The organism is Paractinoplanes atraurantiacus (genome assembly GCF_900215205.1).
Lineage (GTDB): Bacteria > Actinomycetota > Actinomycetes > Mycobacteriales > Micromonosporaceae > Actinoplanes > Actinoplanes atraurantiacus.
In genome coordinates this window covers 57672-115342 of the sequence record NZ_OBDY01000001.1, presented here as the reverse complement: position 1 = coordinate 115342, position 57671 = coordinate 57672, and the positions used below count along the sequence as shown (strand labels likewise).

Genomic DNA, 57671 nt, shown 5'->3' with positions numbered 1-57671 from the left:
CTCTCAGGGTTGGAGCCCTACGCCGGGCCGTTCGCAGACATCTCTCAGCCAGCGCCAGCGACTCGATGATGGTCGATTTTCCCGCGCTGTTCGGGCCAACCAGAATGGCGTCCGGAGATAGCTTCACCTGAAACCGCTCGAACCCGCGATAGCGCACAAACTTGACGCCCTCGATCACTGCAATCCTCCCCGTCGCACCTTCCGGAAATCTAGCCGGCGCAAGATCGGCTCGGTCATGCTTCCACGTCGCGACCTGTTCGCAAACACAGCCGGGACGCTAAATATCACCCAGTGCCTGGGTCACCCATCCGCTGCACATGGACCGGCTACAGCTCCGTCAAAGCGGGGGGAACTCAAGGGGTGGCATGACCAGCCGCCAACCGCTGGCGCGCCACGTGACGGCACGGCATCAGAGTTGCGGAGGTGCGTTCCAGTGTTCTGACCCGCATCAGATCGAGACTCTTGCGGGGACGAGGACCAGATTGGTTGCCGTCCGTCCCCGCAAGATCCTGATACACGAGGTAGCTCAAGTTCGCGCCGGCCAGCCCGAACTACGCAACCCACGCCACGGCGAGTCCGCTCTACAAAGGACGAAGGCTAGCTTATCCGAGTTCGATACTTGAGGAAGGTGTCGTGCCGACGGTGATCGGTTTGACCGGTGAAGCCCTTGAACCTGCCGAGCCGGTACGCCGGCTCAGCGCCGGTATCAACGACTTGTAAGTCGAAATCCCGGCTCAGTGTACTGAGCCTCTGCTCCAGCTCGGCGCCCTCAACGATGCCAGCCAGCCGCATCAGCCGGCTGCGCCCCAAAAAGACCTCCTCCGATCGCAGCGCCTCAAAAAGCACGTCGCGGCTGGTGGCCTCGGCGCCTCTCGGCTCTCGGTCTCTCTTGAACGCCCGCATGATTTCGGCACCAACCGCATAGGCCACTGGAGGCGGAAAGGCGTTGCCTATCTGACGATATCGAGCCGTTTTACTCCCAGTGAACAGCCACTCATCGTCAGCAGACCAGCCTTGGATCCTAGCCACCATTTCGTTAGTCAGCTTCGGCCCCACCTCGAACCTGTCGCCCCAGTTTGGGGCGAGATCCCCGACGCTCGAACCGTTTACTCCTAACTCGGCCCAAGCTCGTCTCGCCCTCGTGGGACCTAGATCCGCACCACCGTGCTTCTTGGAGCCGCCGACGATGGTAGGAGCGATCTTGTTTGCTTTGGCGGCCCATGCATCAGTTCCGTCCCAGCCATTAGCTCCCATCAGACTGGTTAGCGCCTCCCCTACCGTCGGAGCCGCGCCCGCGGGGGCCGGCCAGCGGAAATACGGCGCGTCTTCACTCTTGAGGGCTACCAGGATGAAGCGTGGCCGGAGCTGCGGAACGCCATGATCGGATGCGTTTAGCAATCGCCAAAACGGGACATACCTGAGCTCGGTGAGGCGATCGAGGATGTGCTGCCGATAGCCGGCAAAGCGCGGGAGACTCAGTCCACGCACGTTCTCCAGCAACAGTGCCCGGGGTTTGACGATGGCTACCTGTTCCACTGCCCAGGCGAAAAGGTCTCTCTCGTCATCCGCGCCCAGCTGCTTTCCCGCGATGGAGAACGGCGGGCAGGGGACGCCGCCCGCCAAAAGCGAGACGCCCTGAAAGTCGGCTGGACGCCACACCGACCGGTTCGCAACATCACCCTCGACGATTTTCCAGGCTGGCCGGTTGTTGCGTAGCGTGTTGCACGCGTTGCCATCCAGCTCCACCGCGACCGCATGATCGAATCCCGCTCGCTCCAGGCCGAGGGCTTGACCACCTGCGCCCGCACAGACCTCGACGACCTCGAAGCTCTCGCAGCCGCCACCCCTTACCTGCGGCGCGGGCACCTCATCCTGGCCTGGCGCCCGGCTCGGCGCCCAGCCCTCTGGCCGTGCTCTCGCTTCGGGCAAGGCATCCTGATCCGGAGGATCTTGGGTTAGAGCCGCGCTGCCAACCTGACGATTCGAAGATCTATTCGTACGCATGTACGAACGCTAGTGGTCGGCGCACGTCCTCCGGTAAGGGCTTCAGCGTGCCAACTTGAGCCAGCGAAGGCACGATCGGCGGCAGCCCTTCTCGGAGCAGGTTCACTACCGTTGCATTTTCGCCAGCGCCGGAGTGGAGCCCGCCCCTCGCTCTTACTTGCGGTGACCTACCCATCGAGAGGACACGGGTGGTGACCGAAATGTCGTCGGTCGCGGCCTTGGAGCATCAGCGCGCACCACCGACCGCAATCCTTGCCGCCAGCCCCGTCAGACGGCTGGGCATTGCGGCGGCGAACCGTAAGGTGATGACTTTCTGCGACACGTCACATAGAGGAGCGCCCCGTAGGCGGCGGTCCGCTATGTCGTGCAGGAAGATGAACCGACGGTGGCACGTTCGTTAGCTACGGACCGAGACAACTGAGGAGAGCAGTGACTGACCTGAGTGTCGTGGAGATCTGCGCCGGAGCTGGTGGGCAATCGCTGGGGCTGCACCTCGCGGGCTTCCGTCACCACTTGGCCGTTGAGCTCGATTCCAGCGCCGCAAAGACTTTGTCAGCAAACCTGGAGCGGATCCAGCCGGACGACGACGTCAGCCAGATCGTCAAGGTCGGCGATGTCGCGGACGAAGAAGTCTGGAAGCCAGAGAAGTATCGCGGCAAGGCTCAACTGCTTGCTGGCGGCGTCCCCTGCCCGCCTTTCTCCGTGGCGGGCAAGCAGCTTGGCTCGGCCGACGAGCGCGACCTCTTCGCGTGGGCCGTGGAAGCCGCCGGCCGGATGGAGCCCGAGGCCGTCTTGCTCGAGAACGTGCGAGGGCTGAACGACGCGCGTTTCGCCGGCTATCGGCAGGCTGTCGTCGATCGCTTCGCCGCGCTGGGCTACACCGCCTTCTGGGAGCTTCTCGAGGCCCGGGATTTTGGCGTCGCGCAGTTGCGGCCGCGCATGATCCTTGTCGCGCTGCGCCCTGATTACGTCGATTATTTCGCGTGGCCCCAGAAGGCCGCCGTCACCAACACGGTCAGTGGCGTCCTGGGCGACATGATCGCCGCCAAGGGATGGCGAGATGACTACCTGCAGCGATGGATGACAGCTGCTAACAAGATTGCCCCTACGATCGTCGGTGGCAGCAAGAAGCACGGCGGCGCCGACTTGGGTCCCACCCGGGCCAAGCGTGCATGGGCGGAACTGTGGACCGACGGCCATGGGCTCGCGAACGACGCGCCAGGCCCAGACTGGGATATCGACAAGCACCCTAGAGGCCCCAAACTCACGGTAGAGATGGTCGCGCGCATCCAAGGCTGGCACGGCGACGAGTACGAATGGGAATTCAAGGGCCTCAAGACCAGCAGATACCGCCAAGTTGGCAACGCCTTCCCGCCACCGGTCGCGCGAGCGGTGGGCGAATCGATCGCCCGGGCACTGCGCAAGGAAGGCTCCCCCGCCGAGATCCCCGCTCCGCGTAAGGTCCACGACGAGGTTTACCGGCTGCTCCGCGACAGTGACGGCCCGCTAACCGTGGACCGCATTCATGGCCTTCTGGGCAGCTCAATGACCACCGAAGAGATCAAGAAGCGCATCGACGTTCTGTCTCACGATTTCTCCATCGAGGTCAAGAAGCGGGGACAGCGCGAGACCTACCAGCTGGGGGAATGGAAGGCGTTCCGCGGTCAAGAAGACCACGATCGTCACGCGGCCTTTGCCCAGGCCCGCACCCGGGCAAAGGTGAGCTGAGAGGTCTATTTAGAGTTGTCAGCATGGCGGACGATGCCCGCAGGCGGGCCTGGGAGACTCACCGTCACCCCCAGCCCCTGAATGAGGGCAGATCGCGGAACATGCAGGCCATCCGCAGAAGTGACACGAAGCCTGAAATCAGGCTGCGCGCGCTTCTGCACAGCCGAGGCTTTCGGTTCCGGAAGGATCTGCGGCTTGATCTTGACGGTGTTCGCGTTCGGCCAGACATCGTCTTCACGCGCAAGCGGGTGGCCATTTTTGTGGACGGGTGTTTCTGGCATCTCTGCCCCGAGCACGGCCGCAAGCCGAAGGTGAACGATTGGTATTGGGGGCCCAAGCTCGCACGCACCGTTCAGCGCGATCAGCAGGCCTCCTCCGCGCTCTCTGCGGCCGGCTGGGAGGTTATCCGCGTCTGGGAACACGAACCACCCGAGGACGCCGCCGACCGCATAGAGCGGGCCCTCGTCCCGCCACCAGCCGCTTCCTAGGACCCGATTTCGCTGACCTCGGCGAACGGGCGGTCGTCCCACCACGTGGCGTGGATGATGAAGCTGTGGTTGGTCTCGTTGAAGTAGACCGCCAGGTTGTCGGGTGAGTCCTGGACCTTCTGGACGGCCCAGCCGTCGGCCGGGGTCGCGGTCACGAGCGAGACGACGCTGTCCGACGTCATCCGGATGACGGCCTGACCGCCCTCGACCTTGAAGGAGCGGACGTACGTCCGTACGCCGTCGGCGCCGGTCGTGACCGTCCAGCCGTCCTCGGTCGTGGTCGGGGGCGTCGTCGTGGTGGTCGCTTTCGGCGGGGTGGTCGTCGGCTTGACCGTGGGCTTCGTCGTCTTCGTCGGGCGCGGGCGGGTCGTCGTCGTGGTCGGCGCCACCGTCGAAGGGGCCGCGGGCGTAGGCGTGGTCACGCTGGGCAGCGGCGCCGGGAAGCTGCTGCTGTCGGCCGCGGGCAGCGCCGCCAGCGCGCTGTCCTCGGGCGCCGTGGTTCGCAGAACCGGGAGCAATGCCACCGAGGCCAGCACGATGCTGGTGGCGGTGGCGGCCAGCCAGCCCACGATCGGTGTCCATCGGGATGCTCGCACGGCGACCATAATCGCACCTGCCCCTATGGTGTACGCCATGGCGATGATCCTGCTGGTCGAGGACGACCGCATCATCACGGCCGCGCTGTCCCGGGCCCTGACCGATGCGGGGCACGTCGTGCGGCCGGTCGGCCGGGCCACCGAGGCTCTCAAGATTGTCACCGATGAGCGTCCTGACCTGGTCATTCTCGACCTGGGGCTGCCCGACATCGACGGCACCGACGCGTTGCGGATGATGCGGTCGGTCTCCGACGTGCCGGTGATCGTGGCGACCGCGCGGCGCTCCGAAGCCGACATCATCCAGCTGCTCAGCGCGGGCGCCGACGACTACGTGACCAAGCCGTTCTCGGGCGGGCACATCCTGGCCCGGATCGCCGCCGTGCTGCGCCGGGCGCGGACCACGGCCGAGGAGCAGCCGACCGCGATCACCGTGGGCGACCTGGTGATCAATCCGCGGCAGCGCCGGGCCGAGCTGGGCGGACAGCCGTTGCAACTGACCCGGCGCGAGTTCGACGTGCTGGCCTATCTGGCCGAGCGGGTCGGGCAGGTGATCAGCCGGCGGGAGCTGATGAACGAGGTCTGGAACCAGGCCCGGATCGGCGAGGAGCAGACGATCGACGTCCACATCTCGTGGCTGCGCCGCAAGCTCGGTGAGACCGCCGCCAAGCCGCGCTTCCTGCACACCGTGCGCGGCGTCGGCGTCATGATGGTCGATCCTCGATGAGGTGGGCGCTCAACCGGCTCGCCCTCGCGATCACGTCGATGGTCGCTCTCGCGTTCCTCGTGCCGCTGGCTGTGGCCGTACAGCAGATCGCTCATGACCGTGCCGTCAGTGACGCCCGTCAGCAGGCGACTTCGCTGGTCACCGTGCTCGGTGTGGATGCCGACCCGACCCTGCTGACCAACGCGGTGGCCAGCACGACGGCCGGCGGTGCGGGGCGTATGGCCGTACATCTGCCCGAAGTCGCGGCAATTGGTTTTTCCCATTTGTCAGATGCGCAGATCTCGATCGTCGCCCAGGACCGGAAGTCCGTTCTGGCGCCGGCCCCGGACGGGGTGGCCTATCTCCAGCCGACTGTGCTGACCGACGGCCGCACGGTGGTGGTCGAGGTCTACGTGCCCGACTCGGAGATGCGCCGCGGGGTCTGGACGGCCTGGTTCGTGCTCGGCGGCCTGGCCATCGCGCTGGTGGCGGGCTCGACGCTGCTGGCCGACCGGCTGGGCAGCCGGCTCGTGCGCTCGACCCGGGAGCTGGCCGGTTCGGCCCGGCGGCTCGGCGGCGGCGAGCTCGGCACCCGGGTGAAACCGGACGGGCCGCGCGAGCTGCGGGAAGCGGCGACCGCCTTCAACGCGATGGCCGATGACCTGCGCAGCCTCATGGACAAGGAACGTGAGCTCGCGGCAGATCTTTCCCATCGATTGCGTACGCCTCTGACGGCGCTCCGCCTCGACGCGGAGGCCATGCCGCCCGGCCCCATCGGGGAGCGTATGCGGCAGGCCTGCGACCTGCTCGACGAGGAGCTCGAGGCGATCATCAAGGGCGCCCGGCTCGGGGTGGAGGCGCGCGGCCGCGAGCAGACTGACCTGGTCGAGGTGCTGGCCGACCGGCTGGCGTTCTGGTCGGTGCTGGCCGAGGACCAGGAGCGGCCGTGGGAGGTCGTCGGCGGCGAGGAGCCGGTCATGGTGACGATCCCGCGCAGCGAGCTAATCGGTGTGGTCGACGCGATCCTCGGCAACGTCTTCTCGCACACCCCCGACGGGACGGCCTTCCGGGTCAGCGTCTCGGCGGCCGGGTTGCTGGTCGACGACGCGGGCCCGGGCATCGCGAACCCGTCGCGGTCGGTGCAGCGCGGGGTGAGCGGGGCCGGCTCGACCGGCCTGGGCCTGGACATCGTGCGGCGGGCGGCCGAGGAGGTCGGCGGTCAGCTTGTGGTGTCCCGGAGCCCGCTCGGCGGGGCCCGGGTCGGCATCTTCCTCCAAGTGCCCGATCGGGGTCGGCGCCTCGTCTCCTGACAGGGTTTCATGATCCTTTCCGGTGCCTTTAAGGCTCCGTTATGGCAGCTCCTCATAGCGTTCCCGCCGTAATGCCGGGACGACATCGACGGAGAGAGCTGACATGCGCAGGAAGATCGCCTACCCACTGCTGGCCCTCGGTATGACGGCGGGTGCGACTCTGACGGTGGCCTCGCCCGCCTCGGCACACGGATACGTGTCCTCGCCGCCGAGCCGCCAGGCGCTGTGCGCGTCGGGGGCGGTGTCGGACTGCGGGCAGATCCAGTTCGAGCCCCAGTCCGTCGAGGGACCGAAGGGCTTGAAGTCGTGCGATGGCGGGGTGTCCCAGTTCTCGGTGCTGTCCGACGAGTCGAGGAACTGGCCGGCCAAGGCCGTCGGCTCCTCGGTCAACTTCAGCTGGGTGCTGACCGCACGGCACAAGACCTCGACCTGGGATTACTTCATCGGCGGTACGAAGGTCGCCACGTTCGACGACGGCGGCGCGCAGCCGGCGGCGGTCGTCAACCACACCGTCGATCTGTCGAAGTTCCCGGGACGGCAGAAGGTTCTCGCCGTCTGGAACATCGCCGACACCGCGAACGCCTTCTACAACTGCGTCGACCTGAACATTGGCGGGTCGTCCTCATCGACGCCCACAACGGCACCGACGACGAGCGCCCCGACGACTGCGCCTACTGCAACGACGCCCCCTTCGGCAACCACGCCGACGAAGGCGCCCGCGACAACGGCACCCACCTCGACGACCACCGCTCCTCCGGCGGCCGGCGGCAGCGCGTGGGCCCCCGGCGTGTCCTACAAGACGGGTGACGTCGTGACCTTCAACGGCGTCCGCTACCAGACCCGCCAGTCGCACACGTCGATCGTCAGCTGGGAGCCGTCGATCTACACCCTCGCCCTCTGGCTCCCGCTGTGAAGCGCCGTCTGATCGCCGCCGCCCTGGTCGCGCCGTTCCTCCTCGGCGCCTGCGGCACGGCCAAGGAGAATCCGGCCGCGCAGGGCAAGACGGTCTCGGCCGAGGCGGTCGCCGAGATCAGGGCGGGCGACGAGCACAACGAGACCGACGTGATGTTCCTGCAGATGCTGGCCTACCACCAGAAGCAGGGCCTCGAGATGACCTCGACCGCCGTCAAGCGGGCCCAGAACCCGGAGCTCCGCACCCTGGCCCAGGCCATCCAGGCCACCGAGAAGGACGAACTCGCGATGATCCAGTCGTGGCTGTCCGGCTGGGGCGCCAAGACCACGGCCGACACCGCGGCCAGCCTGCACGCCGACCACGGCGGCCTGCCCGGCACCGGCGCCGCCGAGATCAAGGCGCTGAGCACGGTGAAGGCGTCCGAGTTCGACACGGCGTTCCTCAACCTCTTCCTGGCCCACCAGCACCAGGCCATGGAAATGTCGAAGATCGAGGCCACCGGGGGCCAGAACCCCGAGGCCAAGAAGTTCGGCGAGCGGGTGAAGCAGTCCCGCCAGGGCGAGATCCAGCAGATGCTGAAGTTGATGAACGGCTAGTACCGTGACCCCGAAAGGCGGCCTGGCGGGGCCGCCTTTTCGGCGTCCACGCTTCCCACGGCTCGGTGCACCTTGGCCGGAATGCGCCGTTTGGCGGTTTTGCAGCTTGAGTGACGAACCGGCCGGAGGCCGGTGAGGAGCTTGAGTTGCAGCTACACCGTCGCTGCGGCGGGTTCTAACAGGTTTTGGCGGTGGCCGTCAGCCCGTACCTCCGAAGCTCCTTGCTTTACAACTTCGCTGGTTGCGTGTTGGTAGTGCGGCTCGATTAGGCCGAAGCGGGTCGGGGTTGCTTCCCGAAGAGGCAGGCGGCGCCGAGGGACGGCGTCGCTTTCCTGTGGGGGTGCCGCCGCTTTGGCTCCGATGTTCGCGCTGCTGCGAGTCCGTAACTACCGTCTCTGGGCCGCCGCCGACCTGGTCTCGGTGGGCGGAACGTGGATGCAGGTGCTCGGGCTGAACTGGCTCATTCTGACCGCGACCGGCTCGGCCGCCACGATGGGCCTGGTCGTCATGTTGCAGGCCCTGCCCGTGCTGCTGCTGGGCAGCTGGGGCGGCGCCCTGGCCGATCGTCTGCCGGCCCGCCCGTTCCTGATGGCGTTTCAGATGGTGCGAGCGCTCCTGGCCCTTGCCCTGCTCTTCGGCTCCAACAACTGGATCATCTACGCGGTCGCCCTGCTGTCCGGCGTGATCAGCTCCTTCGAGGGCCCGATGCTGGGCCGCTTCGGCTCGGCCCTGGTCCCCTCTTCGCAGCTCGGCTCGGCCCTGGCCCTGGGCTCGGTGCTCAGCTCGGCCGGCCGCATCGGCGGCATGGCGCTGGGCGGCGTCCTGGTCGGCATCACCGGGCCTTCGGCCCTGTTCGCCATCAACGCGGCTTCCTACCTCGCGGTGATCGGTGCGCTTGCCTTGATGCGTACGGGCGAGATGCGGACGCTGGAGGCGGCGCCGGCCTCGTCGCGCGGCATCGTGGCCGGCTTCCGCTACGTCCTGTCCCAGCCGGCCGTACTGATCGTCCTGGCCTTGTCGTTCGTTCTGGGCTCCCTGGGCCGCAACTACCAGGTGTCGATGGCCGCGATGGTGTCCGGCCCGCTGTCGGGCTCGTCAGGCTCGTACGGCTTCCTTTCGACCGTTTTCGCGGTAGGCGCCGTCGCCGGCGGCCTGCTGCTGGCCGGAAGCGGCCGCTCCACCCTGCGGGTCCTGCTGGCCACGGGCTTCTTCATCAGCGTCCTTCAGTTCGCGTCGGGCCTGGCCCCGAACGTCCTGGGCTTCGCCGCCCTGATCCTGCCGATCGCCGCCGGCGCCGTCATCTTCGACACGGTGGTCTCCACCCGCATCCAGCTCGACACGCGCGAGGAGATGCGAGGCCGGGTCCTGGCCACGCTGGGCCTGGTGTCGTCCCTGTCGGGCATGGTCGGCGCACCGGCCGTGGGTTGGCTGTGCGACACGATCGGCCCGCGAGAGGCCTTGCTGCTGGCCGGCGCGGTTACGACGATCGCGGCGGTGATGGGCGCCCTCGCGCTGGCCCGGGTGAAGGGCTACGCCCTTACCCTGTCGCCGGCTCTGTTCCGCCGCCCCGCCGAGCAGCCCGCCTAGTTTCCCAAGAAGCCCAGCCAGATACCTGGCTGGGCTTCTTGGCGCGTACGAGGGAAGTCACCGGAGTACCACCCAGCAGCATAGTTACGCTCTTTCGATGTCAGATGGATTGTTTCCTGGCCACCTCGCCGCCGGACTCGATGAAGACCCGGCCCGAGAAGAGATCGCAGCGCGGTTCCTGTCGGCTGACCCGGATGGTTCGCGGCTCTCTGCCGTGTTTCGCAAGACGTTCGACGTTCTCTACGACGGTCAGCACACCGGCCGCTATCGGTGGGATCAGCTCATGAAGACGGAGAAGACTCACTACGGGAGCTTGTTCGAAATCAACCTGCGCCGAGCCTTCAATGACGTCATCGACGACGTGCCCGACGAGGACTACCCGCTCGACTACCGGGTTTGCGGTCATGACATCGACTGCAAGTTCTCACAGAAGCTGAACGGATGGATGCTGCCACCCGAGTGCTTCGGTCATCTCCTGCTCGTGGCGACGGCGAACGACGAACAGGGTGTGTGGAGCCTCGGGATCGTCCGGGCAAGCGACAGTAATCGCCGTCTGACCTCCAACCGCGACAAGAAGACACAGCTGAATCCTCGAGGGGTCTTACAGATCAGGTGGCTCTTCAAGAACTCACCATTGTTGCCGAACGTCTTGCTCAGCCTCGATGACGACACGGTTCAAAAGATCTTGGAGCCCAAGGGCGGCCAGGGCCGGATCATCGAATTGTGCAGGCTTGTGACTGGCCGCCGCATCGGCCGCAACACCATTGCCACAGTTGCTCAGCAGGATGACTACATGGCCCGGCTCAGGGACAACGGTCACGGCGCTCGGACCGTTCTCAGGGACGAGGGCTACCTGATAGCTGGGGAATACAAAGCGCACCGGGAAATCGCGCGCAAGCTGGGGCAACCGGAACCCCAGGCTGGAGAGATCGTCAGCTTCAGGGTGGTGCCGGCCGCCGACGACGACTCGAACACGGTAGAGCTGGAAGGCCGGAGGTGGCGCGTTGCGCGTCCCGATGAGCCAGTTACGGAGCCTGCTCCGAAGCTGCCGACAACGAAGAAGTCTGAGTAGCCATCAAATCTCGGACGCCCTAGCTGGGGAAACGTCGCTATGCCGGTTACATCCCCATGGTGGGGGTAAGTGGGAACCCAGACGGAAGGGAGCTCACTGATGACGACGCATACCGAGCAACAGCCCACCGCGCAGCTGGTCAGCCAGCTGAGCGAACAGGTGTCGACGCTGGTCAAGGACGAGTTGACGCTCGCCCGGATGGAGATGGTGGAGAAGGGCAAGCGGGCCGGCACGGGCGCGGGGCTGCTCGGCGGCGCCGGAGTCATGGCGCTGTACGGGGTCGGGGCCCTGCTGGTGACCATCGGCGCCGTGCTGGCCCTGTTCATGCCGGTCTGGGTGGCCGCGCTGATCGTGACCGTGGTGCTGTTCGGTGCGGCCGGTGTGGCCGCGCTGATCGGGAAGAACCAGGTGAAGCAGGCGCTGCCGCCGGAGCCGAAGGCGGCCATGGAGAGCGGCAAGCGCGACGTCGAGGCGGTCAAGGGCGCGATCCGGGAGGGACGGCACGCATGAGCGACACCAGGTCACGTGACGAGGTGAAGCAGGAGATCGCCGAGACGCGGGCGGAGCTGGCCGAGACGGCGGCCGCGCTGGCGGCCAAGGCGGACGTGAAGGCGCAGGCCAAGCGGGTCGCCGCCGAGAAGACCGAGCAGGTCAAGCAGGCCGCGGTCCGCGCCAAGGAGGCCGCCGCCGCGAAAGCGGGCGACGTGAAGCAGGCCGCCGCCGCGAAAGCGGGCGACGTGAAGCAAGCGGCCACCGAGAAGGCGGGCGCCGCCGCGGAGAAGGCTGGCGAGGTCAAGCAGGCCGCCGCCGAGAAGGCCAGTGAGGTCAAGCAGGCCGCTGCGGAGACGACGCAGCAGGTCAAGGAGACCGCCGCGGAGAAGACGCAGCAGGTCAAGGAGACCGCCGCGGACAAGACGCAGCAGGTCAAGGCGGCCGCGATCGAGAAGACGCAGGAGATCAAGGGTGGCGACGCCGGTGCGGAGGAGCATCCGAAGCATGCCGCCCCGACCGGCGTCGCGCACATCAAACAAACCACGGCGGAGACCGCAGCCCGTGTCGCTGAGGCCGCCGCCGAGACCAGGGAACAACTGACCACCCGCGAGCCGGGCGGTCGCCCGATTCCGCGTGCGGTGATCGCCGGGGTGGCCCTGGCGATCGCTGCGGCGGCGGGCACGGTCCTGCGGGCCCGCCGCCGCAAGTAACGACTAGGGAATCGCGTCCTGGGGGAAGTGCTCGAGCAGGGCCTCCTCCAGGACGCCGTTCATCATCCGGGCGTACGTCCCGGTCAGATGGAACCGATTGCGATAGACGGTGACGTTGCCGATCACCGGGGTGCACACCCTCGTACACAGCCAGGGCAGCACTGACACATAACCGGCGCCCGTCTCGCGCGCCGCGGACGCGTCGGCCGCGTTCCAGACGCGAGCTGTCGCCGCGGTCCTGGTCGTCGCACATGGCGAAATGTCAGAGTTGTGAACACTGAGGCACTCGGGTGCGCTCTGATCCAGGACGGGTATGTCGCCGAGCACAACCACCTCGGTGGCCGACCGCCGCAACGTCCGCAGGGTCGCGGCCAGACCGCTCCGCCACTCCCCAGGAGTGATCATCACGCCCCGCCCGCGCTTCTGCGAGAAGCTCGCGTTCGCCACGATCACGAGCTCGGGCCGTACGGAAGCAAGCCTGGAAGCCACGAACGACCGGAACCGATCGCATTCGGTGAAAGGCCGGCCCTCCTGCTGGTTCCAGAAGGTGATGGCCGGCACCGGGCAGCCCGGCTTGCCGAAGAGCTGCAACCGCCAATGCCGTCGCGAAGCGATCTCCGACAGGGCCGGCAGCCACATCCCGGCGTGCGAGTCGCCGTAGACCACGACGTCGGTCGCGCTGGCCCGGTCGCCGAAGACGCACGGCTCGATCCGGTCCGCCTTCGGGCCGGTCTCGCACTTCTCGTTGTCGAAGCCCAGGTCGGCCGCGGCCGTGGCCAGGGCCGGCGTCAGGTCGGCCGGTAGCGCGCGGATGGCCGGCGCCTGAGCGACGGCGGCGAGCACGTTCGACAGCGCGACTTGCGGCGCGGGCACGTCGGCCGTTCGCGGCCGGGGCGCAGGCGCGCCCGCGCACCCGGCGAGGAGCGTCAGGACCACGGCGAGGACCGGCAGGGCCACGGCGAGGATCGGCAGGCGGTCAGTCCTGGACATGCGCGGCCGGCGCTCCTAGTCGAGGTTGATATTCGCCGCCGCGCCCGGCGTCGGCGGCCGGCGAGGTCGACGTCTTCCAGCCCGCCACCGCGAGCGGCGCGGTGACCAGCAGGATCGCCAGGGCCAAGGTCAGCAGATGGGAGCGCTGGAGGCGCCGGTTGCGCCGGATCGGGTCTTCGACGCAGAGGTACGTCGTCACGGCCAGCACCACGCTGACCAGCACCAACAGCGCGCGCGTGTAAGCGGGCAGAGGCCGGCCGGCGGCCTGCTCGGCGATGATCAGAACCGGCCAGTGCCACAGGTAGAGCGAGTAGGACAGCCGCCCCAGGAACATCATCGGGCGGCCGCCCAGCAGCGCGTCACCGCGGCCCGCGAGGACCAGCACCGTCGCTCCTACCGGCAGCGCCGCGGCGTACCCCGGGAAAGCAGTTTGCTCGTCGAAGGTCAAAGCGGCGATGACGATGAGCGCGACACCGATGGCGGCCATCACGCCGGCGATCCGGTACGGGATGTGGCGCAGACGGGGCGCGGCCAGACCGAGCAGGCAGCCGGCGGCGAGCTCCCACAGGCGGGTCACCGGCGAGAAAAACGACCAGGTGCCGGCCTGCCCGACCGAGTACGCGAGCGAGAGAACCACGGCGCCGATGAGCCAGTACGGGAGCGCCCATCGAAAACCGAGCCATAGCAGCAGTACGAGGGCGGCGGGCCAGACGAGGTAGAACTGCTCCTCGACGGCGAGCGACCAGAAGTGCTGGACCGGCGAGGGCGCGGACTGCGACCCGAGATAGTCGACGCCCTGAGCGGCGAAACGGAAGTTCGACGCGAAAAGCGCGGCCCAGCTCGCGTCCTCGGCGATCTCGTCGCCGCGCAGGAAGCCGAGCCAGTGGTAGCCGGCGAGGATCACGGAGACCAGCACCAGTCCGGCGGCGGGGAGAAGTCGGCGGCAGCGCCGGGCGTAGAAGCCGACGAGCGAGATGCGGCCGGTCGCGGCGACCTCACGCAGCATCACCGAGGTGATGAGGAAACCGGAGATGACGAAGAAGACGTCGACACCGATGTAGCCGCCGCCGACGCCGGGAACGCCGGCGTGGAAGAGGACCACGAGGATGACGGCGACGGCGCGCAGGCCCTCGATGTCGGGCCGGAAGCCGGGCGTCGACCCGGCGGCCGCGGGGGCCGCCGGGTGGCTCACGCCGGTTCTCGTCTCCGTCATCGAAGATGAGGCTAGGGGTTCGTAAACGGGCAAACAGCGCTTTTAATGCTGAAACAGCTCGTTAAGCGGAGCTTTCTCCGAACCTCGCTCATCGCGTCGTCAGAGCTGCTACTAGGGTGTCGATCATGGCTGACGTCGAGGTGTTTCCGCTGGCCCAGGTCCCGGTGGCGCACGCGCCGGCGAGCGCGGGCGAGGTGGTGGCGGGCGCGCCGACGCTGGGCACGACACCGATCACGACGCTCGGGGGCACGGGCGTGGAGATCGGCATCTGGGAGATGAGCACCGGCGCGGTCCGCGACGTCGAGGTGGACGAGGTCTTCGTGGTGCTCGAGGGCGAGGCCACGATCACGGTCGAGGGCGCCGAGCCGATCGCCGTCAAGCCCGGCGACCTGGTGAAGCTGACCGCGGGCACGGCAACGATCTGGGAAGTGACGTCCCCGCTGCGCAAGCTGTACGTCGCGTAGCGGCGTCAGACGTAGGCGCAGCCGCTGGCCGGGGTGCCGGTGAGGGCGATCATGGCGTCCAGCTTGTCGCGGGCCTGGGTCAGCTCGGCGATCTGCGCGTCGATGCGGTCCCGCTCGAAGGTCAGGCGGGCCCGGGACTCCGGGGTGCTGACCTTGGCATCGACGCAGGGCAGCAGGTCGGCGATGGTCTTGCTGGTCAGGCCGGCCGAGTAGAGATGCTGGATGAGCTGGACGCGGTCGACGGCGGGCTCGCCGTAGTGCCGCTGGCCGCTGGGGCTGCGGGTGGACAGCAGGAGGCCCTGCTCCTCGTAGTAGCGCAGCGCGCGAACGCTCACGCTCGCCCGCTGCGCAAGCTCACCGATACGCACAGTGGCTCCCCTCCCCAGTACATGCCCCTGACGTCAACGTCAGGTCCCAGCTTAGCCCCCATGTAACAAACTGAAACAAGTGCGGAACGTTTCTGTTACAAGCAGTCAAGCCTGTAACGGTGATCGATGTCAATGTCTATGCTGCCGGTATGAGAGCGGCCCCGACCGTCCGGGACATCGCGGCCCACGCCGGCGTCTCCATCGCGACCGTCTCCCGGGTCCTCAACGACCAGGAGCACGTCGCGCCCGAGACCCGCGACCTGGTGCATCGCGCCGTCGAGCAGCTCGGCGGCCGCGGGCCGCGGCGCCGGCCGGCCCGTGCCGGGGCCGTCTTCGTGCGCTGCCCGTACCTGCTCACCGACTACTTCGGACTGATCGTCTCGTCGATCGCCGAGACCCTCGACCTGCACGGCATCCAGCTCGTACTCAACGCGGGCGAGGCCGCCCAGCAGCGCGAGATCCTGCCGTCCCTCGCCGGCCGCCCCGGCGTCGGCGGCGCCATCGTCGTGCTGCCGCCAGAGCCCGGCGAGGAGCTCATCGCCCTCCAGGCCGCCGGTTTCCCCTTCGTCGTCGTCGACCCGCGCGAGACCGTGCCCCGCGACATCGCCGCCGTCTCCGCGGCCCACTTCGCCGGTGCCCGCAGCCTCACCGAGCACCTGACCCGGCTCGGCCACCGGCGGATCGGCCTGCTCGCCGGCCCCGACAACTGGCTGGCCAGCAGTGCCCGCCGGGCCGGGCACGTGTCCGCTCTGGCCGACGCCGGCGTGCTGCCCGACCCGGCCCTGGTGCTGCCCGGCGAGCCGACCGTCCCATTCGGCTATGAGGCCGCGCGGCACCTGCTCGACCAGCCCGATCGGCCCACCGCGCTGCTCGGCTTCAACGACAAGGCCGCCTCGGGGGCGCTGGCCGCGGCCGCCGCGCGCGGGCTACGGGTGCCCGAGGACCTGTCGATCGCCGGCTTCGACGACATCGACCTGGCTCAGGCGACCAGCCCGATGCTCACCACCGTGCGCCAGCCGCTGGCCGAGATGGGCCGCACCGCGGTCGGTCTTCTCGTACGCCTTCTCGACCGGCACCGGCTCGACGCGCTGCACGTCGAGCTGGCCACCGAGCTCGTCATTCGTGACTCGACCGGCCCGGTTCCCGCTGCCTCGGCGGGTCGCTGATCGCGCCCCAGCCCACCGTCGGCGACGACGGAAGAGACCGCGGCGCCGGAGCGACAGCGTCAGGCACAGGTTCCGCGGGAAGAGGCGTCATCGAGACGCGGGGCAAGGTGACGATCGCCGGGTCGACCTCGACGGCCTGCACGACCGAGCCCGTGCCCTCGTTCTTGACGAGCACCATCGCGTACTCCGGGAGGTCCTGAAGCACCCTCGGCTCGACCGTGTACTCGTAGACGCGCTCGGCCGACGAGGCGTCGCTCCAGTTGGTGCCCTGTGCGGTCGACTCGGTCTGGCTCCAGTTGCGGGTCTTGCTCCAGTTCGTGCTGCTGAAGCGGCGCAGGTGACGGCCGACGAAGCGGGAGCCCCGCTCGCCGCCCTTGCTTTCGCTCTCGCCGACCGTGTCGGCCAGCGTGTGCGTCTCCTCCCCGCCCAGCGAGCGGGTGAGCCGGCTCAGCACGAACTTGTGGCCGCGCCCGACGAACTCGGCCGCCTGCTGCGCCTCCTGGTGGTTGCCGAGGCGCATCAGCGCCACCTCGCCGCCGCCGATCGTGCGCAGCGAGTCGGCCCGCAGGTGGGCGAAGAACAGGACCAGCCGGATGCCGCGCCGCTCGCAGAGGGTGCTGAGCCGTTCGAGCGCCCGGTGGTGGATCTCGTCGGCGCCGAGCAGCACCAGCGAGCCGATCGGCGGCTCGGCCCGGCGCACCTGGCGGCCCAGCCACTGCACGGTCAGGTCTTTGAGCAGCTCGTTCTGGGCCTGGCCGCCCTCACCGCCGGCCACCAGGCAGGTGAGGTCGGCGATCTCGGTGGAGGAGACGGCCGAGCCCATCGCCTCCATCGGATGCAGGAAGGCCTCGATCCGGCGCACCCGGGCCGCCTCGGTCCGCAGGGTGAGCAACTGCTCCCGCTCGGAGGGGGTCAGCTCCGGTGAGGCCGGCCGCTCGGCCAGCACGTGCAGCGCGGCCAGCAACCGGGCCATGGTCAGCCGGGGCTCGAGAATGGTGCTGATCTCGGTCAGCAGCAGCGCGTCCTGCGAGCGCTCGGCCCGGTTGCCCTCGGGCGCGTCGCCGTACATGGCCTCGACCAGACCGTCGACCAGCTCGGCCGGGGAGAGGCCGGCGACCAGGTCGAACTCGGCCAGCTGCTCGGGCAGCACCAGCTCGCGCACCGAACGGTTCGTCGTCTCGGCGAGCCGGATCAACTCGCCGCTGAGCGCCTCGCCGGTGAAGTCGGCCAGCACCATCCGGCCCCGGGTGGCCAGCAGCGATCCGCCGAAGACGGTGAGCACGGCCTCCCAGCCGTACATCGTGCCGCCGATGATGTCGACGCGGCGGGTGCCCGGCGACGGCGCGGCCGCCGACCACTCCGGACGGGCGTCGACCGCCTGCTGTTGCTGCTGGTCGTGCCACTGGCGACGGCTGTCCCAGGCGGCGTGCTCGCGGGCGTACTCGTCCTGGGCCTTCTGCTGTGCGGCCTCGACGGCCTTGCGGGCCCAGCCCGGCATCAGGGCGGCGATCACGGCCCCGGCGATGCCGGCCACGAAAGCCAGGCCGGCGAACAGGAACACCAGGGCCCGGCCGCTGCCGTCGTCACCCCGGGCGGCCACCCCGCCGCAGCAGCCGATCAGCACGGCGAGCAGCACGCCCACGCCGATCGAGACCAGGATCCGCTTGGTGGTGGTCCGCTCCGCGCGCTCCAGCCGCTCGCGCAGCTCGGGCGGGACGGGCAGGGGCTGCGGCGGTGGCTCGGTGAACCGGCGCCGGTAGAGGTTACGGTCGCTGAAGATCCAACCGAGACGCTCACCCTCGGTGGCCAGCCGGGGCAGCGGATCGCTGTTCGTCATCTCACCATCCGCAGACGTGTGGTCGCTCGAATCAGTCAACCAGAGAAGAAGATGTACCCATGAAGTGGCTACTACTTCTCATCCTGCTGATGATCGTTGCCGCCGTCGTCGCGCGAATGCTGCTCAAGCGCGCCGCAACCACGACAACGGCCGCCCGGCGGCGCTGCGTGCGCTGCCACGGCACGGGCTGGGCCGGCGGCGGCACCCAGCGGACGCTCGACTTCGACGGCCAGGGCTTCCGCGACGAGCACACCCCGGCGACCATGTGCGACGCCTGCGGCGGCACGGGCTTCGCTAGAGATCACTGAGCGCCTGGAGGAGCTCGTCGCGCGACGTCGTGTTCATCCCCACGAGCAGGTCGGTGATCCGGGCGATCGTGTCGCGGAACCTCTCGTACAGCAGCACGTCGTCGCGCACCGCCTCGATCAGGCCGGCCGCTTCGGCCTCCCGGAGCAGCTCCACCCGCTTGTCCTCCCAATAGCGCGCGTAGCGCACCCGGCCCAGCGGTTCCAGGAGCGCGTCGTCGGCGAGCACGAAGACGTACTTGGCGAAGTCCGGCCGTTCGGCGATCTCGGTGAGTTCGAACATGCAGGTGCGGCTCTTGACGTACGCGTCGTCCAGCACCACCACGACGATCTTCCGGGGGCCGAGCCAGCGCAGGAACCGCTGAACGGCGTCGCGATAGCGCAATTCGTCGGGGTCGCGGCGGACGAGGAGCACGCCCGGCGTCGTCTCGATGGCCGCGACCAGCTCGCCGGCCGGCTCGGAGCGCTCGTACGACACGTACACCTCGGCCGGCCCGGCCGGCTGCGCCGCCTCCACTTCCGCGCGTTTCCACAGCTCGCTCAAAAGCACGGCCGGGTCCATCATCCGGCGGCTGTTCCGGCACTGGATCAGATCACCGGTGACGGCGAAGTCCTCCAGCTCGCGCACCGGGAACATGGTCGGCTCGTCCGCACCGGCGCAGACCGGGCAGTCGCACTGCCGGAACCGCTCGAACCGGATGTCCGGAAAGGACCGGTGAATCGTGGCCAGCGCCCGGTCGATCACCGACAGCATCACCCGCGGGTCGCGCCCGGCGAGGCGGATGAGCAGCCGGCGCCGGTGGTGATCCTCGATCACCTCGGCCCGCCCGGCGTCGTAGCGGAGCACCACGCCCGTACGCCAAACCGCGTTTCCCTCGATCAGATCGTGCAGCTCGACGATGAGGCGCCGGACGATGCCCTTGGGCATGACGTCGTAGTCGTAGCGCAACGTCAGATCACCGGGCTCGTCCCAGCGGTAGGACGGGCGCTGGCCGGAGAGCAGCTGCGGCGCCACATAGGTGGTCGTGCCGGGCACGGTGAAACACAGCGAGAACCGCCCCATCAGGCGCAACAGCTCGCCCTGCATCGACTGATAGGCGGGCTCGTGCCAGATGCGGCGCAGGTCGGCCGGGTCGAAGACGCCCCGGCTCTCGATGATCAGCGGGTCGTCGAGCACCCGGTAGACCGCGGTGGTGCCCCACTCCGGCTTGAGGATGACGGTCTTGCCGAGCAGCGGGTCGTCCTGGAAGAACAGGCACACGCCGAGGTCGTGCAGATAGCCGCCGAGCTGGCGCATGTCCTCCTCGCGGGTGAAGCCCTCGGCCGCGCAGATCTCGAAGAACTTCTCGGCCGAGATGTGGCTGCGCTCGTCCGCCTCCAGCGCCAGCCGCACGTTCTGCCAGGTCTTGGGCAAGGCGCTGCCCACGTGCGGCAGCAATTCCAGTTCCCGTCGTACGCGGGTGAGCAGCTCCGCCAGACCGTCGTTGCTGGACAGATCGACGGCCAGGGTGCCGACCAGGTTCGGGTACTCCTGGCGCAGGGTGCCGAGGTCGAGCGGGCGGCCGCGCCCCTGCTTGCGGTTCTGCACGATGATCAGCGGACTGCCCGCGCTGAGCAGGTTGATCACGTCGAGCCAGTAGTGGAAGTCGGTGTCCTCCTTGCGCTCGTCGCAGAGCAGCACGTACACCGAGCGCTTGGTCAGGAAGAACTGATGGGTGGCGTGGTAGATCTCCTGGCCGCCGAAATCCCAGACGTTGACCCGGAAATCCCGCTCGATCAGGCCGTCGCCGGCCCGGACACCGGACGGGAACCGCCAGGAGAAGACGCCGATGCCCTGGGTCGAGCCCTCGTCGGGGTCGAGCGCGTAGCCGGCGTCCAGGATCTTCTTGGCCAGCGTGGTCTTGCCGGCGCCCGGCTCACCCACGATGAGCAGTTTCGCCTCGGCCAGGAAGTCGAGGCCGGAGGCCTGCTCCTGCGCCCAGTAGCTCTTGATCGCGGTGAGGCCGCGGGCGACCACCTCGGGCGGCGGCACGGTGATGCCGGCCCGCCCGCGGCGGCCGAGCACGAGCTCGGTCAGCGCGGGCAGGCGCAGGATGTCGGGCGGGATCTTCTCCAGCGGGCAGCCCTGCATGGTGAGCCGCTCGAGGCCGGTGAGCGCCCAGATGCCCGAGGGCACCTCGGCGAACTTGTTGAACCCGAGGTCGAGATCGATCAGCCGGTTCGCCGCGGCAACGCTCGGCGGCAGCTCGGTCAGGTTGTTGTGAGCCAGGCCGAGACCGGTCAGCGACGGCAGCTCGAAAACCCAGTCGGGCACGCGGTCGATGCCGGTCCAGGACACCACGAGCGTACGGAGACCGGCGAGGCCGGCCACCGAATCCGGGATGCGCTGAATCGGGCATTTGGCGATGGTCAGCTCGCGCAGCTCGGGCGAGCCGCCGATGATGTCGTCGAGATGCCGGACCAGGTTGGGCAGATAGCGCCAGGTGAGATCCGGGCGGGCGCGTTCGTCGCCGATCGTCAACTTGGTCAGGCTCAGCGGGGCGGCACCGGCCAGATGGCGCAGCGCGGCCGGCGGCGTGTCGGGGCCGATCGACACCTCGGTCACGCCGGCCGGATCGATCTTCTCGCGATAGAGCCACAACTGCCCCGCGTCCACCGGCCGAATTTATCCGGTCGCGTCCAGTCAGGACACCCGGCCGGGGCCGCCACCCCGGCCGGGTCCGCGGTGGTTCAGGTCAAGACCGGTTCGGCCGTCGGCGTACGCCTCAGCGCCGCACCCAGCAACCCGAAACCCACCACCAGGACCGCCGGGCCGAGAACCCCCAGCGGCCCGAACGGAAGCATGAAGAAACCGGCGAATCCGGCGGCAACCAAGGCCGGAACCCACCAGCGGACCAGTCCGTCACGCGCCGCCCCGATCGCCACGGCGATCAGCCCGAGCAGCGACAGCACCATCCCCGGCATGGCCCACCCGAGAGTGAAAAGCGCATATCCGTCGGTCAGCGCCATGGCCCGGTCCGCAACCGGGTCGCCGAGGGCCTGCCGCGCGGCCAGATCGGTGTAGTCGCCGAGCATCAGCGCACTGAAGTTGATCAGCGCGAGCACGGTCACGAATCCGGCCGCCCTCGTGAACCGGCCGCCCCGCTCGGCGACCGCGGTGACCGCCGGCACGAAGAGCACCCAGGCCAGATGCAGGAAGAACGCGCTGGCCTGGGCCAGCCCCGGATGGTTGGCATAGGTCGACGAATCGCCGGATCCGGGCGGCACGGTCGCCATGCCGATCGCGAACGACAGCGGCGCCGCCACGAGGCACACGAGACCGGCCCGGCGCGGGAACGCCGCTTCAGATGGCGCAAGCGCCGGGCCGCCTGGCAACGCCGCTTCAGATGGCGCAAGCGCCGGGCCGTCCGGCAGCGCCGTTTCAGATGGCGCGAGCGACTGCCGGGCGGCCAGGGTGTAGGCGACGATGAGCACCACCGGGCCGGTCAGGCACAGCGGCACCGGGGAGATGGCGAAGAGCAGGTAGAGCGCCGTACCGGCCAGCGCCAGCCCGGCCGCCCACCAGCTGATCACCCGGGCCCAGGCCGCCGCGAGCGGCACCACGATCAGCGCCAACGCCCAGCCCAGGATGCCCGGCACCTGCCAGCCCCACTGTGCCCAGGCGTACGACCCAATCTGATCGTCATAGGCCGCGAGCTGCGCGTCGGTCAGCGTCGGCTGCTGCTCCAGCGCCAACAGTCCGATGTCGAAGGCCATCAGCCCCGAGAACGTCACCAGGCCGAGCAGCGTGGCCACCCAGCCGATCGCCGCCGGCACCGAGCCGCGCCCCCTGATCCTCAGGAGCAGCCCAATGAACCCCACCGCCAGCATCACCCACGCCCAGTGCAGCAGCACCGCGTGCCACAGCGTCGCGTCCGGGTGCTGTCGATAGACCCCGTACCCCTGGTCCTCGCCGAGCGCCGGATCGACCCCGGTCGCCACCGCGAGCGCCACCGGTGCCAGCACCAGGCACGCCGCCGTCGCCTTACGCCACATCGCTTCCTCCCCCTTTGTTGTCTGGGAGGGGACGCTACGAACGGCGGGCCGCGCGGTAACCCGTACACGGAAGGATCTCGGGTCCGCCGCGCGGCGGACCGCTTGTCATCCTCGCGGCGGGTTCGGTGACGACGCCGGCGGCCGTAGCGTCGACGCATGATCCTGCGCCGGCTGCGGCCGATGGACGCCGTGGTGGCCGGCGGCTTCGTGGCGTTCGCCCTGGCCGAGGAGTACTTCATCCGGATGCCCGGATGGTGGTGGCCCTGGCTGCTGGCCCTGTTCGCCGTGCTGATCCTCGTACGGCGGCTGTTTCCGCTGCTGACGATGCTGCCGCACGTGATCGGGCCGCTGCCGGTCTTCTACGAGCCGGCGACCATCGCGGGCGAGGCGACGGTCAACTTCCGGCTCTGGCAGCTGGTGGCCGAGATGATCGCCGCGTACACGGTGGGCCGCTGCGTGCCGCCGACGGGCCGCGACCGCCGGGGCCTGATCGGCGCCGGGCTGATGGCGGTGACGTTCGCCGTCTACCTCATCTCCGATCCGGGCGACCCGATGGCCGCAATCTTCTTTCCCCTCGCGCCGTACGCCCTGGGGGTCGTCCTCGCGGTGCAGGCGCGCCGCACCGCCGACGCCGCGTCGGCCCGCGCGGCCGTCCGTGAACAGCTGGCCCGCGAGGCGGTCATGGAGGAGAGGGTGCGGATCGCCCGCGAGCTGCACGACATGGTGGCGCACAGCGTGACCGTGATGGTGATTCAGGCCGGTGTGGTGCGGCGCCGCCTCGACGCCGGGCTGCCGGTCGACCGGGAGCTGCTGCACACGATCGAGTCGTCCGGCCGGGACGCGGTCGGCGAGCTGCGCCGCACGCTGGGCCTGCTGCGCGGCGAGGACGCGGAGAGCGCGGAGCCGCCGGCCGGGCTGGAGCGGCTCGACGAGCTGATCGCGCAGGTGCGCGAGGCGGGACTGACGGTGACGGTGAGACGGGAGGGCGAGCCGGTGCCGGTGCCCCCGGCGATCGACATGTCGGCCTACCGGATCGTGCAGGAGGCCCTGACCAACGTGCTGCGCCACGCGGGCCCGTCCCCGGTGACCGTGACGGTGTCCTTCCGCCCGGACGGATTGCACCTGGCGATCGTCAATGACGGCGGCCGCGCCGCGCCGGTCACGCGGGGACACGGGCTGATCGGGATGCGGGAGCGGGCCGCGCTCTTCGGTGGCGACCTGACCGCTGGGCCGAGGGCCGGGGGCGGCTTCGCGGTGACGTGCCGGCTTCCGCTACCCGTGGTGGCGCTGCGATGAGCATCACCGTGGTGATCGCCGACGACCAGCGGATGGTGCGGGCCGGGCTGCGGATGGTGATCGAGACCGAGCCCGACATGACCGTGGTGGGCGAGGCCGGCGACGGCGCCGAGGCGGTCGGGCTGGCCCGGCGGATCCGGCCCGACGTCGTACTCATGGACATCGCCATGCCCCGCCAGGACGGCCTGGCCGCCACGAGCGCCCTGCTCACCGCGCCGCAGCCGCCCCGGGTGATCATGCTGACGACGTTCGACACCGACGAGAACCTCTACCGGGCGCTGCGGGCCGGGGCGAGCGGCTTCCTGCTCAAGGTCTCCTCCCCCGAGCACCTGATCACGGCGATCCGGGTCGTCGCGGCCGGCGAGGCCCTGCTCGACCCGGCCATCACCACCCGGGTCATCTCGGCCTTCGCCGCGCAGCCGGGCCCGCGCCCACCGGCCGAGCTCGACGGGCTCACCCCGCGCGAGGCCGAGGTGCTGCGCCTGGTGGCCCGGGGCCATTCGAACGCCGAGATCGCCGCGGCGCTGGCGGTCGGCGAGGCCACCGTGAAGACCCATGTGGCCCGGGTCCTGATGAAACTGGGCCTTCGTGACCGCGTCCAGGCCGTCGTCTTCGCCTACGAGTCGGGGATCGTCCGGGCCGGCGGGCGGGGCTGAAGGCGGTCCGGAATCCTCAGACAGGTCCGTCGGCCGCCGATCAAACCACCATGCTTGCTGCGGACTCCTCGATCGCTGCCTCCGGCGCCCTGCGGGCGACCTCGCTGGCCTTCGTCGAGATCGACCGGGCCGGTGTGATCCGCGAGTGGAACCCGGCCGCGGAACGCCTCTTCGGCTGGGACCGGGCCGAGGTGCTGGGCCGGTCGCTGGCCGACACCATCGTCCCGGCCCCGCTGCGGGCCGCGCACGCCGCCGGCTTCGCCCGGCGCCTGGTCGCCGGCGACGACGCCTGGCCGGGCACGCAGGTGCAGGTGCCGGCCTGCCACCGCGATGGCTCCGAGCTGCTCGTCTCGATGGTGATCAACGCGGTCGCCGACGGCTACTGCGCCTTCCTGTCCGACCGGACCGAGTGGCACCACTCGCAGCAGCAGTTGCAGCGCACCACCACGCTGGTCAGCTCGATCCTCGAGCACACCTCGGCCATGATCTCGGCCAAGGACCGGGACGGGCGCTTCCTGTTCGTCAACGGCGAGTACGAGCGCGTCTTCGGCGTCTCGGCCACCGACCTGGTCGGCCGGCTCGACGTCGACGTGCTGCCCGACGCCGTGGCGCTCGCCGGCCGTCGCAGCAACCAGCAGGTCGCGGCCACCGGCGAGGCGGTCACCGGTCTCGAGGAGGTGCCGTTCGGCGACGAGATCCGGCAGTACGTGGTGACGCGCTTCCCGTTGACCGACCCCGACGGTTCGGTCTACGGCGTCTGCGCCATCGCCATCGACGACACCGACCGCCGCCGCAGCGAGGCCGCCCTCGGCGAGAGCGAGCGCCGTTTCCGCGCGACCGTCAACAACGCCCCCGGCATGCTGTTCCAGTTCCGGATCGCGCCCGACGGCGGTCAGTCGTTCACCTTCGTCTCCGAGGGCTGCCGCGAGATCTACGGCCTGGACCCGCGCGCGGTGATGATCGACCCGGCGCTGATCACCGACATCGTCGCCGAGGAGGACCGGGAGTCGTTCGTCCGGAGCGTGACCGAGACCGTGCTGACCCTTCAGCCCTGGCGCTGGCAGGGCACGGTGATCCGGCACGACGGCGAGCGGCGCCGCCTGCACGGGAACGGCCGGCCGCACCGGATGGCCGACGGGACGACGGTCTGCGACGGCATGGTGGTCGACCGCACCGGCGAGCGCCGCACCGAGATGGAGCTCGACGAGCTGACCCGGCGCCTGGCCACCGGCCGTTTCACCGTGGCCACCGGCCAGGACGGCCGGCTCATGGTCGTGGATTCGACAGGCGAGAACCCTTTGTCGTACGACGGTATGGAAGCGGCCTGGGCCGCCGCGCTGGGCGGCTTCCCGGCCGACGCCGAGCTCCCCGGCCGCGGGCTGTGGGTGCGGTTGCGCCCGCGCGTGGCCGAGGGCCGGCTCCTGATCGACGGCACGTGCTTCCCGTTGGCCCCGCGGTGAGCGGCGGGCGCCTGCCCCGCAAGCTCGGTGAGACGGCGGTGCCGATGACGCCGGTGCCCGCCGGCACGCCGCTGGCCGAGATCGTGGCTTTGCTGCGCGACGACCCGGACCGCCCGGGCGTCCTGATCGACTCCCCCACCGGCCCGCGGCTGCTGAGCCGCAGCTCGCGGACCCTGCACGACCCGCTCGTGCTGCCCGCCGGCACCGACATCGACCTGGCCGCCGAGGCCGCCCTGGCCCGGCCCGACGCCGAACGCGACGAGCCGGTCGTGGTCCGCTGGCCCGACGACCGCTACGGCGTGGCGCCGGTGATCGGCCTGCTCACGGCGATGGCCGGCCGGTACGCCCGGATGTCGCGGGCCGACCACCTCACCGGTCTGCCCAACCGGGCCACCGTGGTGGCCGAGGGCCGGCAGCGGCTGGCCGCCGGCACGCTGGCCGCGATCGTGCACCTGGGCCTGGACCGGTTCCAGGAGGTCAACGACATGCTCGGCCGCGAGGGTGCCGACACACTGCTCCAGCGGGTCGCCGGCGCGCTGCGCGACGCCTGCCGCCCGCAGGATCTGATCGCCCGGTTCGAGGGTGACCAGTTCGCGGTGCTGGTAGCCCACCCGGTGACGGACGCCGCCCGCCTCGGGCGGCGGCTCGCCGACGCCATCCGCGGCCCGCACACGATCGACGGGGTGCCGGTGAGCTTGGAGGCGAGCGTCGGCGTCACCGAGGCCGGCCACCGCGACATCGCCGTGGTCGGCCGCCGGGCCGTGGCGGCCATGCACAGCGCCAAGAAGGACCGCACCGGCGTGGTCCGGTGGACCGAGGACCTCGGTCTCGGCCAGCGGGCCGACCTGCGTCAGCTCACCGAGCTGCGGGCCGGCATCCGGGCCGGGCACCTGCTGGTGCAGTACCAGCCGCTGCACGACGCCGCCGACCGCACGGTCCGCGGCGCCGAGGCGCTGGTCCGCTGGCAGCACCCGCAGCGTGGCATGCTGCCGCCGGGCGTCTTCCTGCCCGACGCCGAGCGCTCCGACGTGATCCTCGAGCTGACCGACTGGGTGCTGGCCGAGGCCATCCACCAGGCCGGCGTCTGGCATCGCGAGGGCCGGGGCCTGCCGGTCTCGGTGAACCTGTCGGCCGCCTATCTGGCTCAGGACCGCGCGGTGCCGACCATCCTGGCCCTGCTGCGCCTGGAGGGGCTGCCGGCGTCACTGCTCACGGTGGAGATCACCGAGACCGCGGTGCTGACCCGGCCCGACCGGGCGGCGGCACGGCTGGCCGAGATCCGGGCGGCCGGCATCCGGGTCGCGATCGACGATTTCGGCACCGGCTACACCTCTCTCGGTCTGCTGCCCGAGCTGCCCATCGACGAACTGAAGATCGACCGGTCGTTCGTGATGCGCATGCACGACTCGAAGCCGCACGCGGTGATCATCGACTCGGTGATCGCCATCGCCCGGGCGCTGAACCTGACCGTCGTGGCCGAGGGTGTGGAGGACGAGCCGACCGCGACCGCGCTGGCCGAGGCCGGAGTGGACCTTCTGCAGGGCTATCACCTGAATCGGCCCGGACCGGCCGAGCTGGTTCACCCGAATACTCGACTATCGCCGGTCCACACTCGGCAGTAACCTTTCCCTCCGGAGAACAATGGGTAACGAAGGGTCCGCGATGACCGCCACTTCGGTCGACGTCGAAACCAGCCCCGACGGCACGCTCGTCATCCAGCCGCACGGCGCTCTCGACGCCGAGGACGCGGTCGAGCTGCGGCGCACCCTGGTCCACGCCGTGCGCCACGTGCGGCCCCTGCGGCTCGTCCTCGATCTGCACGATGTTCCCGACATCGACCCGATCAACCTGGGCACCCTGGTCGCCACCTGCTTCCTCGGCGACGACCATCAGGTCGCGGTGTTCCTCGACCACACCAGTCCCGCCCTGGCCGACCGGCTCAGCGCGGCCGGCGTGGCCCATCACCGCCTGCGCGACGTCGGGGTCACCCCAGCCGGTCGGGAGCGCCCAGCGGCGTGAACTCGAAGATGTCGGGCCAGGCCGGGGCGTAGAGCACGTCGTCGTCCGGCCGCTCGCACAGCCCGGTGGCCTCGAGCATCTGCCGGACGCCGCCCTGCGCGCCGGTGACCTCGAATCCGTGCCCGCCGCGCAGCGCCTTGGTGTAGCCCATCAGCAGCACCTCGATGCACTCGCTGCCGATCTCGTCGACCCGGGCCAGATCGACCACGACGCGCCCCCGGCGCTTGCGGGCGAAGGCGCCCCACAGCTCCCGGCGCAGCTCACGGTGGGCCGCCTTGTCGAAAGCGCCGCTCAGGTGCAGGTACGTGGTCTTGCCGGCCTTGTCGGTGTCTCTCTCGATGGCACAGCGGAGCTCGGTCATGCACCCGGTGTACCCGGCACAGGTAACGACCCGCCGAATACCACGAGACCGTTCGGCGGTGCAGTCCCAACCAAGAATCTTTGCCGAGTCGCACCACAACCGATCGGCCGCCGCCACGTCCACTTCGGAGTGTGCGAGCAGATGGCCCTCGTAGTACGCGCCGTTCTCGAACGCGGCGCCCGGCTCGGTGGCCCACAGGATCTGCTCCGCGCCATCGCGCACAGGCAGCCCGCCCAGCCCATAAACGCCGGCGATCCGCCCGGTGTCGACGACGCCGGGATGCACGGCGACCGCTTCGACCTCACTGCTCACGGTGCCGGTGAGGAGAATCCGGGCAGCCTGCGCGTTCGCGTACGCCTCGGCCGGGCGCAGCCCGGCGGCGAACAGGTCGGCCGTCGCCATCCGGTGCCGCGACGAGGCGACCGTCACGACTCGGCCGGCGCTCGCCTTCAGCGCGGGCCCGAGCGCCCGCGTAAGCGCGTAATGCGCGAGGTAGTTGACCTGGAAGAGCGCGGCCGGGTCGGCCAGGCCCAGGGTCCCGGCGTTGTTCACCAGCAGGTCGAGCCGCTCGACGCGGTGACCGAGCTCGATCACCTGCTCGAGGTGGCGGAAGTCGGCCGCGACCGGGGTGAGTCGTTCGGCCTTCGTTCCCGCGGCCACGAGCCGGCGGACCGCCTTCTCGGCGGAGGCCGGGGTCGGCCCGTGCACCAGAACGCGGAAGCCGCGGCCGGCCAGCCGGCGGCTCAGCTCGTGCCCGATACCGTGCGAAGCCCCGGTGACCAGGGCGGTTGTTCCGTTCACGGCTCCATGCAACGTCGCCGTGGTGACCGTCGACAGAGCTGTTCACACGTTGCGTACGAACGCCCGAACTTTGTTGACGGGCCGTTCACGACACGAGACGACAGCAGATGGCGGGCTCGATGGGCGTGTGGCGTGGACCGGGCCGCTCTCCAACCGGCGGCACAGGCAGGCCGGGTACTGCCCCAGAGCCCGCCCGCACAGAGCCCGCCCGCACAGAGCCCGCCCGCACAGAGCCCGCCCGCACAGAGCCCGCCCGCACAGAGCCCGCCCGCACAGAGCCCGCCCGCACAGAGCCCGCCCGCACAGAGCCCGCCCGCACAGAGCCCGCCCGCACAGAGCCCGCCCGCACAGAGCCCGCCCTCCCAGGGGGGGGTCCGTACCAAGATCGGTGTTTCCGGCTCTTCGGTTAGTAGGTCTCGGCGGCCGGCCAGCGGTCACCGAAGGTGATGGCGAAGGCGTTGATCACGGGCTTCCAGCGCATCGTCCATCGGGCGCGGCCGGCCCCGGTCGGGTCCAGGCTGCGAGTCACAAGGTACAGGCATTTCAGAGCGGCCTGCTCGCTCGGGAAATGCCCACGGGCCCGAACTGCACGCCGGTAACGGGCGTTCAACGATTCGATGGCGTTGGTCGAGCAGATCACTCGGCGGATTTCGACGTCGTAATCGAGGGGGAGCCGCCCGATGACATTGTCTCAGTGCTGGCCGAGATCGTGCTGCGGCCTGTGGAAAAGCTGGCGGCCTGTGGACAACTTCCGCTCACGGCGCCGGGGAGACCGGTGACAAGGGTGCGAGCGCCGGGCATCACGGCACGAAGCGATAACCCATGGCGGGCTCGGTGAGCAGGTGGCGTGGGTGGGCCGGGTCGGTTTCCAGTTTGCGGCGCAGGCGGGCCATGTACTGGCGCAGGTAGTTGGTCTCGGTGCCGTACTGCGGGCCCCACACCTGCTGGAGCAGGTGATATTGGCTGATCAGCTTGCCGGGGTGGCGGGCCAGGTGTTCCAGCAGCTCCCACTCTCGTGGGGTCAGGCGCACGTCGTGGTCGCCGCCGGAGACTGTGCGGGTGGAGAAGTCGACGGTGTGGGCGCCGATGGTGACGACCGGGCCCGCCTCGTCGCCGGGCTGGGAGCGCCGGGTCACCGCGCGCATGCGGGCCAGCAGCTCGTCGACGCCGAACGGCTTGGTGATGTAGTCGTCGGCGCCGGCGTCGAGGGCCGCCACCTTGTCGGCGCTGCCGGCGCGGCCGGAGAGCACGATGATCGGCACGCCGGTCCAGCCGCGCAGGCCGCGGATGACCTCCACGCCCTCCATGTCGGGCAGGCCCAGGTCGAGGACGACCAGGTCGGGGCGGTGGTGGGCGGCGGCGTGCAGGGCCGAGGCCCCGTCGGGGGCGGTGTCCACCTCGTACCGGCGGGCCTTGAGGTTGATCCGCAGGGCCCGGACGATCTGCGGTTCGTCATCGACGACGAGCACCCGGGTCATGATGAGCTGACGGGCAGAGAAAGGACCATGGTGAGGCCACCTCCTGGTGTCTCTTCGGGGATGAGGTTGCCGCCCATGGCCTCGGTCAGGCCGCGGGACAGGGCCAGGCCGAGACCGACGCCGGTGTGGTTGTCGCGGTCGCCGAGGCGCTGAAAGGGCAGGAAGACGTCGTCCCAGCGGTCGCGCGGGATGCCGGGGCCGTGGTCGATGACGCGCAGCTCCAGGGTGTCGCCGTAGCGGCTCACGGTGATCACCGGCGGCCGGCCGGGCGGGCTGTAGCGCAGCGCGTTGGCGACCACGTTGACCAGCACGCGTTCGAGCAGGCCGGGGTCGGCCCGTACGGGCGGCACGTCGTCCGGGATGTGCAGGGTGACCTTGCGGCCGTCCGGTCCGAGGTCGTCGAGCGCGCGCGGGAGGACCTCCTCGGCGCCGACGTCGGTCGTGCTGACGCCGAGCGCACCGGCCTGCAGGCGGCTCATGTCGAGCAGGTTGGCCACGAGCCGGTCCAGCCGGTCGAGCGACTCGTCGGCGGTGACCAGCAGCTCGTGCCGGTCCTCCTCGTCGAAGTGGACCTCGTCGCTGAGCAGGCCCGCCACCGACGCCTTGGCCGAGGCCAGCGGCGTGCGCAGGTCGTGGCTGACCGCGGCCAGCAGCGCGGTGCGCATCCGGTCGGCCTCGGCCAGGGGTTTGGCGGCGGCCGCCTCGGCGCTGAGCCGTTCCTGGCGCAGCGCCACCGCGGCCTGCGCGGCGAACGCCTCGACCAGCCGCCGGTCCGAGGCCTGGAGTGGATGGCCCTTGAGCAGCATCGTCACGTGCTCGTCGGCCCGCACCTCGACGTCCGCCTCGGCCGAGCTGGTGCAGACCGGTGTGCCCACCTCGGCCGCCGGCTCGCCGTCGCTGAGCAGGGTGACCGAGTCGAAGCCGAACGTCTCGCGCACCCGTTCCAGCAGGGCCATCATCGGCCGCTCACCGCGGACCACACTTCCTGCCACAGTGGACAGGATCTGGGCGTCGGCCGAGGCGGCCGCGGCCTGCCGCGTCTTGCGGGCCGCGGTGTCGACCACCCAGCTCACCGCGAGCGCCACGACCACGAAGATGCCGAGCGCGAGCAGGTTGTCCCGCTCGGCGATGGTGAATTTGCTCAGCGGCGGGGTGAAGAACCAGTTGAGGATCAGCGACCCGGCGACCGCGGCGAGCAGGGCCGGCCAGAGGCCGCCGATCAGCGAGACGCCGATGACGGCGCCCAGGAAGAGCAGGATGTCGTTGGTCAGCGACAGCGACGGCCCGAGCTTGAGCAGCAGGGTGAGCGCGGGCAGGCCGGCCAGCACGGCCACGAAGCCGGCGATCCGCCGGCCGCGGGACAGGGCCGCGGGCACGCGGGCCCGCCGCCGGCCCTGCCCGGCCCGCTCGTGCGGGACCAGATGCACGTCGATCGAGCCGGAGCGGGCGATCGTAGTGGCGCCGACGCCGGCGCTGAGGATCTGAGCGAACCGCCCGCGGCTGCTCGCGCCGAGCACGACCTGGGTGGCGTTGACCGCGCGGGCGAACTCAAGCAGCGCCTCGGGCACGTCGGAGCCGGACACCTGGTGATAGGTGCCGCCGAGCGTCTCGACGAGCACCCGCTGCCGGGCCAGCTTGCCCGGGTCGGCCCCGGCCAGGCCGTCGTTGCGGGTGACGTGCACGGCGAGCAGGTCGGTGCCCTTGTTGCGGGCGGCGATGCGGGCGGCCCGCCGGATCAGCGTGTCGCCCTCGGGGCCGCCGGTCAGGGCGACCACCACCCGTTCGCGGGTCTCCCAGGTCTTGTCGATGCCGTGCTCGGCGCGATATCGGCCGAGCTGGTCGTCGACCTTGTCGGCCAGCCACAGCAGCGCCAGCTCGCGCAGCGCGGTCAGGTTACCGGTGCGAAAGTAGTTGCCGAGGGCCGCGTCGACCTTCTCGGGCTGGTAGATGTTGCCGTGCGCCATCCGCCGGCGCAGCGCCTCGGGTGTCATGTCGACCAGCTCGACCTGCTCGGCCGCGCGCACCACCACGTCCGGCACGGTCTCCCGCTGCTCGACGCCGGTGATCCGGGCGACCACGTCGTTGAGCGATTCCAGATGCTGCACGTTGACCGTGGTGAGCACGCTGATGCCGGCGTCGAGCAGGGCCCGCACGTCCTGCCAGCGCTTGGCGTGGGCCGAGCCGGGCACGTTGGTGTGCGCGTACTCGTCGACGACGGCCAGCTCCGGCTTGCGGGCCAGGATCGCGTCGAGGTCCATCTCGGTGAACTCGGCGCCCCGATAGGTGACCCGTTTGCGCGGGATCACCTCGAGGTCGCCGATCATCGCCGCGGTGTGCTTGCGGCCGTGCGTCTCGACCAGCGCGACCACGACGTCGGTGCCACGCTCGGCCCGGCGGTGGGCCTCTTCGAGCATGGCGTACGTCTTGCCGACGCCGGGCGCGGCGCCGAGATAGATCCGCAGTTCTCCACGTGCCATGACGCCGCGCCTCCCTTCCTCTACTTTCCGTCCAGGGCCAGGTTGAGCTCCAGGACGTTGACGGCCGGCTCGCCCATGAAGCCCAGGGCGCGGCCCTCGGTGTGCTCCTCGATGAGCTGGTGAACCCGCACCGGCGACAGGTTGCGCTCGCGGGCGATGCGGGGTGCCTGCAGGTTCGCGTACGCCACGCTGATGTCCGGGTCGAGGCCGCTGCCGCTGGCCGTGACGGCGTCGGCCGGAACGACCGGCTTGGCCGGGGCGTCGCCGCGGATCGGTGTGATGACGCCGCCCTCGGCCACGTAGTCCTCGCCGTTCTTCGCGGACTCGACGGTGACGCCCTCGTAGGTGGCGATGAACGGGGTACCGGTCTGGTTGACCGACACGGCGCGGGTGACCGGGCCGGTCAGGCCGTCGCGGTAGAAGACGGCGAGCACGGCGCCGACGCCGTCGCTGGTGCAGTACGGCCGGCTGCCGTCCACGTTCTCCAGCTTGCCGATGGCGAGGCTGCGCTCGCAGACCTGGGTGAGCAGGCTCTTCGCATCGGCCGTGTCGACCACGCTTTCCGGGCCCAGGTTGCTGGCCGCGGTGGACGTGGGGTCGTATCCGTCACCGGCGGCCGAGGGGCGGCTCTGGAAGTACTTCGGGACGGGGTTGCCGTCGGCATCGGTGAACGACTGGCCGATGAGCGTGCTTCCGGCACTCACCATCGAGCCGTTCGCCTTGTGGGAGAGGCCCGGCAGATGCCCGACGGCGACAAAGGCCAGGGGGTACGCCAGTCCGAGCAGGACGGTCATGACAAGCAGCGCGCGGAGCGCCGCGAGGTGTTGAGAGAGCCAGGTAGGAAGTCGCATGGGTGTCAGATCCCGGGGATGAACTGGATGATGAGGTCGATGAGCTTGATGCCGAGGAACGGCACGATGACGCCGCCCAGGCCGTAGATCCACAGGTTGCGGCGCAGCAGGGCACTCGCGCTCGACGGCCGGTAGCGCACACCGCGCAGGGCGAGCGGGATCAGCGCGACGATGACCAGCGCGTTGAAGATGACCGCACTCAGGATGGCCGAGCCCGGCGAGTGCAGCCGCATGACGTTGAGCGCGTCGAGGCCCGGGTACACCGCCGCGAAGATCGCCGGGATGATGGCGAAGTACTTGGCGATGTCGTTGGCGATCGAGAAGGTGGTCAGCGCCCCGCGGGTGATGAGCAGCTGCTTGCCGATCTCGACGATCTCGATCAGCTTGGTCGGGTCGGAGTCGAGGTCGACCATGTTGCCGGCCTCCTTCGCGGCCGACGTGCCGGTGTTCATGGCCACGCCGACGTCCGCCTGGGCCAGCGCGGGCGCGTCGTTGGTGCCGTCGCCGGTCATCGCGACCAGGCGGCCGCCCTCCTGCTCCTTCTTGATCAGCGCGAGCTTGTCCTCGGGCGTCGCCTCGGCCAGGAAGTCGTCGACGCCGGCCTCGGCGGCGATCGCGGCCGCGGTCCGCGGGTTGTCACCCGTGATCATCACGGTCCGGATGCCCATCTTGCGCATCTCGTCGAAGCGGGCCCGCATGCCGGATTTGACGACGTCCTTGAGGTGGATGACGCCGAGGATCCGCCCCTTCTCGGCCACCACCAGCGGCGTGCCGCCGGAGGCGCTGATCCCGTCGACGATCTCGCTCACCTCGTCGGAGGAGTGACCGACCCACTTGATCACGGCACCGGCCGCGCCCTTACGGATCTGCCGCCCCCCGGCTACCGCCCCAACCGCCCGCCCTTCACCGGACTGAAGACTGGGCTCGATGTCCACGCCACTCATCCGGGTCTGGGCGGTGAAAGGCACGAAGGTCGCGTCCGTCATCAGGCCCGGCTCACGTTCGCGGAGTCCGAATTCGTTCTTGGCCAGTACGACGATCGAGCGGCCCTCGGGCGTCTCATCCGCCAGACTCGACAGCTGCGCGGCGTCGGCCAACTCCGACGCGGAGACTCCGTCCACCGGGACGAACTCCGAGGCCTGCCGGTTTCCGAGGGTGATCGTGCCGGTCTTGTCGAGCAGCAGCGTGTTCACGTCGCCGGCCGCCTCGACCGCGCGGCCCGACATGGCCAGCACGTTGCGCTGTACCAGGCGGTCCATGCCGGCGATGCCGATGGCCGAGAGCAGCGCGCCGATCGTGGTCGGAATCAGGCAGACGATCAGCGAGACCAGCACGATGCCGGTCACGCCGTGCGCGTTGATCGCGATGGTGTCCGGCGCCGCCGCCTGGTAGGCCTTCGAGAAGATGGCCAGCGGCTGCAACGTCACCACCGACAGCAGGAAGATGATGGTGAGCGCGGCCAGCAGGATGTTGAGCGCGATCTCGTTCGGCGTCTTCTGCCGGTTCGCGCCCTCGACCAGGGCGATCATCCGGTCGACGAAGCTCTCGCCGGGCTTCTGGGTGATCCGCACGACGATCCGGTCGGAGAGCACCTTGGTGCCGCCGGTGACGGCCGAGCGGTCGCCGCCCGACTCGCGGATCACCGGGGCGGACTCGCCCGTGATGGCCGACTCGTCGACACTGGCGATGCCCTCGATGACGTCGCCGTCACCGGGGATGACCTGGCCGGCCTCGACCACGACGACGTCGCCCTGCTTGAGCTCGGTGGCCGCGATCTCGCGGCCGTCCTCGAGGTACGCCATGGTGTCCTGTTTGGCCGCGCGCAGGGCGGCCGCCTGCGCCTTGCCCCGGCCCTCGGCCACCGCCTCGGCCAGGTTGGCGAAGACGACGGTCAGCCACAGCCAGACCGTGATGATCCAGGCCAGCACGCTGGGATCGGTGAGGGCCAGGACGGTGGTGAAGACCGATCCGACCTCGACGATGAACATGACCGGGTTGCGCCAGAGCGCGCGCGGATCGAGCTTGGCCAGCGCCTGCGGCAAGGAGCGCCACAACTGATTCAGGTCGAGCAGCCCACCACGTACGGAGGAAGGGGTTTTGGAGGCGAGCGAGGTCATGAAAGGCCCTCCGCGATGGGACCGAGAGCGAGAGCGGGCAGGAAGGTCAGCGCGACCAGCACGATCGTGACGCCGACGACCAGACCGACGAACAGGGGTTGGTGGGTGGGCAGGGTGCCCTCGGACTCCGGCACCGGCTTCTGCCGGGCCAGCGAGCCGGCCAGGGCCAGCACGAGGATGATCGGCAGGAAACGGCCCAGGAGCATGGCCAGGCCGAGCGCGGTGTCCCACCACGGTGTGTTGACCGTGATGCCGGCGAAGGCGGAGCCGTTGTTGTTGCCGGCGCTCGTGAAGGCGTACAGGACCTCGGAAAGCCCGTGGGGTCCGGTGTTGAGCGCCGTGGAGTTGTGGCCGGTGGCGAACGCGGCCGCCGTGCCGATCAGCACGACCGCCGGCGTGACCAGGAAGTAGAGCGAGGCCAGCTTCATCTCGCGGGCGCCGATCTTCTTGCCGACGTATTCGGGCGTACGGCCGACCATGAGTCCCGCCACGAAGACGGTGATGGTGGCCAGGATGAGCAGGCCGTAGAGGCCGGCGCCGACGCCGCCGGGCGCCACCTCGCCCAGCATCATGTTGACCATCGGCATCATGCCGCCGAACGACGTGTACGAGTCGAGGAACGAGTTCACGGCGCCGGTCGAGGTCAGCGTCGTGACCGCGCCGAACGTGGCCGAGTTGGGGACGCCGAACCGGACGTCCTTGCCCTCCATGGCCGCGCCGGCCGCCTGCGGGACGGTGCCGCCGCCGTGCACCTCGAAGCCGACGGTGAGCGCGATCGAGGCGAGGGCCAGCACCGACATGACGGCGACGATCGCGTAGCCCTGCCGGTTCTGGCCGACCATTCGGCCGAAGACGCGGGGCATGGCGAACGGGATGCACAGGATCAGGAACAGCTGGATCCAGTTGGTCCAGGTGGTGGGGTTCTCGAACGGGTGGGCCGAGTTGGTGTTGTAGAAGCCGCCGCCGTTGGTGCCGAGCTCCTTGATCGCCTCCTGGGAGGCGACCGGTCCGCCGGTGATGTGCTGGGTGGCGCCGGTCAGCGTGGTGACGTCGGTGCCGCCGGACAGGTTCTGCACCATCCCGCCGATCATGAAGACCAGGGTGGCCAGTACGGCGATGGGCAGCAGCACGCGCAGCGTGATCCGGGTCAGGTCGACCCAGAAGTTGCCGAGCGTCTGACTCTTGCGGGCGGCGAAACCGCGGATCAAGGCGACCGCGACGGCGATGCCGACACTGGCCGAGACGAAGTTCTGCACCGACAGGCCGGCCATCTGGGCCAGGTGACCCATGGTCGACTCACCCGAGTAGGCCTGCCAGTTGGTGTTGGTCACGAAGCTGACGGCGGTGTTCCACGCGATGTGCGTGGGCACGCCGTCGAAGCCGAGCGACAGCCAGAGCTTGTCCTGCACGCGCAGGAACAGGTAGAGGAACAGGATCGAGACGGCCGAGAACGCGAGGACGCTGCGGGCGTAGACGCCCCAGGTCTGCTCGGTGTTCGGGTCGACGCCGACGAGACGGTAGATGCCACGCTCGACGACGTTGCTCTTACGACCGGACACGACCCGGTAGAGGTAATCACCCAGCGGCCGGTACGCCGCGGCGACCGCGAGCACCAGCGTGATGACGAAAAGCCAGCCGGCCATCAGAACTTCTCCGGAAACAGCAGGGCGGCCACGAGGAACCCGGCGAGGGCGACGGCGACGATGACGCCGATGACGTTGACGGCGTTCACGAGCGTTCGACCGCCTTGATCAGCACGGTCAGCGCCGCGAACAGCGCGATCGTGAGAACGACGAACCCGAGATCAGCCACGGGGTGACTCCTTGGACATGAGGGCTTTGGTGGTACGGAGGAAGCGAAGCGCGCCGGGAAGTCCGCGTCATCGGCGTTGACGCGTTGCGTACGGCCGCCGGGGGTTTCTTCACGCGTTTTTGACGCGGCTGCGACGGGGGACACAAAGAATCAGGGGGTCGCTCTCTGACGTGGAGTTGTTTACGCTGCGTTCACCTGGGATCGATGCACTCCGATCAAAGGAGATCTCGAGATGCGCGAGCTGTTACCCCTGTTGGGCCACGGCCGGGACGCCAAGACCTGCCTCTACCGGTGCGGGAACGCGTGCGACCACCCGGAGCCCAACCAAACCGACAATCCGTATTTAGGCGATATCGTCGCGGGGGAGGTAAGTCGTCGCGGGCTATTGGCGGCCGGCGCCGGCGCCGGCGCTCTGGTGCTCGGAGTCGGCGCTCCGGTCAGCGCGGCCGGCCCGTCCGCCGCCGGCCCGTCCGCGACCGGCGCTTCCGCCGCTCCGGCCTCGTCGCCTTCGTCCGGCGCCTTGACCTTCAAGCCGATTCCGCCGAACGAGCTCGACACCTTCATCGTGCCGAACGGCTACGACCACGCCGTGGTCATCCGCTGGGGCGACCCGATCTTCGCCGGGGCGCCGGGGCTCGACGTCCACCACCAGACCGGGGAGACCCAGTCGCGGCAGTTCGGCTTCAACAACGACTTCCTCGGCGTGCTGCCCTTCCCCGGCCGTCACGACCGCGCCCTGCTGGTGTCGAACCACGAGTACACCAACGAGGAGCTGATGTTCCCCGGCTTCACCAGCCAGGAGGCGCTCACCGTCGACCAGGTGCGGGCCGCGATGGCCGCGCACGGCATGTCGGTCGTCGAGCTCGAACGGGTCGGCGACACCGGGCAGTGGCGGCCGGTCCGGTCGAAGCGGCGGCCCTACAACAAGCGGCTCACCATGCTGGCCACCGAGTTCCGGGCCGACGGGCCGGCCGCCGGCTCGCCGCTGCTGCGGACCGCGGCCGACCCGCGCGGCACCACGATCATCGGCACGCTCAACAACTGCGCCGGCGGCGTCACGCCGTGGGGCACCGTGCTGTCCGGCGAGGAGAACTTCAACCAGTACTTCGTCGGCGGCGACGCCGTCCCGGCCGCCGACAAGCCGTACCTCAATCGCTACGGCATCCTCACCACCGCGCGCTATCCGTCCGGGTCACGCCGCTGGGAACGGGCGCAGGAGCGCTTCGACCTGGCCAAGCACCCGCACGAGGCGAACCGTTTCGGCTGGATCGTCGAGGTCGACCCGTTCGAACCCGATGCGCCGCCACGCAAACACACGGCGATGGGCCGCTTCAAGCACGAGGGCGCGAACGTCATCGTCGCCAAATCCGGGCACGTCGTCGCGTACATGGGCGACGACGAGCGGTTCGAATACCTCTACAAGTTCGTCTCCGACGGCCGGTACCGGAAGAACGACCGGAAGCACAACCTGACGCTGCTGTCGTCGGGGACGCTGTACGTCGCGCAGCTCAGCGGGGACAGCCCGCCCTCGGAGATCGACGGCACCGGGAAGCTGCCCTCGGACGGCGCGTTCGACGGCACGGGGAAGTGGATCAAGCTGGTGTCGGGCACCACTTCCTTCGTACCGGGAATGAGTGCCGTTGAGGTTCTGACTTTCGCCCGTCTCGCCGGGGACGCGGTGAAGGCGACCAAGATGGACCGTCCCGAGGACGTCCAGCCGAGCCTGAAGACCGGCAAGATCTATGCCGCGCTGACCAACAACACCAACCGCGGCGTCGGTACGTATCCGGGCGTCGACGAGGCGAACCCGCGCGTGGCCAACAAGCACGGCCAGATCTTCGAGATCACCGAGGACGGCGGCGACCACACCGGCACCACCTTCACCTGGTCGCTGCCGATCGTCTGCGGCGACCCGGCCGACCCGGCGACGTATTTCGCCGGCTTCGACAAGACGAAGGTCTCGCCGATCTCCTGCCCTGACAACGTCGCCTTCGACAGCACCGGAAACCTGTGGATCGCGACCGACGGCAACGCGCTGGGCAGCAACGACGGGCTGTTCGCGACACCGATCGAGGGGCCGTCGCGCGGCCACCTCAAGCAGTTCCTGACCGTGCCGCCGGGCGCCGAGACGTGCGGCCCGTTCATCACCGGCGACGACCGGTCGGTCTTCGTGGCGGTGCAGCACCCGGGCGAGATCACCGGCGCCACGATCGACAACCCGGCATCGACCTGGCCCGATGGCGACTTCGCCAAACCGGCGGTCGTGGTCACCTGGCACCTCGATAACAGAGCTATCGGTAGTTAAGACGTTTACGCCGCGTTCACCCCGGACCGGTAGTCCGGGGTGAACCCCCTCTCCTACGTTTCGGGCAGCTCACCTATCGAGGAGATGAGATGCCTGATATTCGCCGTCGGTTGCTACCCCTGCTGGGGCACAGCGGCGGGAGCCGGGACGCGATGACGTGCCTCTACCGGTGCGGCAACGCGTGTGACCACCCGGCCCCGAACGAGTCGGCCAACCCGTACCTCGGCGACGTCGTCAGCTCGGCCCTGAGCCGGCGCGGACTGCTCGCGGCGGGCGGCGCCGGCGCCCTCGTACTCGGCCTCAGCTCCACCCCCGCGGTCGCGGCGACCCCGGCAAGCGCCGCGCCTGTGTTTCACGGAAACCACGGCGGCGTGAAGGCCGGCAAGCTGACCTTCAAGGCCATCCCGCCCAACCAGCTCGACACCCTGATCGTGCCCAACGGCTACGACTCGTCGGTCGTCATCCGGTGGGGCGACGAGGTCGTGCCCGGTGCGCCCGACTTCGACCTGGGCCGCCAGACCGCCAAGGCGCAGTCGAAGCAGTTCGGCTACAACAACGACTTCGTCGGCGTCATCCCGATCAGCGACGACCGTGCCCTGCTCGTGGTCAACCACGAGTACACCAACGAGGAGCTGATGTTCCCGGGCTTCACCAGCCTGGACGCGCTCACGGTGGAGCAGATCAAGGTCGCCATCGCGGCGCACGGCCTCTCCGTGGTCGAGATCGAGCGGGTCGGCCGCACCGGCGAATGGAAGCCGGCGCGCTCCAAGCGGCTGCGCTACAACCGGCGCATCACCGCGCTGGAGACCCCGTTCAAGCTCACTGGCCCGGCCGCCGGCACCCCGGCGCTGCGCACGGTCGCCGACCCCAAGGGCTACACGGTGATCGGCACGCTCAACAACTGCGCCGGCGGCGTCACGCCGTGGGGCACCGTGCTGTCGGGCGAGGAAAACTTCAACCAGTACTTCGTCGGCGGCGACGCGGTGCCCGAGGCCGACAAGGCGAAGCTCAACCGCTACGGCATCACGACCACGGCGCGCTACCCGAGCGGCTCGCGCAAGTGGGACCGGGCCCAGGAGCGTTTCGACCTGGCCAAGCACCCGAACGAGGCCAACCGGTTCGGCTGGATCGTCGAGGTCGACCCGTTCGACCCGGACGCGCCGCCGCGCAAGCACACCGCGATGGGGCGCTTCAAGCACGAGGGCGCCAACGTGATCGTGGCCAAGTCGGGCCACGTCGTCGCGTACATGGGTGACGACGAGCGGTTCGACTACCTTTACAAGTTCGTGTCGGCCGGCAAGTACAAGAAGAACGACCGTCGGCACAACCTGACCCTGCTCGAGTCGGGCACGCTCTACGTCGCCAAGGTGACCGGCGACAGCCCGACGGCCGAGATCGACGGCACCGGCAAGCTGCCCACTGACGGCGCCTTCGACGGCACCGGCACCTGGATCAAGCTGGTCTCGGGCAACACGTCGTACGTCCCCGGCATGACCGCGGCCGAGGTGCTGACCTTCACCCGCCTCGCCGGCGACAAGGTCGGCGCGACCAAGATGGACCGTCCCGAGGACGTCCAGCCCAGCCTCAAGACCGGCAAGATCTACGCCGCGATGACCAACAACACCAACCGGGGCGTCGGCTCGAACCCCGGCGTGGACGAGGCCAACCCGCGCGTGGCGAACAAGCACGGCCACATCTTCGAGCTGGTCGAGAACGGCAACGACCACACCGGCACCAGCTTCACCTGGTCGCTGCCGATCGTCTGCGGCGACCCGGCCGCGGCCGACACGTACTTCGGCGGCTACGACAAGACGAAGGTGTCGCCGATCTCCTGCCCCGACAACGTGGCCTTCGACAGCGCCGGCAACCTCTGGATCTCGACGGACGGCAACGCGCTGGGCACGAACGACGGCCTGTTCGCGACGCCGATCGAGGGTTCCGAGCGGGGCGCCCTGAAGCAGTTCCTGACGGTCCCGCGCGGCGCCGAGACCTGCGGCCCGTTCATCACGGGCGACGACCGCTCGGTCTTCGTGGCGGTCCAGCACCCCGGCGAGATCAGCGGCGCCACGGTCGACAAGCCGGCTTCCACCTGGCCCGACGGCGACTACGCCAAGCCCGGCGTCGTCGTGACATGGCGCCTCGACGGCGGCCCGGTCGCCAGCTGACCCTCGCGCAGCTACAGCAGGGCGCTCGGCCGATTTTCCCGGCCGAGCGCCCTCTGTTCGGTCGCCGACGGCGAGCACGTCGGCCGGCTGGCTACTCGCCTCCGGCGTAGCGGACCACGTCGGTGACCAGGTCGGCCGTCGCCTCGTCGGTCAGGGCGTAATAGACCTGGCGGCCCCGTCGGCGGCGGCGGATCAATCGGGCGTCGAGCAGGAAACGCAGATGGTGGGCGACCGCGGTGGGGTCGGCCGGCACGGCGGCGGCTATCTCGGGAGGGCCCAGCTCGCCGCCGCGCAGCAGCACCAGGATGCGCAGGCGGTGCTCATATGCCATTCCTCGCAAAACGACCACGGCGCGCTCCAGAACGTCGTCGTTCACGCTGTGCCTTCCCGGGGGCGCGAAGCCGTCAGAAGCGATGCGGCCGGGCGGGCCAGGAGCGAAGAGACGGCCAGGAGCAGGGTTGCGGTGAGGGCGATGCTTGCGCCCGCGGCGACGTTCCAGATGTACGAGGCGTAAAGACCGCCCAGGCCGCTCGCGACCGCGAAACTCACCGCCAGCGCTGTGATCACTGGTAGGCGGGTGGACCACAGCCGGGCCGCGGCCGCCGGGGCGACGATCAGCGCCACGGCCAGGATCGTCCCCACCGCGGGCACGATGGTCACCACGACCGCTTCCACGGTCAGCAGGAGCACCACGTCCCACGCCCCGACCGCCAGGCCGGCCGCCCGCGCGCCGCCGGGGTCGAAACCGGCGAAGGTCAGCGGGCGGGCGCAGACCGCCAGCAGGGCCGCCACCGCGACCAGCATCGCCGCCGTGATGAGAATGTCCTGGTTGTTCACCGTGAGAATCGAGCCGACCAGCAGTGCCGACAGGTCACGGCTGAAGCCGCTCTGGGTGGCGATCAGGCCCGCACCCAGCGCGAATCCGGCCGAAAGCACCACCCCGGTCGCGGCCGCCGCGTTCTGACCTTGCCGGCGGCTCAGCGCGGCCACCCCCAGCGCCACCACCGCGCCGGCCACGATGCCGCCGGCGAAGACGTTCACGCCGATCAGGGAGGCCGCCACCACGCCGGGGAAGGTGGCATGGGTCAGCGCCATCGTGAAGAACGACAATCGGCGCACCACGACCTGCACGCCGATCAGACCGGCCAGCGCACCGGCCAGGATCACCTCGGCGATCGCGCGGTGCAGCGCGTCATCCCACCAGCTCATGGGGCGATCCCTTCGGGGCGGGCGGCGTTCCGCGGTGCGAGAGCGACGAGCGGCGCACGGTCGACAAGCGGCCCAACGGCAGCAACAGCAGGTAGGCCAGGACGAGCAGGAGGACGACCGCCGAGGCCGAGGTCAGCGAGATGCCGTAATCCACCGACGCCGTCCAGCTGATCCATAGGCCGCCGTAGCCGGCGAGCAGGATCAGCACCGTACCGATCACCGCCATCGCCGCCAGCCGCGCCGTGATCAGGCGGGCCGCCGCGGCCGGGATGATCAGCAGGGCGACGACCAGGATGGTGCCGACCGCTCGGACCGCGGCCACCACGACCAGGGCGACGATCACGTTGAGCCACAGGTCCAGCCAGAAGGTCCGATACCCGGCCGCGGCCGCCGCGGCCGGGTCGAAGGTGCGAAACAGCAGGGGCCGGGCCGCGATCGCCAGCATCACCAGGATCACCGCGGCCAGCACGGCGGTCTCGGCGATCTGCCGCGGCGTCACGGTCAGCAGGCGCCCGAAGAGGAAGGACGTCAGGTCCGAGGTGTACGAGGACTGGCGCGAGACGAGCACGACGCCGATCGAGAACATCGCGGTCAGCACCACAGCCGTGGAGGCGTCGTCGGACAGCGCCCCGCCGCGGGTGAGCAGCGTCAGCACGACCGCGGTGAGCAGCCCGGCCACGAGCGCGCCGACGACCAGTCCCTCCACCCCACCGGCCAGGAAGCCGATGACCACGCCGGGGAAGACCGTGTGGGTGAGCGCGTCCGAGACGAAGGAGAGCCGGCGGGCGAAGACGAAGACGCCGACCGGCCCGCAGATCAGCGCGAGCAGCGCCAGCTCGGCCATCGCCCGGGCCATGAACGGCACGGTGAGGATCACGGCTCCACCAGCACCGTGCGGCCGTCGGCCAGGTCGATGGCGTGACCTCCGTACGCCGAACGCAATTGATCTGCCGTCAGCACCTCGCCCGGCGGGCCGAAGGCCCACTGCCGTCCGTTGATCAGGCACACCAGGTCGGCCACGTCGCGGGCCAGGGCCAGGTCGTGCGTGCTGAGCAGCAGCGCGGTACCGCTGCGGGTGAGCTCGCGCAGCACCGAAAGGATCGCCTCCTGGCTGACCACGTCGACGCCGTTGAACGGCTCGTCGAGCAGCAGCAGTTCGGGTTCGGCGGCCAGCGCGCGGGCGAGCAGCACCCGCTGCCGCTGACCGCCGGAGAGCAGCCCGAACCGGCGCCCGGCCTCGTCGGCCAGACCGACCCGGTCGAGGGCCTCGGTCACGGCCCGCCGGTCGGTGGCCCGGGTGGGCCGCCACCAGCCGATCCGGCGGTAGCGGCCCATCAGCACGACCTGCGCCGCGGTGACCGGGAAGTCGGGGTCGAGGTCGCCGACCTGCGGCACGTAGCCGCACTGTTCCCTCGACCGGGCCGGTGTTCGGCCGAACACCTCGGCGGTGCCGGCGAGAACCTCGGTGAGACCCAGGACCGCTTTGATCAGGGTCGACTTGCCGGCGCCGTTGGGCCCGGCCAGGGCGAGGCACTGCCCGGCCTCCAGCGAGAGGTCCACGTGGGTGAGGACCGCAACGCCGTGGTAGCCGACGCTCGTGTCGGCGAAGCGCAGGACCATGTCAGCCGGCCAGCGCGTCCACGATGACCTTGGTGTTGTGCTCCTCGGCGCCGAGGTAGGTGCCCGTGGGCGTGCCCTGCTCGCCGAGGCTGTCGCCGTAGAGGGCGTCCTCGCCGCCGATCACCTGGACGCCGGCCTGCTTGGCGATGGCCTCTGCGCTCTTCGGCGGCAGCGAGCTCTCGGTGAAGATGGCCTTGGTGCCGGTCGCCTTGATCTTGGCGACCAGGTCGGTGAGCTGCTGCGCGGAGAGCTCGGCCGACGTGTCCAGGCTCGGGATGACCGAGCCGACGAACTCCAGCTTGTAGCGGGCGACGTAGTAGCCGAAGGCGTCGTGGTTGGTGACGAGCTTGCGGTCGGCCGCGGGCAGCTTGGCGAACGCGGCCTCGTTGTCGGCGTCCAGTTTGTCGAGCTTGGCGGAGTACGAGGTCAGGTTCGTGGCGTACGCGTCCGCGTCCTCCGGATCGGCCGCGGCCAGCGCCTTCTCGATGTTGGTGACCATGATCTTGGCGTTGCGCGGGTCGTGCCAGATGTGCGGATCGTGCTCCTCACCCTCGGCGTGCTCCTCGCCCTCGGCGTGCTCCTCGCCCTCCTCCTCGTGGCCACCCTCGCGCAGGGTGACGCCCTGGCTGGAGTCGACGACGGTGCCCTTGAAGCCGGCCGAGGCGATGGTCTGGTCGAGCCACGACTCCAGGCCGACGCCGTTCTTGACGACGACCTTGGCCTCGCCGATCGCCTTGATGTCGGCCGGCGTGGGCTCGTACTCGTGGGGGTCCACATTGGGCTTGATGATCTGAGTGACGGTGACGTCGTCGCCGCCGATGTTGCGGACGAAATCGGCCACCTCGGGGGTCGTCGCGACCACCGAGAGGGCGGCGCTGTCCGGGGCGGCCGCGGCTCCGTCGTCGGAGCCGCAGCCGGCCAGCGAGATCAGTACCGCCGAGACAGCGAGAATTCCCAGTGCTTTCACGCTGCGAAACGGTAATCGTTTTCAATAATTATCGTCTAATGGCAAGATGCGGATGTCGCCACATGTCGATCAGGCGGTGAAGGTGAAGTACTGGTACGCCCCGTACGTCGTGTAGTTGACGCTGTCACCGGAGGTGCCGGTGAGGTAGACCGCGCGGACCCGGTAGCGGGCGCCGACCGGGTGGGTGCCGGTCAGCGTGAAGGTCGACGTGCCGGCCGAGGTCAGCGGGAGGTCGAGCACCCGCCAGGTCTTCCAGGCGCCGCCCGACACCACTTCGAAGATCAAACGCTGCTTGCGGTTCGGGTACGGGGTCATGGTCGTGACGAAGTACGGGTGGACCGTCTTGCGGTAATAGCGGTAGGGGACCGTGCCGATCTTGGCCGCCTTGTACTGCCGGGACGGCTGGAGGGCGATGGCCACCCGGGTGTTGAGCACCGCCGAGGCTGTGGCCGGCAGGTACTTGGCGTCACCGGCGAACTTGACCTGCACGGCGGTCGTCCGGGTCAGCTTCAGCGTGGCCGTGAGGACGCCCTTGGCGTCGACCGTGGTCTTGCGGAGCAGGCGGGCCGGCTCGGTGCCGTACGGGTCGGCCCAGATCTCGACGACCCGGTTGGTCGTGGCGGCGCCGAGGCGGGCGGTGACCGTCGCCGTCGTTCCGTACGCGCTGACGGTACCGGTGGGGCCGATGGTGAGCGAGGGGCTGACCCGGGTGACCGGCGGAGCCGTCGTCGGCACCGTCTGCTCGGGGCCGTCGAGCACCCAGAGGCGCCACTCGGCCTTGTAGTTGTAACCGAGGGCGAAGACCCGCTTGCCGCCCGGCTCCCAGGCGACCTTGCCGGTCTGGTCAGGGATCGGCTTGTTCTCCGGCGCCGTGTTCGGCAGCTGGAACTCCTGCTCGGCGGTCTCCGTGCCGGCCGGGTAGAGGGCCACGTCGGTGGAGCCGTCGCTGTTGTTGTAGCCGATGGCGACTCGGCCGTCGGTGTTGACGTCGATCGACGACGGGGTGCAGATCTTGTTGTCGTACGCGGTGATGCGTGCGTACGGGCTGGCGATCGGCGCCTTCCAGATCGGGCAGCCGACACCGAAGCCGATCAGCGAGGCGCCGTCCGCGGTGACGGCGGTGTCGCGGACGAACGTGTCGCTCGAGCTGCTCTTGACCTTCAGCGTCTCCTTCGCCCCCGACACGTCGTAGACGGCGACCGCGCCGCTGGTCATGGCGTTGTTGGAGACGTCGGCCACGACCAGCGTGCCCGGGGTGCCCGGAGCGGTCAGCAGCTGGGGCGCGTCGTGGAACGAGGTGCGGTCGGCCGTGGCGTCATGGAGGGCGGGCGACCCGCCGGCGACGTCGAGGGAGCCGAAGTTGCCGGTGTAGTCGTTGTCGGCCGAACCGTCGTAGCCGAACCACACCCGGCCCGCGACCAGTGCCAGCGTGCGCGGATAGACCGTCGCGCCCAGCGGGTAACGGCCGGTCTCGGCCAGCGTCGCGGGGTTGAGGGCGACGATCGCGTGCGCCTCGGCCACCGCCGCGTAGAGCGTCTGACCGTCGGCCGAGAGCGCGAGCCCTCTGATGCCCGGCAGCGCGGTCTTCGTCGTCTCGACCTTGCCGGCGTACGTCGTCCGCAGGAGCTGCCCGGTGTTCTCGTCGCTGATCAGCAGCCGCTGGCGCGCGGTGTCGACGGCGACGTCGCTCGCGGTGGAGATCGGCAACAGCGCGCCGCCGCCCAGCTCGGTCGAGGCCGAGGCGTCCAGGGTGCCCACGGCGACCGCGACCGCGGCGGTACCCAGGACGGTGGCCGCCGTGAGGGCGGCACGAAGTTTGCGCATAGGGGAGCAACCTACGTTAAATGATCAAGGTCGAATGTCGTCCGATCAGCTACTTCGCGAGCGGGGCGGCGCACGCCAGCGCGGCGTGGCGACCGTCACGCCAGATGAGGCCCGTTTCGGTGAAGCCGGCGGCCCGGGCGGCGGCCTGATGCCAGGACAGGGTGCCGGCGAAGTTGGCGGGGACACGGTCCCGGAAGACGTCGGCGCGGGCGGCCATCAGGTGACGGAACTCCTGCGCCTGGGACAGGTCGCTCCACCACTGCACCCAGGCCATCTCGGCGGCGGCGTCGCCGGGGGACGGGTCCATCGCGCGCATCACCGACGGCAGCCCGTCGTCGGGCATGAGGTCGGCCACGATGAGCAGGCCGCCGGGGGCCAGCACGCGGCGGCACCGGCGGTACAGGTCGCGGATGGCGGGGGGCGGCAGATAGTGCACGGTCATCACCGAAGTGACGAGGTCGTAGCCACCGCCGGCGAGGCCGGTCCACGCCGCCGAGTCCAGGTCGGCGTCGATCACCGAGACGCCGGCCGCGCGGGCCAGCGAGAGCAGGACCGGGTCCAGGTCGACCATGGTGACCCGGCCCGCGGGCCAGCGGGCCGACATCCGCGACGCCAGCACACCGGGGCCGCCGCCGAGGTCGAGGCAGCGCCGCGGAGAGCCGCCGCGGACCGCCTCGACCGTGGCGGCGATGGCCGACTCGAGGCCGGCCATGCCGGGCACGAAGCCGGCCATCACCTCGTCCCAGGTGCTGCGCCAGCGGTCGGAGTCGAGCGCGGTCGACGGCATGGGCCCATCCTCGCCAGCTAACGGAAATGACACCCATTTCTACCAAAGAACCGCCAGTCAGTGGTCGAGCGCCGCCAGCGCGTCCAGGAGGCGGTCCACCTCCTCGACCGCGGTGTAGGCGTGCAGGCTCACCCGTACGGACGAGGTTTTCTCTCCCTGATCTCCCTGACAGTGACCGTCCGCACGGACCAGGAGCCCGTCGCTCTCGAGGATGAAACCGAGATCGTTGGAGGAGATCTCGCGGTGCCGGAACGTCACGATCCCCTGCCGGCGCTGCACCGCCGACGCCGCCGAAAGGCTGCTCTGGCAGCCCAGCACCTCGTAGCTGTCGAGGCGGTCGAGGCCGTCGGTGAGCCGCGCGCCGAGCGCCCGGCTCCACCGCGCGATGCGATCGAGCCCGGTCCGGTCGAGCCAGTCCATCGCGGCGGCCAGGCTCACGATGCCGCTCGTGTTGGGCGAGCCCCGCCACCCGGCGGGCTGGAAGGCGGGGCCGCGCTCGTTGGCCGCCCAGATCGCGCCGATGCCCGGCAGGGCCATGGCCTTGTGCCCGGAGAAGACGACGAAGTCGACGTCGAGCGGGGCCACCGACAGCGGCACGTGACCGAAGCCCTGTGCCGCGTCGAGGCAGATCGCCACGGACGGCCCCACCGCCGGGCGCAGCCGGTGGATGTTCATGTCGTTGCCGTAGACGTGGTGCACGTGGGTCGCGGCGATCAGCCGGGTCCGCGGCCCGACCATGCGGCGCAGCCGGTCGGTGTCGTAGTCGTGCGCCTCGTCGTACGGCATGGCCCGTACCTCGACCCGGGCGCCGCTCGCGGCCTCGAGCCAGGGCACGATGTTGGCGCTGTGGTCGGCGAACGGCACGATGATCTCGTCGCCGTCGCGCAGCCGGGGGGCCAGCCAGTCGCGGGCGACCGCGCGCAGCCCCTCGGTCGTCCCGCTGACGAAGTGAACGCCCGAATGGCCCGATCGGTCGCCCAGAAAAGACCGCACCTGATCGGAGGCCCGGACGATCCGGTCGGTGGTGCGGTTGGCCCAGGGATAGGTGCCGCGGGCCGCGTTCGCGTTGCCGGTGGTCAGATAGTCCAGCACGGCGTCGAGGACCGCCTGCGGCTTCTGCGAGGTGGCCGCACTGTCCAGATAGGCCATACCCGGATGGGCCATGAGCTGCGGGAACTGGGCCCGCACCCCGGCCTGCCACGGCAGCAGCTCACGAATGGTGTCCGTATATTCCCCTACGCTGATCATCAGTCACGCACCAAAGGCGCCCCGGCGTCGCGCCAGGCGATGACGCCGCCGGCCAGCGATCGCACGTACGGATGTCCCATCCGGCTCAGCAGGGCCGCATACCGGGCCGATTTCTCGCCGACCGGGCAGACCAGCAGCACCGGCTGCCGCCGGCTGAACGGCAGTCCACCGTGGAGCAACTCGTCGAAGACCTCGTCGACGATGTTGATCGAGCCGGCGATGTGCTGGGCCTGGAACGCGTACGGGCTGCGCAGGTCGACGACGAGACCGGGCCAGCGCTGCGCCTCCGGCACGTCGATGGCCGGCGCCGCCGCCACCTCGGCGGCGGTCAGGGTGCGGTGGTCGTGGCGGCGGGCCGGCCGGCCGAACAACGTGGGCCGCCGCTCCCGCAGGTAGCTGAGGTAGCTCTCCATCCGGTCGCAGACGATGAAGACCGCGGTGCGGCGCTCGCCGAGCGTCGCGTCCAGCTCGCGCAGATGGCGTATGGCACCCTGATAGGCCCCTCCGCCCGTCGGGCCGGCCGGCGTGCCGCAGCGCCGGATCAGCGTGAGCATGCCGTCGATGGCCTCGTCGGCGCTGATCGTCTCGAGGTCGTCGTAGACGCCCGGGTCGAACAGGCCCACCTCGTGCACCTCGTCGATCGTGCGGATGCCGGGAATGAAGTCGCTCTTCTGAGCGACGAGACCGATCACCCGTACGTCCGGGTCGTGCTGCCGCAGCGCCCGGGCCACCCCGGTCGACGACCCGGCCGTGCCCACGCAGGCGATGAAGTAGTCGGGGGCGCGGCCGTCCAGGTCCTTGACGATCTCGGGCCCGGTGCCGCCGAAGTGGGCCTCGACGTTGTCGTCGTTGAAGTACTGGTCGGTGTGCACATAGCCGCTGCCGTCGGCCGCGAGCGCCTGGTGCATGCGGGTCAGCGGGTCCTCGGTGTCGGTCGGGTCGAGGCACTCGGCCTGGCCCGGCAGCTCCTCGATCTCGGCCCCGAGCAGCAGCAGGAGGTCTTTGACCTCGGGCACCTTCATCCGGTTGGTGACGCTCTTGAACGGCAGGCCGTGCATGCCGGCCAGCATCGCGAGCGCCTTGGCCGTGTTGCCGCTGGAGAGCTCGACCACCGTGTCCCCGCGCCGGACGGCGCCGTCCAGCAGCGGGCGCAGCATCGCCAGGGCGGCCCGGTCCTTGAGCGAGCCGAACGGGTTGAGCAGCTCCATCTTGGCGTACAGGTCGATGTTGCGAAGGCCGTGGACGGCCGGATCGATGCGCACCAGCGGGGTGTTGCCGATGGCCTCGGTCATGTCGTCGTATCTCATGATTCCTCCGCGCGCGGGTGGACGGGCCAGTACTGCTCGTCGAGGCACCAGCGCCAGGCGCCGCCGTCGCGGTAGACCGCCACCTTGCGGCCGATCGGCTGGTGCAGGGCCTGCGTGGCGCTGAAGTCCATGAAGTAGCCGGCGGTGTTCACGAAGGCGAGCAGGTCGCCCGCCCGTGGCGTCGTCGGGAGGAACACCTGGCGGCGGGTGATCAGGTCGGCCTCGAGGCACAGGTTGCCGAAAAGATAGAAGGCTTTGGCCGTATCCGATTTGTCGGCAGTGATGACCAGCGGATCCATCAGGACGCCGTGTTCCTCCAGGCTCACATCGCGGGCGTTGCAATCGAGCCGGATCACCGAATCGCGCACCTCGAGCACCCGGGCCAGGACGATGCCGCACTGGTCGAGCAGCGCCCGCCCGGGCTCGATGTCCAGGTCGTACATGGTGTCGAGCAACAGCGACCCGAGCGGCCGCCGCAGCCCCGGCGCGTGCGCCTCGAGCAGCTGGTCGAGATATCCGGGACCGGAGACCGGCCGGTACGAGGGGTAGAGCCCCAGCACCCCGCGCAGGGTCCCGGCCTCGTTGCGCAGCCCGTATCCGTGCCCGTTCCAGGTCATCGGCTCGCGCCGGCCGAGCACGGCCTGGGCCAGCTCGGACGTGTACCGCTCCCACTGCGCGCCGTCGGCCAGATAGTTGACGCCGAACCCGCCGCCGATGTCGACCGAGCGCACCTCCAGCCCGCGCGACCGGCACTCCTCGAGGGCGGCCAGGCAGCCCTCCAGGGCGATCGCCTTCTCGGGCCAGCCGATGGTGTCGAGGTGATAGGCGACGCCGACTGGCTCCAGCTCCTCGCGGTGTTTCTCCAGCAGGTCGAGCACCTCGCCGAGACCGCCGGCGGGCACGCCGAAGCGGCTGCGCCGGCTGATCACCTGGACCCCCTGCGACGCGAACTCGGACAGGCGCACCATCACCCGCACCCGGGGAAGGCGGTGCTCGGCGACGAGCGCGGCCAGGTCGGTGAGCTCGCCGAGGGAGTCGGCGTTCACGATGACGCCGGTGCGGGCGGCCAGCCAGAGGAACTCGCGGCTCTTCGGGCCGGTGGCCATGATGCGCTCGGGGCCGAATCCGGCGCCGAGCGCGTGCTGCAATTCGGCCAGGGAGGCCACGTCGGCGCCGGCGTCCCCGATGGCGGCGAGCCGCCTCAGCAGGGCGGCCGACCGGTTCGCCTTGTGTGCGAAGTAGACGCGGCCACGCAACCGGTGATGACGATAGGACTCCCGAAAGGCCTCGACATTTGCTTCGAGCAGGTCGGGAAGGACGATGTTGAGTGGTGATCCGAGGCCGTCCACCAACTGCCTCAGCAGCTCCGAATCGTCGAGAACGGATCGGGCGACCGGTTCGATTCTGGGGGTCAGATAGAGCGGATTCAGATCGGGCACAATGGCGACCTCCCGCTTGGCGGTTTTCCCAACCTAACCGATGATCGGAACGGTTTCTATACCCGCAGTGATGAGTCAATCACTCATTCTCGTTTGCGCATGAATAAAACAGATTTGTCAATCCCTCTGTCGTTGATTGAGCACTGATATAAGCAATTGCGCATGTATCCCGGCCGCTAATCTTGCGCCGTGGCCGGCCGACACGCGCATTCACACGATCAGCTTCCCGAGATGTCCCGGCGGGCCATCGCGGCCATCCTCATACCGGCCGCGATCGCCACTCTGATCGCGATGATCGTGCTCTGGCCGGCCCGCACGACGCCGCCCACCAGCGAGAACAACCGCGTCGAGGGCACCGTTACGGCGATCGACGGCCGGGCGACCGTACGCCTCGACGACGGCACCGAGACCAGCGCGGAAATCGGCAAGAAAGTCCGCGTCGGCGACCAAGTGGTCCTGCTGCACACCGGCCCCGACTACGCGATCGTCGACCACCAGCGGAGCACCCCGATGATCGGGATGCTCGCGCTGACGGTCGCGGTGATCCTGGCCTTCGGGCGATGGCGCGGGCTCACCTCACTCGCCGGCCTGGCCGTCAGTTTCGCGGTGCTGCTGCTCTTCATCATCCCGGCGATCCTCGACGGCTCACCGCCGCTGCTGGTCGCGGTCGTCGGCGCCTCGGCCATCATGTTCGCCGCGCTCTATCTGACACACGGCATCAGCACCCACACGTCGGTCGCGGTCGCCGGCACGCTGGCCAGCCTGGTCCTGACCGGCCTGCTCGGCGCCGGCTTCACCGCCGCCCTGCATCTGACCGGCGTCGCCACCGACGACGACGCGTTCCTGTCGGCCACCCTGGGCGGCATCGACATGCGCGGCCTGCTGCTGGCCGGGATCGTCATCGGCGCGCTCGGCGTGCTCGACGACGTGACGGTCACCCAGGCCGTGACGGTCGCCGAGATGTCCGCCGGCGCGTCGGGGTGGGCGCTCTACCGGGCGGCGATCAGGGTCGGCCGGGCGCATGTCGGATCGGCGGTCAACACCATCGTTCTCGCGTACGCCGGCGCCTCGCTCCCGCTGTTGCTGCTGTTCTCCACCGGTACCCAGCCGGCCGGCGACCTGCTGACCGGCGAGCTCCTGGCCCAGGAGATCCTGCGCAGCGCGGTCGGCACGATCGGCCTGGTCGCCTCGGTGCCCCTGACCACGGCCCTCGCCGTCCTGGCGGCCGGCCGTAGCCATCGCTTCACTTAAATGTCTCGTTGCGCTTTCCCGCGGGGCGAAGGCTGGCCCCATGTGGCCTCATCACCGAAAAGCGACAGCGCTTCTGGCGGCCGGCGTCCTGGTCGGCGGCACCTTCATCGGCGTGACACCGGCGGCGGCCCACAACCGGAGCTTCGACCTCCAGGCCCACCGCGGCGGCCTCGGGCTGCGCGTGGAGAACACCCTGGCCTCGTTCGGCCACGCGCTGCAGCTCGGCGTCAGCACGCTCGAGCTGGACGTGCAGATCACCGAGGACGGCCGGGCCGTCGTCACCCACGACCGGCGGGTCACCGGCACCAAATGCACCGACACCGCGCCGGCCTACAAGAACGATCCCGAATTCCCGTATGTCGGCAAATACGTCAACACACTCACCCTGGCCCAGGTCCGCACCCTGGACTGCGGCTCGAAGACGCTCACCGACAAACCCGGCCAGCTCGCCGTGCCGGGCGCCCGGATGCCGCTCCTGAGCGAGGTGTTCGCGCTGGTCAAGCGCTACCGCGCGGACGGCGTCACGCTCAACGTGGAGACCAAGGTCGAGGCCGGCGCGCCCGCCGAGACCGCCCCGCGCGAGCAGTTCGTGCGGGTCACCGCGGCCGAGATCCGCCGGGCCGGTCTGCTGCGCCAGGTCACCATCCAGAGCTTCGACTGGGGCGCGCTGAAACGGATGCGCCAGATCGAGCCCCGGCTGCCGCTGGTCGCGCTGACCAACTACGACTTCCTGCAGACCGGGCAGCCGGGCGCGTCGCCGTGGCTGGGCGGCATCGACATCGACGACTTCGGCGGCGACCCGATCCGGGCGATCAAGAGCTTCGGCGCGAGCGCCTTCTCGCCGGTGCACGGCTTCCCGCAGAACGGCACGGTCACCGATCCCGCGTACAAGCCGTATGTGACCCGCGAGATGGTGCGGCACGCGCACGCGTACGGCATCAAGGTCGTGCCCTGGACCGTCGACGATGTCCCCACGATGACCAAGCTCATCGACGACGGCGTCGACGGCCTGATCACCGACTATCCCGACCGCTTGCGGACGCTGCTCGCCCGGAAGGGCTTCAAACTGCCTCGGCCGTACGCGTCACCGTTCGACGTCCAGGCGCATCGTGGTGGCCGGGCGACCCACCCGGAGAACACGCTGCCGGCCTTCGCGCATTCGCTGGCCAACCCGGCGATCTCGACGCTGGAGCTCGACACCGGCGTCACGCAGGACGGCACGCTGGTGGTCCTGCACGACCGCGCGATCAACGGCTCGCACTGCCGGGACACCGCGCCTGCTTCCGCGAACGACCCGGAATTCCCGTACGTCGGAAAGCTCGTCCATGATTTGAGCCTCAAGCAGATCAAGACGATCGACTGCGGTGCGCCCATCCCCACCCTCGACGAGCTGTTCGCGCTGGTCAAGGCAAGTGGCCGCGGCGACGTCCGAATGAACATCGAGACGAAGATCAGCCCGCTGGTGAACGACACCGAGGCCTACCCGGTCTTCACCCGCAAGCTGGTCCGGGCGATCCAGGACGCCGGTTTCGTCCAGCGCGTGACCGTCCAGTCGTTCGATTGGCGCACCCTCCGGCTGGCCCGCGCGCTCGACCGGCGGATCGAGACGGTCGCGCTGGTCTGGCAGTACGGACCGGCCGAGTGTGCTTCTCTCGCCGACGAGTGCTCGCTGCGCGCGGTCTACGACGACCCGCGGGTCAAGAGCCCGTGGACCGGCGGCCTGGACTGGTGGCGTTACCGCGATCTGGGCGCGCTGACCCGGGCGGCCGGCGCGAGCACCGTCTCGGCGAACTGGCAGGTGCACGATCCGAACCAGCTCGCCAACCCCGGCGAAGACTGGTACCTGCGGACGAACCCGGCGTGCTTCCACGGGCCCGTGGTCTCGGTTCTCCAGAAGCGCTTCGGCCTGAAGGTCGTCCCGTACACCGTCAATGACCCTGTCGTCATGCAGCGGGTGATCGACCTCGGGGTGGACGGCATCATCAGCGACGACCCCGATCTTCTGATCAAGGTGGCGATCCGCAACGGCCTGCGCTGAACTGAGGGCATGCAGAAGCGAATTCTCGGCAACGGCCTCGAGGTCTCGGCGATCGGATTCGGCGCGATGGGGATGAGCCAGGGCTACGGCTCGTCCCCGGACCGGCCGGAGATGATCGCCCTGCTCCGGCAGGCGGTGGAGCGTGGTGTCACCCTCTTCGACACCGCCGAGGTCTACGGGCCGTACGTCAACGAGGAGCTGGTCGGCGAGGCCCTCGAACCGGTGCGCGACCAGGTCGTGATCGCCACCAAGTTCGGCTTCGCGATCGGCTCCGACGGCGTGGACAGCCGCCCGTCACACATCCGGGAGGTGGCCGAGGCGTCGCTGCGGCGGCTGCGGACCGACACGATCGACCTGTTCTACCAGCACCGGGTCGACCCGTCGGTGCCGATCGAGGACGTGGCGGGCGCGGTGGGAGAGCTCATCGCGGAGGGCAAGGTCCGGCATTTCGGCATGTCCGAGGCCTCGGCCGCGACGATCCGGCGGGCGCACGCGGTGCAGCCCGTGACCGCGCTCCAGAGTGAATATTCGCTGTGGTGGCGGCGGCCGGAGGTCGAGGTCTTCGACACGCTGGAGGAGCTGGGCATCGGCTTCGTCCCGTTCAGCCCGCTCGGCCGCGGCTTCCTGACCGGCAAGATCGACGCTTCCACCAGCTTCGACGCCTCGGACATGCGGCAGTCGCTGCCGCGTTTCTCGGCCGAGGCCCGCGACGCCAACCAGGCGCTGGTCGACCAGGTCGGCGCGATCGCCGCCGGCAAGGGCGCGACGCCCGCCCAGATCGCCCTGGCCTGGCTGCTCGCTCAGAAGCCGTGGATCGTCCCGATTCCCGGCACCCGGCGGCTGGAACGTCTCGAGGAGAACCTGGGCGGCGCCGACGTCGAGCTCACCCAGGGCGACCTCGCGGAGATCGAGGCCGCCCTGGCGAAGGTGGCGGTCGTGGGCGACCGCTACACCGAGAGCGCGGAACGCAAGACCAACCTCTAGCGGTCGCTGATCAGCAGGCCGGGCACGACGGTCCGGCCGGTGCGGAACTCCGTGTAGGCCCACCGCTGCACGTCCGGCTGCGGGCCGACCGGGGTCAGGGTGACCTGGCCGTTGCCGCCGCGCTCGACCTGCGCCGGCACGCTGATCGTGGCGTTGTGCTCCTCGGCGCGCTGCGGGACCACGGTCACGCCGATCTCATAAGGCACATCCGGGGTGTACGTCGATTGAGCGTGCACATAGGCGGTGTAGACCCCGGGCGGCGGGAAGAACCGCGCGACCCGCTCGTTGCTGTGCCAGAAGGCCCAGCTCCGCTCGACCAGCTTGCCGTCCTTGTAGAGGTACAGGTCGAGGTTGAGGTTCGGGTCGTCCGACGCGGTCTGCACGATCAGGCCGGCCGTCCCGCTCGGCACGACGATCTTCGTGCCCTGCGTTCCGACACCGCCGGGCGCGAAGGCGCCACCGCTGACGGTCGTGCTGAGCTGCTTCTTCGACCATTTCACCGGGGTATATCCGGTGGTGCGGCCGGTGAGCGGCCCGGTGAAGCCCGGCTCGAGGTAGCCCGAGCCCAGACCTGAGACCCGCCCGAACTCGATGCCGGTGTCGTCGTACGGCCGCGGGGTGA

Annotated in this window: 50 protein-coding genes and 1 pseudogene (2 of these 51 cut by a window edge); 23 read left to right on the top strand and 28 right to left on the bottom strand. The window is 69.8% G+C overall.

From position 1 onward, the window contains the following. Positions 1-178, bottom strand: the start of a protein-coding gene (locus CRP55_RS00480) for an ATP-dependent nuclease (RefSeq protein WP_097317465.1). 1490 nt of this gene lie to the left of the window's left edge; only the first 178 of its 1668 coding nucleotides appear in the window; its start codon is at positions 176-178; its stop codon lies off the left edge, out of view. A gap of 419 nt (positions 179-597) precedes the next feature. Then, positions 598-1866: a DNA cytosine methyltransferase gene (locus CRP55_RS00475; protein ID WP_245922710.1), complete on the bottom strand. Its 1269-nt coding sequence runs from the start codon at positions 1864-1866 to the stop codon at positions 598-600. 567 nt (positions 1867-2433) lie between these two features. Here CRP55_RS00475 and CRP55_RS00470 point away from each other — a divergent pair. Continuing rightward, complete coding sequence (locus CRP55_RS00470) at positions 2434-3732, top strand: DNA cytosine methyltransferase (protein WP_097317463.1); 1299 nt, start codon at positions 2434-2436, stop codon at positions 3730-3732. A gap of 23 nt (positions 3733-3755) precedes the next feature. Next, entirely contained in the window at positions 3756-4220 is a 465-nt protein-coding gene (locus CRP55_RS00465; protein WP_097317462.1) for a very short patch repair endonuclease, read from the top strand. On the opposite strand, the gene CRP55_RS00460 is transcribed toward CRP55_RS00465, so the two are convergent. Further along, entirely contained in the window at positions 4217-4825 is a 609-nt protein-coding gene (locus tag CRP55_RS00460) for a DNA mismatch repair protein MutL (RefSeq protein ID WP_097317461.1), read from the bottom strand. The two genes, CRP55_RS00465 and CRP55_RS00460, sit on opposite strands and share 4 nt — an antisense overlap. A gap of 28 nt (positions 4826-4853) precedes the next feature. Between CRP55_RS00460 and CRP55_RS00455 the strand changes: the two genes are divergently transcribed. The 8 genes from CRP55_RS00455 to CRP55_RS00420 all read left to right on the top strand — a co-directional run bounded on the left by CRP55_RS00455 (position 4854) and on the right by CRP55_RS00420 (position 12199). Next, complete coding sequence (locus CRP55_RS00455) at positions 4854-5540, top strand: response regulator transcription factor (RefSeq protein ID WP_097318642.1); 687 nt, start codon at positions 4854-4856, stop codon at positions 5538-5540. Continuing rightward, complete coding sequence (locus CRP55_RS00450) at positions 5537-6829, top strand: HAMP domain-containing protein (RefSeq protein ID WP_097317460.1); 1293 nt, start codon at positions 5537-5539, stop codon at positions 6827-6829. Before CRP55_RS00455 ends, CRP55_RS00450 begins: the two co-directional genes overlap by 4 nt. Before the next feature lie 103 nt (positions 6830-6932). After that, the gene (locus CRP55_RS00445) at positions 6933-7742 is read left to right on the top strand and encodes a lytic polysaccharide monooxygenase (RefSeq protein WP_097317459.1); all 810 of its coding nucleotides are present in this window, start codon (positions 6933-6935) and stop codon (positions 7740-7742) included. Then, on the top strand, positions 7739-8338 hold the full coding sequence (locus CRP55_RS00440; protein ID WP_245922709.1) for a DUF305 domain-containing protein: 600 nt from the start codon (positions 7739-7741) through the stop codon (positions 8336-8338). The genes CRP55_RS00445 and CRP55_RS00440 overlap by 4 nt, the downstream gene beginning before the upstream one ends. A gap of 360 nt (positions 8339-8698) precedes the next feature. Further along, positions 8699-9925, top strand: coding sequence for an MFS transporter (locus CRP55_RS00435; RefSeq protein WP_097317458.1), 1227 nt, complete (start codon positions 8699-8701; stop codon positions 9923-9925). Between the two features lie 97 nt (positions 9926-10022). Continuing rightward, positions 10023-10997 carry a NaeI family type II restriction endonuclease gene (locus tag CRP55_RS00430; RefSeq protein ID WP_097317457.1) on the top strand — a complete coding sequence of 325 codons (975 nt, stop codon included), beginning with the start codon at positions 10023-10025 and terminating at the stop codon, positions 10995-10997. Positions 10998-11096: 99 nt separating this feature from the next. Then, the gene (locus CRP55_RS00425; RefSeq protein WP_097317456.1) at positions 11097-11507 is read left to right on the top strand and encodes a phage holin family protein; all 411 of its coding nucleotides are present in this window, start codon (positions 11097-11099) and stop codon (positions 11505-11507) included. Continuing rightward, positions 11504-12199: a DUF3618 domain-containing protein gene (locus tag CRP55_RS00420; RefSeq protein WP_097317455.1), complete on the top strand. Its 696-nt coding sequence runs from the start codon at positions 11504-11506 to the stop codon at positions 12197-12199. The genes CRP55_RS00425 and CRP55_RS00420 overlap by 4 nt, the downstream gene beginning before the upstream one ends. A 3-nt stretch (positions 12200-12202) precedes the next feature. Here CRP55_RS00420 and CRP55_RS00415 read toward each other — a convergent pair whose 3' ends face one another. Beyond that, a complete protein-coding gene (locus tag CRP55_RS00415) occupies positions 12203-13189 on the bottom strand; it encodes an SGNH hydrolase domain-containing protein (protein ID WP_097317454.1) in 987 nt (328 codons plus the stop codon). Next, positions 13176-14402, bottom strand: coding sequence for an acyltransferase family protein (locus CRP55_RS00410; RefSeq protein WP_097317453.1), 1227 nt, complete (start codon positions 14400-14402; stop codon positions 13176-13178). Before CRP55_RS00410 ends, CRP55_RS00415 begins: the two co-directional genes overlap by 14 nt. 125 nt (positions 14403-14527) lie before the next feature. Between CRP55_RS00410 and CRP55_RS00405 the strand changes: the two genes are divergently transcribed. Then, positions 14528-14866, top strand: a complete 339-nt coding sequence (locus CRP55_RS00405) for a cupin domain-containing protein (RefSeq protein WP_097317452.1) — start codon at positions 14528-14530, stop codon at positions 14864-14866. Positions 14867-14871: 5 nt separating this feature from the next. On the opposite strand, the gene CRP55_RS00400 is transcribed toward CRP55_RS00405, so the two are convergent. Beyond that, entirely contained in the window at positions 14872-15234 is a 363-nt protein-coding gene (locus CRP55_RS00400; RefSeq protein ID WP_097317451.1) for a MerR family transcriptional regulator, read from the bottom strand. A 149-nt stretch (positions 15235-15383) separates the two neighbouring features. Between CRP55_RS00400 and CRP55_RS00395 the strand changes: the two genes are divergently transcribed. Beyond that, positions 15384-16400: a LacI family DNA-binding transcriptional regulator gene (locus tag CRP55_RS00395; protein ID WP_097317450.1), complete on the top strand. Its 1017-nt coding sequence runs from the start codon at positions 15384-15386 to the stop codon at positions 16398-16400. Here the strand turns inward: CRP55_RS00395 and CRP55_RS00390 are convergent. Then, the gene (locus CRP55_RS00390) at positions 16351-18237 is read right to left on the bottom strand and encodes a hypothetical protein (RefSeq protein ID WP_097317449.1); all 1887 of its coding nucleotides are present in this window, start codon (positions 18235-18237) and stop codon (positions 16351-16353) included. The two genes, CRP55_RS00395 and CRP55_RS00390, sit on opposite strands and share 50 nt — an antisense overlap. Positions 18238-18296: 59 nt before the next feature. Between CRP55_RS00390 and CRP55_RS00385 the strand changes: the two genes are divergently transcribed. Beyond that, positions 18297-18545, top strand: a complete 249-nt coding sequence (locus CRP55_RS00385; protein WP_097317448.1) for a hypothetical protein — start codon at positions 18297-18299, stop codon at positions 18543-18545. Here the strand turns inward: CRP55_RS00385 and CRP55_RS00380 are convergent. Both CRP55_RS00380 and CRP55_RS00375 read right to left on the bottom strand, forming a co-directional pair. Then, positions 18532-21198, bottom strand: a complete 2667-nt coding sequence (locus CRP55_RS00380) for a COR domain-containing protein (protein ID WP_143234350.1) — start codon at positions 21196-21198, stop codon at positions 18532-18534. The two genes, CRP55_RS00385 and CRP55_RS00380, sit on opposite strands and share 14 nt — an antisense overlap. Positions 21199-21272: 74 nt before the next feature. Then, complete coding sequence (locus CRP55_RS00375; RefSeq protein ID WP_097317446.1) at positions 21273-22577, bottom strand: hypothetical protein; 1305 nt, start codon at positions 22575-22577, stop codon at positions 21273-21275. A gap of 156 nt (positions 22578-22733) precedes the next feature. On the opposite strand from CRP55_RS00375, the gene CRP55_RS00370 reads away from it, so the two are divergent. From CRP55_RS00370 to CRP55_RS00350, 5 genes are read left to right on the top strand one after another with little or no spacing between them, the layout of a single operon-like run. Continuing rightward, positions 22734-23873, top strand: a complete 1140-nt coding sequence (locus tag CRP55_RS00370; RefSeq protein WP_097317445.1) for a sensor histidine kinase — start codon at positions 22734-22736, stop codon at positions 23871-23873. Continuing rightward, positions 23870-24529, top strand: coding sequence for a response regulator (locus CRP55_RS00365; protein WP_097317444.1), 660 nt, complete (start codon positions 23870-23872; stop codon positions 24527-24529). The genes CRP55_RS00370 and CRP55_RS00365 overlap by 4 nt, the downstream gene beginning before the upstream one ends. Before the next feature lie 50 nt (positions 24530-24579). Next, on the top strand, positions 24580-25989 hold the full coding sequence (locus CRP55_RS00360; protein ID WP_097317443.1) for a PAS domain-containing protein: 1410 nt from the start codon (positions 24580-24582) through the stop codon (positions 25987-25989). Then, positions 25965-27611, top strand: a complete 1647-nt coding sequence (locus CRP55_RS00355; protein ID WP_245922708.1) for a putative bifunctional diguanylate cyclase/phosphodiesterase — start codon at positions 25965-25967, stop codon at positions 27609-27611. The genes CRP55_RS00360 and CRP55_RS00355 overlap by 25 nt, the downstream gene beginning before the upstream one ends. A 40-nt stretch (positions 27612-27651) precedes the next feature. Continuing rightward, entirely contained in the window at positions 27652-28008 is a 357-nt protein-coding gene (locus tag CRP55_RS00350) for an STAS domain-containing protein (protein ID WP_097317442.1), read from the top strand. Here CRP55_RS00350 and CRP55_RS00345 read toward each other — a convergent pair. The 8 genes and pseudogenes from CRP55_RS00345 to kdpF all read right to left on the bottom strand — a co-directional run bounded on the left by CRP55_RS00345 (position 27974) and on the right by kdpF (position 37825). Further along, positions 27974-29170, bottom strand: a complete 1197-nt coding sequence (locus CRP55_RS00345; protein WP_143234348.1) for an SDR family NAD(P)-dependent oxidoreductase — start codon at positions 29168-29170, stop codon at positions 27974-27976. The two genes, CRP55_RS00350 and CRP55_RS00345, sit on opposite strands and share 35 nt — an antisense overlap. A 406-nt stretch (positions 29171-29576) precedes the next feature. Next, positions 29577-29837 (bottom strand): annotated as a pseudogene (locus CRP55_RS00335) (transposase); the annotation flags it as partial. A 133-nt stretch (positions 29838-29970) separates the two neighbouring features. Then, entirely contained in the window at positions 29971-30648 is a 678-nt protein-coding gene (locus tag CRP55_RS00330; RefSeq protein WP_097317439.1) for a response regulator, read from the bottom strand. Further along, complete coding sequence (locus CRP55_RS00325) at positions 30645-33125, bottom strand: DUF4118 domain-containing protein (protein ID WP_097317438.1); 2481 nt, start codon at positions 33123-33125, stop codon at positions 30645-30647. The genes CRP55_RS00330 and CRP55_RS00325 overlap by 4 nt, the downstream gene beginning before the upstream one ends. 20 nt (positions 33126-33145) lie before the next feature. Then, positions 33146-33976 (bottom strand): potassium-transporting ATPase subunit C, encoded by an 831-nt coding sequence (locus CRP55_RS00320; protein WP_097317437.1) that lies wholly within the window; start codon positions 33974-33976, stop codon positions 33146-33148. Positions 33977-33981: 5 nt separating this feature from the next. After that, the gene (gene kdpB, locus CRP55_RS00315; RefSeq protein ID WP_097317436.1) at positions 33982-36093 is read right to left on the bottom strand and encodes a potassium-transporting ATPase subunit KdpB; all 2112 of its coding nucleotides are present in this window, start codon (positions 36091-36093) and stop codon (positions 33982-33984) included. After that, positions 36090-37736 (bottom strand): potassium-transporting ATPase subunit KdpA, encoded by a 1647-nt coding sequence (gene kdpA, locus CRP55_RS00310; protein ID WP_097317435.1) that lies wholly within the window; start codon positions 37734-37736, stop codon positions 36090-36092. Before kdpA ends, kdpB begins: the two co-directional genes overlap by 4 nt. After that, positions 37736-37825: a K(+)-transporting ATPase subunit F gene (gene kdpF, locus CRP55_RS54275; protein ID WP_097317434.1), complete on the bottom strand. Its 90-nt coding sequence runs from the start codon at positions 37823-37825 to the stop codon at positions 37736-37738. Before kdpF ends, kdpA begins: the two co-directional genes overlap by 1 nt. A gap of 312 nt (positions 37826-38137) precedes the next feature. Between kdpF and CRP55_RS00300 the strand changes: the two genes are divergently transcribed. Then, positions 38138-40210, top strand: a complete 2073-nt coding sequence (locus CRP55_RS00300; RefSeq protein WP_097317433.1) for a PhoX family protein — start codon at positions 38138-38140, stop codon at positions 40208-40210. 89 nt (positions 40211-40299) lie between these two features. Further along, positions 40300-42375: a PhoX family protein gene (locus CRP55_RS00295; protein WP_097317432.1), complete on the top strand. Its 2076-nt coding sequence runs from the start codon at positions 40300-40302 to the stop codon at positions 42373-42375. A gap of 91 nt (positions 42376-42466) precedes the next feature. Here CRP55_RS00295 and CRP55_RS00290 read toward each other — a convergent pair whose 3' ends face one another. The 10 genes from CRP55_RS00290 to CRP55_RS00245 form a co-directional block, all read right to left on the bottom strand. After that, on the bottom strand, positions 42467-42751 hold the full coding sequence (locus tag CRP55_RS00290; protein ID WP_245922707.1) for a metalloregulator ArsR/SmtB family transcription factor: 285 nt from the start codon (positions 42749-42751) through the stop codon (positions 42467-42469). Continuing rightward, positions 42748-43584 carry a metal ABC transporter permease gene (locus CRP55_RS00285; RefSeq protein WP_097317430.1) on the bottom strand — a complete coding sequence of 279 codons (837 nt, stop codon included), beginning with the start codon at positions 43582-43584 and terminating at the stop codon, positions 42748-42750. The genes CRP55_RS00290 and CRP55_RS00285 overlap by 4 nt, the downstream gene beginning before the upstream one ends. Then, entirely contained in the window at positions 43568-44461 is an 894-nt protein-coding gene (locus CRP55_RS00280) for a metal ABC transporter permease (protein ID WP_245922706.1), read from the bottom strand. The genes CRP55_RS00285 and CRP55_RS00280 overlap by 17 nt, the downstream gene beginning before the upstream one ends. Continuing rightward, positions 44458-45204 (bottom strand): metal ABC transporter ATP-binding protein, encoded by a 747-nt coding sequence (locus CRP55_RS00275; protein WP_097317429.1) that lies wholly within the window; start codon positions 45202-45204, stop codon positions 44458-44460. The genes CRP55_RS00280 and CRP55_RS00275 overlap by 4 nt, the downstream gene beginning before the upstream one ends. A 1-nt stretch (position 45205) precedes the next feature. Further along, positions 45206-46171: a metal ABC transporter substrate-binding protein gene (locus CRP55_RS00270; RefSeq protein ID WP_097317428.1), complete on the bottom strand. Its 966-nt coding sequence runs from the start codon at positions 46169-46171 to the stop codon at positions 45206-45208. Between the two features lie 69 nt (positions 46172-46240). Beyond that, the gene (locus tag CRP55_RS00265) at positions 46241-47995 is read right to left on the bottom strand and encodes a YncE family protein (RefSeq protein WP_097317427.1); all 1755 of its coding nucleotides are present in this window, start codon (positions 47993-47995) and stop codon (positions 46241-46243) included. Between the two features lie 49 nt (positions 47996-48044). Continuing rightward, entirely contained in the window at positions 48045-48782 is a 738-nt protein-coding gene (locus CRP55_RS00260) for a class I SAM-dependent methyltransferase (RefSeq protein ID WP_097317426.1), read from the bottom strand. A 57-nt stretch (positions 48783-48839) separates the two neighbouring features. Further along, on the bottom strand, positions 48840-50030 hold the full coding sequence (locus CRP55_RS00255) for an aminotransferase class V-fold PLP-dependent enzyme (protein ID WP_097317425.1): 1191 nt from the start codon (positions 50028-50030) through the stop codon (positions 48840-48842). Then, the gene (locus CRP55_RS00250) at positions 50030-51337 is read right to left on the bottom strand and encodes a pyridoxal-phosphate dependent enzyme (protein WP_097317424.1); all 1308 of its coding nucleotides are present in this window, start codon (positions 51335-51337) and stop codon (positions 50030-50032) included. Before CRP55_RS00250 ends, CRP55_RS00255 begins: the two co-directional genes overlap by 1 nt. Beyond that, the gene (locus CRP55_RS00245; protein WP_218853975.1) at positions 51334-52776 is read right to left on the bottom strand and encodes a type III PLP-dependent enzyme domain-containing protein; all 1443 of its coding nucleotides are present in this window, start codon (positions 52774-52776) and stop codon (positions 51334-51336) included. The genes CRP55_RS00250 and CRP55_RS00245 overlap by 4 nt, the downstream gene beginning before the upstream one ends. Positions 52777-52965: 189 nt before the next feature. On the opposite strand from CRP55_RS00245, the gene CRP55_RS00240 reads away from it, so the two are divergent. From CRP55_RS00240 to CRP55_RS00230, 3 genes are read left to right on the top strand one after another with little or no spacing between them, the layout of a single operon-like run. Beyond that, positions 52966-54027 carry a YibE/F family protein gene (locus CRP55_RS00240; RefSeq protein WP_245922705.1) on the top strand — a complete coding sequence of 354 codons (1062 nt, stop codon included), beginning with the start codon at positions 52966-52968 and terminating at the stop codon, positions 54025-54027. Between the two features lie 40 nt (positions 54028-54067). After that, positions 54068-56065, top strand: coding sequence for a glycerophosphodiester phosphodiesterase family protein (locus CRP55_RS54270; protein ID WP_097317421.1), 1998 nt, complete (start codon positions 54068-54070; stop codon positions 56063-56065). A gap of 9 nt (positions 56066-56074) precedes the next feature. Beyond that, positions 56075-57049: an aldo/keto reductase gene (locus CRP55_RS00230; protein ID WP_097317420.1), complete on the top strand. Its 975-nt coding sequence runs from the start codon at positions 56075-56077 to the stop codon at positions 57047-57049. Here the strand turns inward: CRP55_RS00230 and CRP55_RS00225 are convergent. Beyond that, a protein-coding gene (locus CRP55_RS00225) for a S8 family serine peptidase (RefSeq protein ID WP_097317419.1) crosses the window boundary here: on the bottom strand, positions 57046-57671 show its end. The gene runs 2323 nt beyond the window's last position; 626 of the gene's 2949 nt are visible here — the last part of the coding sequence; its start codon lies off the right edge, out of view — the gene reads right to left on this strand; its stop codon occupies positions 57046-57048. The two genes, CRP55_RS00230 and CRP55_RS00225, sit on opposite strands and share 4 nt — an antisense overlap.

What these genes read in the sequence shown, in the direction of transcription:
- CRP55_RS00465 (WP_097317462.1), top strand. Translation starts at nt 3,756, where the DNA reads ATGGCGGACGATGCCCGCAGGCGGGCCTGGGAGACTCACCGTCACCCC.
- CRP55_RS00460 (WP_097317461.1), bottom strand. Translation starts at nt 4,825, where the DNA reads ATGGTCGCCGTGCGAGCATCCCGATGGACACCGATCGTGGGCTGGCTG.
- CRP55_RS00455 (WP_097318642.1), top strand. Translation starts at nt 4,854, where the DNA reads ATGGCGATGATCCTGCTGGTCGAGGACGACCGCATCATCACGGCCGCG.
- CRP55_RS00450 (WP_097317460.1), top strand. Translation starts at nt 5,537, where the DNA reads ATGAGGTGGGCGCTCAACCGGCTCGCCCTCGCGATCACGTCGATGGTC.
- CRP55_RS00445 (WP_097317459.1), top strand. Translation starts at nt 6,933, where the DNA reads ATGCGCAGGAAGATCGCCTACCCACTGCTGGCCCTCGGTATGACGGCG.
- CRP55_RS00435 (WP_097317458.1), top strand. Translation starts at nt 8,699, where the DNA reads ATGTTCGCGCTGCTGCGAGTCCGTAACTACCGTCTCTGGGCCGCCGCC.
- CRP55_RS00430 (WP_097317457.1), top strand. Translation starts at nt 10,023, where the DNA reads ATGTCAGATGGATTGTTTCCTGGCCACCTCGCCGCCGGACTCGATGAA.
- CRP55_RS00425 (WP_097317456.1), top strand. Translation starts at nt 11,097, where the DNA reads ATGACGACGCATACCGAGCAACAGCCCACCGCGCAGCTGGTCAGCCAG.
- CRP55_RS00420 (WP_097317455.1), top strand. Translation starts at nt 11,504, where the DNA reads ATGAGCGACACCAGGTCACGTGACGAGGTGAAGCAGGAGATCGCCGAG.
- CRP55_RS00415 (WP_097317454.1), bottom strand. Translation starts at nt 13,189, where the DNA reads ATGTCCAGGACTGACCGCCTGCCGATCCTCGCCGTGGCCCTGCCGGTC.
- CRP55_RS00410 (WP_097317453.1), bottom strand. Translation starts at nt 14,402, where the DNA reads ATGACGGAGACGAGAACCGGCGTGAGCCACCCGGCGGCCCCCGCGGCC.
- CRP55_RS00405 (WP_097317452.1), top strand. Translation starts at nt 14,528, where the DNA reads ATGGCTGACGTCGAGGTGTTTCCGCTGGCCCAGGTCCCGGTGGCGCAC.
- CRP55_RS00395 (WP_097317450.1), top strand. Translation starts at nt 15,384, where the DNA reads ATGAGAGCGGCCCCGACCGTCCGGGACATCGCGGCCCACGCCGGCGTC.
- CRP55_RS00390 (WP_097317449.1), bottom strand. Translation starts at nt 18,237, where the DNA reads ATGACGAACAGCGATCCGCTGCCCCGGCTGGCCACCGAGGGTGAGCGT.
- CRP55_RS00385 (WP_097317448.1), top strand. Translation starts at nt 18,297, where the DNA reads ATGAAGTGGCTACTACTTCTCATCCTGCTGATGATCGTTGCCGCCGTC.
- CRP55_RS00375 (WP_097317446.1), bottom strand. Translation starts at nt 22,577, where the DNA reads ATGTGGCGTAAGGCGACGGCGGCGTGCCTGGTGCTGGCACCGGTGGCG.
- CRP55_RS00370 (WP_097317445.1), top strand. Translation starts at nt 22,734, where the DNA reads ATGATCCTGCGCCGGCTGCGGCCGATGGACGCCGTGGTGGCCGGCGGC.
- CRP55_RS00365 (WP_097317444.1), top strand. Translation starts at nt 23,870, where the DNA reads ATGAGCATCACCGTGGTGATCGCCGACGACCAGCGGATGGTGCGGGCC.
- CRP55_RS00360 (WP_097317443.1), top strand. Translation starts at nt 24,580, where the DNA reads ATGCTTGCTGCGGACTCCTCGATCGCTGCCTCCGGCGCCCTGCGGGCG.
- CRP55_RS00350 (WP_097317442.1), top strand. Translation starts at nt 27,652, where the DNA reads ATGACCGCCACTTCGGTCGACGTCGAAACCAGCCCCGACGGCACGCTC.
- CRP55_RS00330 (WP_097317439.1), bottom strand. Translation starts at nt 30,648, where the DNA reads ATGACCCGGGTGCTCGTCGTCGATGACGAACCGCAGATCGTCCGGGCC.
- CRP55_RS00325 (WP_097317438.1), bottom strand. Translation starts at nt 33,125, where the DNA reads ATGGCACGTGGAGAACTGCGGATCTATCTCGGCGCCGCGCCCGGCGTC.
- CRP55_RS00320 (WP_097317437.1), bottom strand. Translation starts at nt 33,976, where the DNA reads ATGCGACTTCCTACCTGGCTCTCTCAACACCTCGCGGCGCTCCGCGCG.
- kdpB (WP_097317436.1), bottom strand. Translation starts at nt 36,093, where the DNA reads ATGACCTCGCTCGCCTCCAAAACCCCTTCCTCCGTACGTGGTGGGCTG.
- kdpA (WP_097317435.1), bottom strand. Translation starts at nt 37,736, where the DNA reads ATGGCCGGCTGGCTTTTCGTCATCACGCTGGTGCTCGCGGTCGCCGCG.
- CRP55_RS00300 (WP_097317433.1), top strand. Translation starts at nt 38,138, where the DNA reads ATGCGCGAGCTGTTACCCCTGTTGGGCCACGGCCGGGACGCCAAGACC.
- CRP55_RS00295 (WP_097317432.1), top strand. Translation starts at nt 40,300, where the DNA reads ATGCCTGATATTCGCCGTCGGTTGCTACCCCTGCTGGGGCACAGCGGC.
- CRP55_RS00285 (WP_097317430.1), bottom strand. Translation starts at nt 43,584, where the DNA reads ATGAGCTGGTGGGATGACGCGCTGCACCGCGCGATCGCCGAGGTGATC.
- CRP55_RS00275 (WP_097317429.1), bottom strand. Translation starts at nt 45,204, where the DNA reads ATGGTCCTGCGCTTCGCCGACACGAGCGTCGGCTACCACGGCGTTGCG.
- CRP55_RS00265 (WP_097317427.1), bottom strand. Translation starts at nt 47,995, where the DNA reads ATGCGCAAACTTCGTGCCGCCCTCACGGCGGCCACCGTCCTGGGTACC.
- CRP55_RS00260 (WP_097317426.1), bottom strand. Translation starts at nt 48,782, where the DNA reads ATGCCGTCGACCGCGCTCGACTCCGACCGCTGGCGCAGCACCTGGGAC.
- CRP55_RS00255 (WP_097317425.1), bottom strand. Translation starts at nt 50,030, where the DNA reads ATGATCAGCGTAGGGGAATATACGGACACCATTCGTGAGCTGCTGCCG.
- CRP55_RS00250 (WP_097317424.1), bottom strand. Translation starts at nt 51,337, where the DNA reads ATGAGATACGACGACATGACCGAGGCCATCGGCAACACCCCGCTGGTG.
- CRP55_RS54270 (WP_097317421.1), top strand. Translation starts at nt 54,068, where the DNA reads ATGTGGCCTCATCACCGAAAAGCGACAGCGCTTCTGGCGGCCGGCGTC.
- CRP55_RS00230 (WP_097317420.1), top strand. Translation starts at nt 56,075, where the DNA reads ATGCAGAAGCGAATTCTCGGCAACGGCCTCGAGGTCTCGGCGATCGGA.